This window comes from Bradyrhizobium sp. 172, assembly GCF_023101065.1.
Taxonomy (GTDB): domain Bacteria; phylum Pseudomonadota; class Alphaproteobacteria; order Rhizobiales; family Xanthobacteraceae; genus Bradyrhizobium; species Bradyrhizobium canariense_D.
On sequence record NZ_CP064701.1, the window covers coordinates 565950 to 620647 of the forward strand.

The 54698-nt window shown below is 64.9% G+C and carries 55 protein-coding genes, 1 tRNA gene, 1 other RNA gene and 2 pseudogenes (1 of these 59 only partly in view); 31 read left to right on the plus strand and 28 right to left on the minus strand.

Annotation, left to right across the window (positions count from 1 at the left end):
- Positions 1 to 76: 76 nt before the first annotated feature.
- A complete protein-coding gene (locus IVB07_RS02535; RefSeq protein ID WP_204512778.1) occupies positions 77 to 2245 on the plus strand; it encodes an acetate--CoA ligase family protein in 2169 nt (722 codons plus the stop codon).
- A gap of 101 nt (positions 2246 to 2346) precedes the next feature.
- Here IVB07_RS02535 and IVB07_RS02540 read toward each other — a convergent pair whose 3' ends face one another.
- The 3 genes from IVB07_RS02540 to IVB07_RS02550 are packed head-to-tail and all read right to left on the minus strand — an operon-like array spanning position 2347 to position 5423.
- Positions 2347 to 3165, minus strand: a complete 819-nt coding sequence (locus IVB07_RS02540; RefSeq protein ID WP_018452966.1) for an enoyl-CoA hydratase/isomerase family protein — start codon at positions 3163 to 3165, stop codon at positions 2347 to 2349.
- Positions 3166 to 3180: 15 nt separating this feature from the next.
- A complete protein-coding gene (locus tag IVB07_RS02545) occupies positions 3181 to 4341 on the minus strand; it encodes an acyl-CoA dehydrogenase family protein (protein WP_008133127.1) in 1161 nt (386 codons plus the stop codon).
- A 17-nt stretch (positions 4342 to 4358) separates the two neighbouring features.
- Positions 4359 to 5423 carry an acyl-CoA dehydrogenase family protein gene (locus tag IVB07_RS02550; RefSeq protein WP_026232431.1) on the minus strand — a complete coding sequence of 355 codons (1065 nt, stop codon included), beginning with the start codon at positions 5421 to 5423 and terminating at the stop codon, positions 4359 to 4361.
- A gap of 238 nt (positions 5424 to 5661) precedes the next feature.
- Here IVB07_RS02550 and IVB07_RS02555 point away from each other — a divergent pair, with 238 nt between their 5' ends.
- Complete coding sequence (locus IVB07_RS02555; RefSeq protein WP_018452969.1) at positions 5662 to 6447, plus strand: SDR family oxidoreductase; 786 nt, start codon at positions 5662 to 5664, stop codon at positions 6445 to 6447.
- Positions 6448 to 6668: 221 nt separating this feature from the next.
- Here IVB07_RS02555 and IVB07_RS02560 read toward each other — a convergent pair whose 3' ends face one another.
- Positions 6669 to 6941, minus strand: a complete 273-nt coding sequence (locus IVB07_RS02560) for a GlsB/YeaQ/YmgE family stress response membrane protein (RefSeq protein ID WP_083926312.1) — start codon at positions 6939 to 6941, stop codon at positions 6669 to 6671.
- 30 nt (positions 6942 to 6971) lie between these two features.
- Positions 6972 to 7553 carry a YidB family protein gene (locus IVB07_RS02565; RefSeq protein WP_026232432.1) on the minus strand — a complete coding sequence of 194 codons (582 nt, stop codon included), beginning with the start codon at positions 7551 to 7553 and terminating at the stop codon, positions 6972 to 6974.
- Positions 7554 to 7711: 158 nt separating this feature from the next.
- On the opposite strand from IVB07_RS02565, the gene IVB07_RS02570 reads away from it, so the two are divergent.
- Both IVB07_RS02570 and IVB07_RS02575 read left to right on the plus strand, forming a co-directional pair.
- Entirely contained in the window at positions 7712 to 8719 is a 1008-nt protein-coding gene (locus tag IVB07_RS02570; RefSeq protein WP_247299203.1) for a 2-dehydropantoate 2-reductase, read from the plus strand.
- A 28-nt stretch (positions 8720 to 8747) separates the two neighbouring features.
- Positions 8748 to 8963: a hypothetical protein gene (locus IVB07_RS02575; protein ID WP_083926313.1), complete on the plus strand. Its 216-nt coding sequence runs from the start codon at positions 8748 to 8750 to the stop codon at positions 8961 to 8963.
- Between the two features lie 117 nt (positions 8964 to 9080).
- Here the strand turns inward: IVB07_RS02575 and IVB07_RS02580 are convergent, their stop codons facing one another.
- Positions 9081 to 9713, minus strand: a complete 633-nt coding sequence (locus IVB07_RS02580; RefSeq protein WP_018452973.1) for a hypothetical protein — start codon at positions 9711 to 9713, stop codon at positions 9081 to 9083.
- Between the two features lie 208 nt (positions 9714 to 9921).
- Between IVB07_RS02580 and IVB07_RS02585 the strand changes: the two are divergent.
- The 6 genes and pseudogenes from IVB07_RS02585 to IVB07_RS02610 all read left to right on the plus strand — a co-directional run bounded on the left by IVB07_RS02585 (position 9922) and on the right by IVB07_RS02610 (position 14940).
- Positions 9922 to 11434, plus strand: a pseudogene (locus tag IVB07_RS02585) (AMP-binding protein).
- Between the two features lie 26 nt (positions 11435 to 11460).
- The gene (locus IVB07_RS02590; RefSeq protein ID WP_204514026.1) at positions 11461 to 12099 is read left to right on the plus strand and encodes an RraA family protein; all 639 of its coding nucleotides are present in this window, start codon (positions 11461 to 11463) and stop codon (positions 12097 to 12099) included.
- Between the two features lie 26 nt (positions 12100 to 12125).
- Positions 12126 to 12497 (plus strand): dimethylsulfonioproprionate lyase family protein, encoded by a 372-nt coding sequence (locus tag IVB07_RS02595; RefSeq protein ID WP_247767485.1) that lies wholly within the window; start codon positions 12126 to 12128, stop codon positions 12495 to 12497.
- A 48-nt stretch (positions 12498 to 12545) separates the two neighbouring features.
- The gene (locus IVB07_RS02600) at positions 12546 to 13502 is read left to right on the plus strand and encodes a tripartite tricarboxylate transporter substrate-binding protein (RefSeq protein WP_018452977.1); all 957 of its coding nucleotides are present in this window, start codon (positions 12546 to 12548) and stop codon (positions 13500 to 13502) included.
- A gap of 97 nt (positions 13503 to 13599) precedes the next feature.
- Positions 13600 to 13676 (plus strand) — tRNA-Arg (locus IVB07_RS02605).
- Positions 13677 to 13800: 124 nt separating this feature from the next.
- Positions 13801 to 14940 carry an amidohydrolase/deacetylase family metallohydrolase gene (locus IVB07_RS02610; protein ID WP_018452978.1) on the plus strand — a complete coding sequence of 380 codons (1140 nt, stop codon included), beginning with the start codon at positions 13801 to 13803 and terminating at the stop codon, positions 14938 to 14940.
- Positions 14941 to 14966: 26 nt separating this feature from the next.
- On the opposite strand, the gene IVB07_RS02615 is transcribed toward IVB07_RS02610, so the two are convergent.
- Positions 14967 to 16112 (minus strand): acyl-CoA dehydrogenase family protein, encoded by a 1146-nt coding sequence (locus IVB07_RS02615; protein WP_018452979.1) that lies wholly within the window; start codon positions 16110 to 16112, stop codon positions 14967 to 14969.
- Between the two features lie 127 nt (positions 16113 to 16239).
- Between IVB07_RS02615 and IVB07_RS02620 the strand changes: the two genes are divergently transcribed.
- The gene (locus tag IVB07_RS02620) at positions 16240 to 16932 is read left to right on the plus strand and encodes an alpha/beta family hydrolase (protein WP_231189766.1); all 693 of its coding nucleotides are present in this window, start codon (positions 16240 to 16242) and stop codon (positions 16930 to 16932) included.
- Between the two features lie 4 nt (positions 16933 to 16936).
- Here the strand turns inward: IVB07_RS02620 and IVB07_RS02625 are convergent, their stop codons facing one another.
- Entirely contained in the window at positions 16937 to 17911 is a 975-nt protein-coding gene (locus IVB07_RS02625; protein ID WP_018452981.1) for a ketopantoate reductase family protein, read from the minus strand.
- Positions 17912 to 18065: 154 nt separating this feature from the next.
- Between IVB07_RS02625 and IVB07_RS02630 the strand changes: the two genes are divergently transcribed.
- Complete coding sequence (locus tag IVB07_RS02630; protein ID WP_085351611.1) at positions 18066 to 18869, plus strand: enoyl-CoA hydratase-related protein; 804 nt, start codon at positions 18066 to 18068, stop codon at positions 18867 to 18869.
- 47 nt (positions 18870 to 18916) lie between these two features.
- Here IVB07_RS02630 and IVB07_RS02635 read toward each other — a convergent pair whose 3' ends face one another.
- The gene (locus tag IVB07_RS02635; RefSeq protein WP_018452983.1) at positions 18917 to 19801 is read right to left on the minus strand and encodes a LysR family transcriptional regulator; all 885 of its coding nucleotides are present in this window, start codon (positions 19799 to 19801) and stop codon (positions 18917 to 18919) included.
- Between the two features lie 113 nt (positions 19802 to 19914).
- On the opposite strand from IVB07_RS02635, the gene IVB07_RS02640 reads away from it, so the two are divergent.
- Genes IVB07_RS02640 through IVB07_RS02655 form a run of 4 tightly spaced genes read left to right on the plus strand, consistent with a single transcriptional unit; the run spans position 19915 to position 23925 of the window.
- Positions 19915 to 21279: an FAD-dependent oxidoreductase gene (locus tag IVB07_RS02640; RefSeq protein ID WP_018452984.1), complete on the plus strand. Its 1365-nt coding sequence runs from the start codon at positions 19915 to 19917 to the stop codon at positions 21277 to 21279.
- Between the two features lie 34 nt (positions 21280 to 21313).
- On the plus strand, positions 21314 to 22318 hold the full coding sequence (locus tag IVB07_RS02645) for an ABC transporter substrate-binding protein (RefSeq protein WP_018452985.1): 1005 nt from the start codon (positions 21314 to 21316) through the stop codon (positions 22316 to 22318).
- A 16-nt stretch (positions 22319 to 22334) separates the two neighbouring features.
- The gene (locus IVB07_RS02650; RefSeq protein ID WP_247299209.1) at positions 22335 to 23108 is read left to right on the plus strand and encodes an ABC transporter ATP-binding protein; all 774 of its coding nucleotides are present in this window, start codon (positions 22335 to 22337) and stop codon (positions 23106 to 23108) included.
- Positions 23101 to 23925 carry an ABC transporter permease gene (locus IVB07_RS02655; protein ID WP_018452987.1) on the plus strand — a complete coding sequence of 275 codons (825 nt, stop codon included), beginning with the start codon at positions 23101 to 23103 and terminating at the stop codon, positions 23923 to 23925. Before IVB07_RS02650 ends, IVB07_RS02655 begins: the two co-directional genes overlap by 8 nt.
- A gap of 108 nt (positions 23926 to 24033) precedes the next feature.
- Here IVB07_RS02655 and gtdA read toward each other — a convergent pair whose 3' ends face one another.
- A complete protein-coding gene (gene gtdA / locus IVB07_RS02660; RefSeq protein WP_018452988.1) occupies positions 24034 to 25074 on the minus strand; it encodes a gentisate 1,2-dioxygenase in 1041 nt (346 codons plus the stop codon).
- Positions 25075 to 25164: 90 nt separating this feature from the next.
- Here gtdA and maiA point away from each other — a divergent pair, with 90 nt between their 5' ends.
- Both maiA and IVB07_RS02670 read left to right on the plus strand, forming a co-directional pair.
- Complete coding sequence (gene maiA / locus IVB07_RS02665) at positions 25165 to 25797, plus strand: maleylacetoacetate isomerase (RefSeq protein ID WP_018452989.1); 633 nt, start codon at positions 25165 to 25167, stop codon at positions 25795 to 25797.
- A complete protein-coding gene (locus tag IVB07_RS02670; RefSeq protein ID WP_018452990.1) occupies positions 25787 to 26299 on the plus strand; it encodes a MarR family transcriptional regulator in 513 nt (170 codons plus the stop codon). Before maiA ends, IVB07_RS02670 begins: the two co-directional genes overlap by 11 nt.
- A gap of 45 nt (positions 26300 to 26344) precedes the next feature.
- Here the strand turns inward: IVB07_RS02670 and IVB07_RS02675 are convergent, their stop codons facing one another.
- From IVB07_RS02675 to IVB07_RS02690, 4 genes are all read right to left on the minus strand, one after another.
- Entirely contained in the window at positions 26345 to 27958 is a 1614-nt protein-coding gene (locus tag IVB07_RS02675) for a benzoate-CoA ligase family protein (protein WP_247767486.1), read from the minus strand.
- Positions 27955 to 29094 (minus strand): FAD-dependent monooxygenase, encoded by a 1140-nt coding sequence (locus IVB07_RS02680; protein WP_018452992.1) that lies wholly within the window; start codon positions 29092 to 29094, stop codon positions 27955 to 27957. Before IVB07_RS02680 ends, IVB07_RS02675 begins: the two co-directional genes overlap by 4 nt.
- Positions 29095 to 29361: 267 nt before the next feature.
- Positions 29362 to 30192: a cysteine rich repeat-containing protein gene (locus IVB07_RS02685; protein WP_247299211.1), complete on the minus strand. Its 831-nt coding sequence runs from the start codon at positions 30190 to 30192 to the stop codon at positions 29362 to 29364.
- A gap of 151 nt (positions 30193 to 30343) precedes the next feature.
- Positions 30344 to 31345 (minus strand): NADP-dependent oxidoreductase, encoded by a 1002-nt coding sequence (locus IVB07_RS02690; RefSeq protein WP_018452994.1) that lies wholly within the window; start codon positions 31343 to 31345, stop codon positions 30344 to 30346.
- Positions 31346 to 31552: 207 nt separating this feature from the next.
- Between IVB07_RS02690 and IVB07_RS02695 the strand changes: the two genes are divergently transcribed.
- On the plus strand, positions 31553 to 32848 hold the full coding sequence (locus IVB07_RS02695; RefSeq protein ID WP_027569994.1) for a dicarboxylate/amino acid:cation symporter: 1296 nt from the start codon (positions 31553 to 31555) through the stop codon (positions 32846 to 32848).
- Positions 32849 to 32860: 12 nt separating this feature from the next.
- A complete protein-coding gene (locus IVB07_RS02700; RefSeq protein WP_026232434.1) occupies positions 32861 to 33781 on the plus strand; it encodes an amino acid ABC transporter substrate-binding protein in 921 nt (306 codons plus the stop codon).
- A 72-nt stretch (positions 33782 to 33853) separates the two neighbouring features.
- Here IVB07_RS02700 and IVB07_RS02705 read toward each other — a convergent pair whose 3' ends face one another.
- The 4 genes and pseudogenes from IVB07_RS02705 to IVB07_RS02720 form a co-directional block, all read right to left on the minus strand.
- Complete coding sequence (locus IVB07_RS02705; RefSeq protein WP_018452997.1) at positions 33854 to 34219, minus strand: nuclear transport factor 2 family protein; 366 nt, start codon at positions 34217 to 34219, stop codon at positions 33854 to 33856.
- 166 nt (positions 34220 to 34385) lie between these two features.
- The gene (locus tag IVB07_RS02710) at positions 34386 to 34736 is read right to left on the minus strand and encodes a RidA family protein (protein WP_007599359.1); all 351 of its coding nucleotides are present in this window, start codon (positions 34734 to 34736) and stop codon (positions 34386 to 34388) included.
- 133 nt (positions 34737 to 34869) lie between these two features.
- Positions 34870 to 35789: pseudogene (locus IVB07_RS02715) on the minus strand (PHB depolymerase family esterase).
- Positions 35790 to 37448 carry an FAD-binding dehydrogenase gene (locus IVB07_RS02720; RefSeq protein ID WP_026232436.1) on the minus strand — a complete coding sequence of 553 codons (1659 nt, stop codon included), beginning with the start codon at positions 37446 to 37448 and terminating at the stop codon, positions 35790 to 35792. It lies immediately after the preceding pseudogene.
- 293 nt (positions 37449 to 37741) lie between these two features.
- Here IVB07_RS02720 and IVB07_RS02725 point away from each other — a divergent pair, with 293 nt between their 5' ends.
- From IVB07_RS02725 to IVB07_RS02750, 6 genes are all read left to right on the plus strand, one after another.
- Positions 37742 to 38212 (plus strand): hypothetical protein, encoded by a 471-nt coding sequence (locus tag IVB07_RS02725; protein ID WP_018453000.1) that lies wholly within the window; start codon positions 37742 to 37744, stop codon positions 38210 to 38212.
- 253 nt (positions 38213 to 38465) lie between these two features.
- Positions 38466 to 38660 (plus strand): hypothetical protein, encoded by a 195-nt coding sequence (locus tag IVB07_RS02730; RefSeq protein ID WP_026232437.1) that lies wholly within the window; start codon positions 38466 to 38468, stop codon positions 38658 to 38660.
- 24 nt (positions 38661 to 38684) lie between these two features.
- A complete protein-coding gene (locus tag IVB07_RS02735) occupies positions 38685 to 39275 on the plus strand; it encodes an SCO family protein (protein ID WP_018453003.1) in 591 nt (196 codons plus the stop codon).
- A gap of 91 nt (positions 39276 to 39366) precedes the next feature.
- Positions 39367 to 40302 carry a transporter substrate-binding domain-containing protein gene (locus IVB07_RS02740; protein ID WP_018453004.1) on the plus strand — a complete coding sequence of 312 codons (936 nt, stop codon included), beginning with the start codon at positions 39367 to 39369 and terminating at the stop codon, positions 40300 to 40302.
- Positions 40303 to 40562: 260 nt separating this feature from the next.
- Positions 40563 to 41072 (plus strand): TIGR02281 family clan AA aspartic protease, encoded by a 510-nt coding sequence (locus tag IVB07_RS02745; protein WP_026232438.1) that lies wholly within the window; start codon positions 40563 to 40565, stop codon positions 41070 to 41072.
- A 191-nt stretch (positions 41073 to 41263) separates the two neighbouring features.
- On the plus strand, positions 41264 to 42763 hold the full coding sequence (locus IVB07_RS02750; protein ID WP_018453006.1) for a phosphomannomutase/phosphoglucomutase: 1500 nt from the start codon (positions 41264 to 41266) through the stop codon (positions 42761 to 42763).
- 142 nt (positions 42764 to 42905) lie between these two features.
- Here IVB07_RS02750 and IVB07_RS02755 read toward each other — a convergent pair whose 3' ends face one another.
- The 9 genes from IVB07_RS02755 to IVB07_RS02795 all read right to left on the minus strand — a co-directional run bounded on the left by IVB07_RS02755 (position 42906) and on the right by IVB07_RS02795 (position 50394).
- The gene (locus tag IVB07_RS02755; protein WP_018453007.1) at positions 42906 to 43415 is read right to left on the minus strand and encodes an Lrp/AsnC family transcriptional regulator; all 510 of its coding nucleotides are present in this window, start codon (positions 43413 to 43415) and stop codon (positions 42906 to 42908) included.
- A 67-nt stretch (positions 43416 to 43482) separates the two neighbouring features.
- Positions 43483 to 44436, minus strand: coding sequence for a sugar kinase (locus tag IVB07_RS02760; protein ID WP_018453008.1), 954 nt, complete (start codon positions 44434 to 44436; stop codon positions 43483 to 43485).
- A gap of 7 nt (positions 44437 to 44443) precedes the next feature.
- On the minus strand, positions 44444 to 45382 hold the full coding sequence (nudC, locus tag IVB07_RS02765) for an NAD(+) diphosphatase (RefSeq protein ID WP_018453009.1): 939 nt from the start codon (positions 45380 to 45382) through the stop codon (positions 44444 to 44446).
- Between the two features lie 11 nt (positions 45383 to 45393).
- A complete protein-coding gene (locus IVB07_RS02770) occupies positions 45394 to 45813 on the minus strand; it encodes an HIT family protein (RefSeq protein WP_018453010.1) in 420 nt (139 codons plus the stop codon).
- 275 nt (positions 45814 to 46088) lie between these two features.
- Complete coding sequence (locus IVB07_RS02775) at positions 46089 to 47216, minus strand: muconate cycloisomerase family protein (protein ID WP_018453011.1); 1128 nt, start codon at positions 47214 to 47216, stop codon at positions 46089 to 46091.
- A complete protein-coding gene (locus IVB07_RS02780) occupies positions 47213 to 47968 on the minus strand; it encodes an SDR family oxidoreductase (protein ID WP_018453012.1) in 756 nt (251 codons plus the stop codon). Before IVB07_RS02780 ends, IVB07_RS02775 begins: the two co-directional genes overlap by 4 nt.
- Positions 47968 to 48765 (minus strand): amino acid ABC transporter ATP-binding protein, encoded by a 798-nt coding sequence (locus IVB07_RS02785; RefSeq protein ID WP_018453013.1) that lies wholly within the window; start codon positions 48763 to 48765, stop codon positions 47968 to 47970. The genes IVB07_RS02780 and IVB07_RS02785 overlap by 1 nt, the downstream gene beginning before the upstream one ends.
- Complete coding sequence (locus IVB07_RS02790; RefSeq protein WP_018453014.1) at positions 48762 to 49424, minus strand: amino acid ABC transporter permease; 663 nt, start codon at positions 49422 to 49424, stop codon at positions 48762 to 48764. Before IVB07_RS02790 ends, IVB07_RS02785 begins: the two co-directional genes overlap by 4 nt.
- Positions 49425 to 49548: 124 nt before the next feature.
- A complete protein-coding gene (locus IVB07_RS02795; RefSeq protein ID WP_018453015.1) occupies positions 49549 to 50394 on the minus strand; it encodes a transporter substrate-binding domain-containing protein in 846 nt (281 codons plus the stop codon).
- A gap of 193 nt (positions 50395 to 50587) precedes the next feature.
- Between IVB07_RS02795 and ffs the strand changes: the two genes are divergently transcribed.
- The 5 genes from ffs (at position 50588) to IVB07_RS02820 (ending at position 54099) form a co-directional block, all read left to right on the plus strand.
- Positions 50588 to 50684, plus strand: an RNA gene (ffs, locus tag IVB07_RS02800) — signal recognition particle sRNA small type.
- 94 nt (positions 50685 to 50778) lie between these two features.
- On the plus strand, positions 50779 to 52596 hold the full coding sequence (locus IVB07_RS02805) for a DNA polymerase III subunit gamma/tau (protein ID WP_018453016.1): 1818 nt from the start codon (positions 50779 to 50781) through the stop codon (positions 52594 to 52596).
- Between the two features lie 105 nt (positions 52597 to 52701).
- On the plus strand, positions 52702 to 53031 hold the full coding sequence (locus tag IVB07_RS02810; RefSeq protein WP_007597704.1) for a YbaB/EbfC family nucleoid-associated protein: 330 nt from the start codon (positions 52702 to 52704) through the stop codon (positions 53029 to 53031).
- 1 nt (position 53032) lies between these two features.
- Positions 53033 to 53635, plus strand: a complete 603-nt coding sequence (gene recR / locus IVB07_RS02815) for a recombination mediator RecR (RefSeq protein WP_018453017.1) — start codon at positions 53033 to 53035, stop codon at positions 53633 to 53635.
- Between the two features lie 26 nt (positions 53636 to 53661).
- Entirely contained in the window at positions 53662 to 54099 is a 438-nt protein-coding gene (locus tag IVB07_RS02820; RefSeq protein ID WP_026232439.1) for a hypothetical protein, read from the plus strand.
- Between the two features lie 139 nt (positions 54100 to 54238).
- Here the strand turns inward: IVB07_RS02820 and IVB07_RS02825 are convergent, their stop codons facing one another.
- Positions 54239 to 54698 carry the 3' portion of an MFS transporter gene (locus IVB07_RS02825; RefSeq protein WP_018453019.1) on the minus strand. 905 nt of this gene lie beyond the right edge of the window, so only the last 460 of its 1365 coding nucleotides appear in the window; the start codon falls outside the window, past its right edge; the stop codon is at positions 54239 to 54241.

Consider the following 54698-nt stretch of genomic DNA (forward strand, 5'->3'; position numbering starts at 1 on the left):
AGCGGCTTCGGCCGCGCAGGCGAGACAGGCCCGGCCATGACGGGGGTAGCGCCAGACCGACAATTGGAATCTGCACATGCCGCATCCGCTCGACAGCTTCTTTGCACCCGCCAGCATCGCGCTGATCGGTGCTTCGCGCGATCACGAGAAGATTCCGGGGCGCCTGCTGTCGATGTTGCGCAAGAACGAGTATCCCGGAAAAATCTATCCGGTGAACCCGAACTACGCCGAGATCGACGGCCTCATTTGCTACAAATCGATCACCGACATCGGCGCGCCGGTCGATCTCGCAATCATCCTCATCCCCGCCCGCGCGGTGCTCGCCGCGCTCGAACAATGCGCCGCCGCCGGCGTGAAGAACGCTGTTATCATCTCCTCCGGCTTCGCCGAGGAGGGCGGGGAGAGCGCGGCGATGCAGGACGCGATCGCGGGGCTGGCGAGGCGCACCGGCATGCGGATTTCCGGTCCGAATGCCGAAGGCTTTTTCAGCCAGAAGCAGCGCGTGGCGGCGACGTTCAGTCCCGCCGTGGACGTCAAGCCGAGCGTGGTGCCGCTGGTCGCCACGACGAAGCGGATCGGCATCGTGGCGCAGAGCGGCGGCATCGGCTTTGCGTATTATCACCGCGCCAGTGCGCTCGGCATTGCCGTGAGCTATGTCGTCAGTGCCGGCAACGAATCCGATCTCGGGGCCGGCGAGTTTCTGGATTACATGGTGCAGGACGCTTCAACGGACGTGATCCTGCTGTTCATCGAAGGCATTCGCGACGTCGACAAGTTTCTCGCGGCAGCGCGGCGCGCCGCCGAACTGAAAAAGCCTGTCATCGTCACGAAGGTCGGCCGCTCCGGCGCCGGGATGCGCGCGGCCGCCTCGCACACCGCGAGCATGGCCGGATGGTCGGCGGCCTACGACGCGGTGTTCGCCAAATATGGCTTCATCGTCTCCAACGATCTCGACGAGGCGCTGACGATCGCAGCTGTGCTTGCGAGCAATCCGTTGCCGAAAGGCGATCGCGTCGCCGTGGTCACCGTCTCCGGCGGCGCCGGCATCTGGGGCGCCGATGCCGTGGCGCTGCAAGGCTTGCAGGTGCCGGAGCTCTCCGAAAAAGTCCAGGCGGAGATCAGCGCGCTGATGCCGTCCTACGGCACCGCGCGCAACCCGATCGACGTCACGGCGCAGGGCGTGACCTCGGGCGGCTTGCAAAAGAGCGTCGATGTGCTCACCGCGTCGGACGAGATCGACGCAATCCTGATCGTGCTGTCGCTGTCGAGCGACGTCCGGAAGCCCTTCAAGGAAGCCGAGCTGACGCCGGTGCTGGCCGCGCAGCACAAGCCGGTGGTGTTCTATTCCTACACGGTACCGTCCGATTTCGCGCGGCGCGAGCTTGCCAAATCCGGCGTCGTGGTGCTCTCCGGCCTCACTTATGTCGGCGTCGCGATGCGGCAGCTCGTCGATTATGCCACCTTCGAGCTGCAGAGGCCCGCGGACGGGGCGCAAGTCCCCGCGCGGGACATCTCAGCACAGCTGAAATCGCCTGCGCTCTCGGAAGCCGACAGCAAGACATTGCTCCGCGCCGCCGGCATCGCGCTGCCGGATGAAGTGCTGGTGAAGGACAAGGGCGAGCTCGATGATGCCGTCGCCCGCGTCGGCTTTCCGGTGGTGCTGAAGATCCAGTCGCCGGACATCGCGCACAAGAGCGAGGTCGGCGGCGTGCGCGTCAATATCACCACAAAAGGCGAAGCGTTTCTGGCGTTCGAGGCGCTGCTCAACAATGTGCGCCAGCACAGGCCTGAGGCGGCCATTCAGGGCGTGCTGGTCTGCCCGATGGCGAAGCAGGGTGTCGAGATCATCGTCGGCACCATGACAGACGCGACGTTCGGGCCGATGGTGATGGTGGGCCTTGGCGGCATCACGACCGAATTGTTCCGCGACGTCGTCTACCGCCCGGCGCCGGTCAGCGCAGAAGAAGCCGGCACGATGCTGGCGCGCTTGAAAGCCGCGCCGCTGCTGACGGGATTTCGCGGGGCGGCGATGGCGGATGTTGCGGCGGTGTCGCAGTTGATCGCGGACATTTCCGTGCTTGCCGCGCAACATGCAGAGGAGATCGCGGAGATCGAGCTCAACCCGGTGCTGGTGCACGCGGAAGGGCAGGGCGTGACGATCGTGGACGCGCTGGTGGTGGGGCGGAGATCATCCCTCTCCCCTTGTGGGAGAGGGTGGCTCGCCGCGAAGCGGCGAGACGGGTGAGGGGTCTCTCTCCACAAGCGCAAGAGAATGGCTTGCGGAGACAACCCCTCATCCGGCGCTTCGCGCCACCTTCTCCCATAAGGGGAGAAGGAAGAAAGGACCTACCGCCCCCTGAAATTCGCGACCCGCCGCTCTTCCGTGGCCTTCACGCCTTCCTTGAAGTCTTCCGTGGCGCGCAGTCGGGTCTGCTCCTCGAGCTCGTGATTGGTCGCGGCCATCACGCGATCGGCGAGGCCAGCGCGCATCGTGGCGCGGGTGGAGACGAGGCCGAGCGGGGAGCATTCGGCGATTTCACCGGCGAGCTTCAGTGCGGCCGCCTTGACCTGGTCCTGCGGCACCAGCTCGTTGGCGAGGCCCCATTTGAAGGCCTCCTCACCGGTGACGCGGCGGCTGGTGTAGAACATCAGCTCGGCGTTGTTCTTTCCGATCAGCTCGGGCAGCGTCACAGTCAGGCCGAAGCCGGGATGAAAGCCGAGCTTTGTAAAGTTCGCGGAGAAGCGCGCTTCGGGGCAGGTGACCCGGAAGTCCGCCGAGACCGCGAGGCCCAGTCCGCCGCCGATGGCGGCGCCCTGCACGGCCGCGACGATCGGCTTCTTGGCGCGGAAGATGCGCACGGCCTGGATGTAGAGATGATTGATCGCCCCGAGGCTATCGGCCGGATCGCCCTTGGCCGTCTTATCGGCTTCGCGCGCCTCTTGCGCCTGTCGTGCCGGGTCCTGGAAATTGGCGCCGGCGCAAAACGCCTTGCCCTGGGCCGATAGCACCGAGGCGCGAATCTCGATGTCGCGATCGAACTCGTCGAGTGCGTCCGCGATCTGGTTGATCAGCGAAATGTCGAAGAAGTTGAGCGGCGGGCGGCGGATCTCGATGGTGCCGACGTGACCAACTTTTTCGACGCCGATATCTTTATAGGTGCTCATGATGTCCTCGAATGATTAGCGCAAACCAAGCCCGCGGGCGATGATGCCGCGCAGCACCTCGGTGGTGCCGCCCTGGATGGTGAGTTTCGGCGCGGTTTTGATGGCGAAGTCGAGCTGCCGCTCCAGCGTCTCGCGGTTGGTCGCGGTCTCCTCGACGAAGGCGGCGAGATCGCGCACGCGGTGCGGCAGCTGCTGTTCCCACACCGTGCCGATGTCCTTGACGATGGAGGCTTCGACGACCGGCTCCTTGCCGGCTTGCAGCATGCCCGCGACCGAGACCGACATGCGCCGCATGGTGTGGAGCTGCGCCACCAGCCGGCCGATGCCTTCGGCGCTGCGGGTATCCGGATTGGGACCAACGGCGCGAACCAGCTCGGTCAGCACGTAATAGGTCTCCAGGAAGCGCTCGGGGCCCGAACGCTCATAAGCGAGCTCGCTGGTCGCCTGCTTCCAGGCGCCGTCCACTTCGCCGAGCACATGATCGTCAGGCACGAAGAAATCGGTGAACACGACCTCGTTGAACTCGTACTGGCCGGTGATCTGGCCGATCGGGTTCACCTGGATGCCCGGCTGCTTCATCTTGACCAGGAACTGGGTCAGGCCGTGACGTCGGTTTTCCTTGGTCGGCTGCGACGTCCGGAAGATCGCGATCATGTAGTCGGCGATATGCGCCGACGAGGTCCAGATCTTGGTGCCATTGATGAGATAGCCGCCGTCGGTCTTGGTCGCGCGGGTCTTCGCGGCAAACAGGTCCGAGCCGGAGTTCGGTTCGCTCATGCCGATCGCGAAGCAGATCTCGCCGCGGCAGATGCGCGGCAGGATGTCCATTTTGATGTGCTCAGGCGCGTATTTGATCAGCACCGGTCCGCTCTGGCGGTCGGCGACGAAGAAGCGCCGCGTCGGCGCGTTGGCGACGCGCATCTCCTCCGTCACCACGTAACGTTCGAGGAACGAGCGCTCCTGGCCGCCATATTTTTTCGGCCATGTCATGCCGAGCCAACCCTTGGCGCCGACCCGGCGGGAGAATTCCGGCGCGTCGGTGTCTTCGCGGTTGGGCTTGTGCGGATCGAAGGTACCGGCGGCGATTTCCTCCGCGAGGAAGGCGCGTACTTCCTTGCGCAATTGCTCGCATTTCTCGGGCAGGCGGATCGGATCGAAACGGAGGGCAGCGGTCATTGTTGTCTCGTCCCTGATCAGCGCGAAGCCACGAGCGGCCACAATTCGTCGGCGCCGCGGTTGGCAATGAGCTTGCCGAGCTCGACGGCCCAGTGGCTTTCCGAACCGAAATCGTCGCGCCAGGCAAGCGCCCGCAGCGAATAGCGGTGCAGGATGTGCTCCAGGGTGAAGCCGATCGCGCCATGGACCTGGTGCGCAATGGCGCCGCCCTTTTCCGCAGCTTCCGCGCAGCGGATCTTTGCGGAGGCGGCTTCGAGATAGACCGCGTCATCGAACGACTTTGCGTTGGCGATGGCGTCGGCCGCGGAAGTCGCAGCCGCAAGCGCAGCAGCCGACTCGCCGGCGAGGCGGGCGAGATTGTGCTGCACCGCCTGGAATTTGGAGATCTTCTTCTCGAAGGCGACGCGCTCGTTGGAATAGCGCACGGAGATGTCGAGCATCGATTCCAGCGCGCCCGCGATCTGAAGGCTGCGCGCGACGCCGCCCATCAGCATCATTGTGGTCTGGTCAAAGCCGCTCGGCGCGGGCTTGATGGTGAGGGGCTGGACCTTGTCGAGCGTGACGGTGTCGCTGTGGTCATAGCCGACATTGAGTCCGGTCTCGATCCGGCCCTTGCTCGCATCCACCAGCGCGACCGCGACTCCGTCCTTGCCGTGGGCCAGCACCGCGAAGTGCTTTGCCGCCTTTGCGAAGGGCACGCCGCGGGCGCGGCCGGAGAGCGCACCATCGGCATCGCGGGTGATGCGATCCTTGGGCGACGCCGGCAGCACCGTCATCTCCCCCTCCGGGGAAGCGATCTTCGCCTGCGCCAGCAGCCAGCCGGCCAGCATGGTCTCGGCCAGGGGAACCGCGACTGCGAAACGGCCGGCCGCGTTCAGCAGCGCAAAGCCGTCGGCCAGACTCGCGCCGGAGCCGCCGAGATCGTCGGGCACCCAGGCCAGCGGCAGGCCGGCCTCGCTCAGCGCCTGCCACAGCGGCGCCTGCCACGAATCCTTCTTGTCGTTGTTGACGGTCTGCGGATCGGCGAGATCGGCGAAGATTTTCTCCGCGGTCTCGACGACGATATTGTCACTCTCCGCCACAGCGTTCCCCGTGTTTTGCCATTGGCGCATCCGGCCCCAGTGGGGCGGGCGCGCAGGTTCTTCTTGCGCCCGATGATCCAAAAAAGCCATGGCCCTGACAAGCGCTGATCGCAGGTCAACCTGCGGCGCGGGCATGGGCGATGAGCTAATTCCGCTTAGCGGAGTTTGCTCGATTTGCAGGGCGCGGCAAACTCGCTAAACAGAACGTCGATACTCAATCAAGGGGAAGGAAATCCGGATGGCAAAGGACAGTTTGTGCGCAATCGTGACGGGGTCCGCCTCCGGCCTGGGCGCTGCGACCGCGGAAATTCTCGCACGGAGCGGGGCGCGGCTCGTCATCAACTATTCCTCGAGCCAGAAGGAAGCGGAGGCGACCGCGGAGCATTGCCGCAAGGCGGGCTCACCGGAAGTTCTGGTCGCGCAGGGCGACGTCTCGAAGGATGACGATTGCCGCAAGATCGTCGCGGCAGCTGGCGGCTGGGGCCGGCTCGACGTGCTCGTCAACAATGCCGGCACCACCAAGCATGTCGTCCATGCCGATCTCGACGGATTGTCGGCGGAAGATTTCCAGCGCCTGTACGGCGTCAACACCATCGGCCCGTTCCAGATGGTGCGCGCGGCGCGCAGCCTGCTCGAGGCCGGCGCCAAAGCTTCTGGGCGGCCGTCCGCCGTGGTCAACATCTCCTCGGTCGCCGGCATCAGCGGCGTCGGATCGTCGATCGCATACGCCGCGAGCAAGGGCGCGCTCAACACCATGACGCTGTCGCTGTCGCGCGCGCTGGCGCCGCTGATCCGCGTCAACACGGTATGCCCGGGCTATATCGATACACCCTGGTTCACCAAGGGCCGCGGCGAGGCGGGCGCCAAGCAGGTGCGCGACAGCGTCGCGGCGAAGGTGCCGCTGAAGGTCGCGTCATCGGCGGAAGACATCGCGCAGCTCGTCTGTTTCCTGGCGATGCCGGCCTCCAGCAACATGACCGGCGAAGTCGTGCGCATGGATGCGGGGATGCATTTGGTGACGTGATCGCGCGGCACATTCTCTCCACGTCGTCGCCGGGCTTGACCCGGCCTCCGCTCTCTCCACGTCGTCGCCGGGCTTGACCCGGCCTCCGCTCTCTCTACGTCATGGCCGGGCTTGACCCGGCCATCCACGTGTCGCCGCGCGGATCAAAAGACGTGGATGCCCGGGTCAAGCCCGGGCATGACGATGAGGTGGCGGTGTGCCGCTTTCGGCGTTTTGAAGCGTCACCCCTTGATCACGCCGCTCGCCACCAGCCGGTGCCAGATGAACAGCACCACCACGGCGCCGATGGTGGCCATGATGAATCCTGCACCCTGGTCGGGACCGTAATGACCGATGGCCTGACCGATGAAGGTCGCGAGAAACGCGCCGGCGATGCCGAGGATGGTGGTGAGGATGAAGCCGCTCGGATTGTTCGGTCCCGGCGCCAGCCAACGCGCGATGAGGCCGGCGATGAAGCCGACGACGATGATCCACAACAAGCCACCCATGCTCATGTCCGTGCTCCCCTCGTTTGACTAAACCAATCAGACTCTGCCCGCGATCTCTTGCTCGGTCGGCAGCCGTCCGTCCGGCGTCAGATGGTCGACCACCTGCGGCAGATACTGGCTGAGGCCCGAGAGCAGCTCGTCACGCGACAGGCCGCTTTGGGCGGACAGGCTCTCGATCTGGTCGGCGCCGAGCGCATTGGCGAGATCGCCTGGAGCGATCGCCTTGTTCTCGCCCTTGCCGACCCAGGTATTGGCAGTATCGCCATGACCGCTGTGCTGAAGCTGGTTGAGGAGATCGCCGAGCCCGCCGCTGAGCACGCTGCCGGCCGCGCCGCCCGCGAGCAGGCCGCCAAGGCCGCCCTTCAACAGGTCGCCGAGGCCACCACCAGCGCCTGCATTCACCGGCGGGGGGAGATGCGTCGGCGTCGGTGCCGGGGACGGCTGCGGCGCGCTGCCGCTCTGGTTACCGCTCATATGCTTGAATGCCTTCCAGGCGAGCAGGCCAAGCAGCGCCATGGTCATGGGCGACATGCCGCCACTGGATGAGGATTGTGAACTCGGCGTGCTTGGCCCGCGCGGGCCGTTCTGCATGCCGTTGAGGACGTCGAGCAAACCCATGGCGTTCTCCCTTGGCGCTTTGTTGCCGGTAACAAGCCCCGTTCGAAAACATATGAGGCCGTCATGACGGTTACAAGGCGATTGCGCCGCAACTCCGGGAATGGGCAGCAGACACAGCCTCTGCTATCGAGGGCGGATCGTTGAGGGGGCAAGCCAAGATGATGACGGATCGACCGATCGTGGTGGCCGGCGCGGGCGCCATCGGATGTTTTGTCGGCGGCACCCTGGCGGCTGCCGGTCGCCGCGTCGCGTTCCTGGTGCGACCGCGGGTGAAGGCCGAGATCGAGCGGTTCGGTCTGCTTCTGACCGATTTCGACGGCTCCGAGAAGAAGCTCGATCCGGGCCAACTCGCGCTATCGGAAGATCCCGCGATCTTGCACAGCGCCGGCATCGTGCTGGTCACGGTGAAGAGCGCCGACACGGCAGCTGTCGCCAAGCAGATCGCGCAGCATGCGCCGCAGGACGCTGTCATCGTCTCGCTGCAAAACGGCGTCGGCAACGTCGCAGTGCTGCGCGATCGCCTCGGCGATCGCCGCGTGCTCGCCGGCATGGTGCCTTTCAACGTGGTCGGGATGGGCGAGGGCCGCTTCCACCGCTCGACCTCTGGCGACATTCATGTTGGCCAAGATGACACGAACGCGGCCGCAGCTCTGTCGGTGCCGGGGCTCACGATGCGCGCGAGCCGCGACATCACCGGCGTGCAATGGGGCAAGCTGATCATCAATTTGAACAACGCGCTCAGCGCCTTGTCCGACATGCCCCTCGCTGCGCAATTGGGGAACCGCGAATGGCGAAGGTTGTTCGCCGATCAGATGGCGGAGGGGCTGGCTGCAATGAGGGCCGCCGGCATCACACCGGTCTCGGCGACGCCGATCCCGTCGTCCTGGACGCCCGCCTTGCTGAGACTGCCTGATCCGATTTTCGACCTGATCCTGGGAAGGACCATGAAGATCGATCCCGAGGCGCGTTCCTCGATGTGGCAGGATTTGAAGCAGGGCCGCAAGACCGAGATCGACTATCTCCAGGGCGCGATCATCGCCCTCGCCGAACAGAACAGTGTCGACGTGCCGCTGTCGCGCCGCATTGTTGCGCTGATCAACGAGGCTGAGGCCGCGGGCAAGGGTCCGCCGCGGCTGACGCCGCAGCAGGTTCGCGGCGCTGCATGAGTTCACGCCGGCTGACGGGAGACGTGCGATGAAACGTTGTTTGACGATCGGGGTCGTGCTCGCCGCCTTATGTGCAGCTTCCACGTTTGCTCAGGCAAGGCCGCCGACCGTCACGAATTCGCCCGGCTATGACGCGCGCCTGAAGGAGAGTCGTTCGCAGTTGGGTAGTTCACCGACAACAACGGCGCCGGTGAATGCGCCGGTTGCTCAACCGAAGCGCAGCAAGAAGAAGCACACGAACTGAGGCTAGGAGACGGATCCCCGCCCAGTTCGTCATTGCGAGCGTAGCGAAGCAATCCAGACTGCCTCCGCGGAGAGATGCTGGATTGCTTCGCTGCGCTCGCAATGACGGCGACGCAGCTCAGCCCTTCTTCGCGGGCTTGCTCGGCGTCGGGCTGAACAGCTTCTTGATGTCGTTCAATCCATCCGACAGCCGCGGCCATTCGCAGGAGAACGAGCCCTTGGTGCAGGGTGTGCCCTTCGGCCGCGGCCGCGCGTCGCCGATGGCGGCCTGCTGGACTTTCGGCCGCTCGACCGGCACGGGCACGCGCTCGACCTCGGTTCGCAACGCGACCCGCTGGAGCTGCTGCACCTGTTGTTCCTGCTGCTCGCGCTGCTGGCGCGCGGTGGCCTGCGCGGCTTCATTGCTGCGGCGCTGATTGGCGAGATAGGCGGTGTAGGATTCGTCGATCTTCTTCTGCTCCTCCGGCGTCGGATTGGGCCCGGCGATGTCGAAGCTGCGGTCCTGGAGGAAATCGTAATAGGAATAGCCGCCGCCCGCCTTGCGCCGGCCGGCGAATTTGGCGTTGCAGTCGGCAAGCGCAGCCGTCTTCTCGGATTTGGTCGTAGCTTTCTCGGCGGCGTCGGCGCAGGCCTCGAAGTCAACAGGCGCGCGCTTCCACCATTGTGCCTGGGCATGCGACGGCGCCAGCAGGAAAAATCCTGCTGCAGCAACGACAAGCGCCGCACGACGCGATGCAACTACGTCCGACATTCTACGAGAGCATTCCTTGCAAAACTCAACCCGAACTGAGTCGGGCTGATTTTTGCCCCTTTATGGCCTGCTTGTCACCCATGGAACCCGGGAATTTCATGGCTGTGATGCTGACATTTTTTGCTTGACGTGGCGCAGGAGTCACAGCGTCACTTCATCCTGCGCTCGCCTCATCGGCGACGCCAAGAATACGAAGTGGAAACGCCTCATGCTGCTGCCCCTGTCCGATGTGCCGCGCTGGTACGCCGAACGCAAACCGCAAGGCACGATCGCCGTCCGTCACGGGCAGGATACGCTGACATGGGACGCGCTCGAACGCGGCGCCAACCGGCGCGCGCGGGCGTTCATGGCCAAGGGTGTCAAGCCCGGCGACTTTGTCGCGATCGGTTTGCCCAACTGCAATGCGTTTTTCGAGACCTCGTTTGCAGTGTGGAAATGCGGAGCGACGCCGACCTCGTTGTCATGGCGGCTGCCGCGCGGCGAAGCCGCCGCGGTGCTCGACATCCTGAAGCCGGCGCTGGTGGTCGGCGGCGAAGCCGACTGGAACGCGCCGAACCGTCTGCCCGCGGATTTCGTGCCGGAAGGGTTTTCGGACGAGCCGCTCACCGCACCGGTGGCGCGCTATTGGAAAGCCATGACCAGCGGCGGATCGACCGGCCGCCCGAAGGTGATCCTCGATCACCAGCCGGCGGTGATCGACACGGTCGCCGCGCCGCCGCTCAACATCCCCTTCGGGGTCTCGTTGCTCAATCCCGGTCCGCTCTATCACAATGCGCCGTTCATCGTGTCGCACTACGCGCTGTTCACCGGCGGCCAGCTCACCGGCCTCGTCAAGTTCGACGCCGAGGAGGCGCTGCGGCAAATTGCGCGCGAGCGCGTGCAATGGGTCAATTTCGTGCCGACCATGATGCACCGGATCTGGGCGCTCCCGGAGCACGTGCGCAACGCCTACGATGTGTCGAGCCTGCAAACCGTCTTCCACATGGCCGCTCCGATGCCACCCTGGCTGAAGGAGAACTGGATCGCCTGGCTCGGGCCTGAGCGGATCTGGGAGCTCTATGGCGGCACCGAGCGACAGGGCTCCTGCATCATCTCCGGCAAGGAATGGCTGACGCACCAGGGCTCGGTCGGCAAGATCGGCGAGACGGCGCGCTTGCGCATCATCGGCGAGGACGGCAACGACGTTGCGCCGGGTGAGACCGGCGAGATTTACTTCCTCAACAATGACGGCAATGACGCCACCTATCACTATCTCGGCGCCGAGCCGAAGCGCCGCGCCGACGGCTGGGAATCGCTGGGCGATATCGGCAGGCTGGATGCGGAAGGCTACCTTTATCTCGGTGACCGCCTCGCCGACATGGTGCTGCGCGGCGGCGCCAACATCTATCCCGCCGAGGTCGAAGCTGCCGTCTCCGCCTGTCCGGGCGTGCGCTCCTGCGTGGTGGTGGGATTGCCCGATCCGGAATTGGGCCAGCGCGTGCACGCCATCATCGAGCCGGAGAGCGATGCGGACGGCCAAGCCATCGCCGACGGAATGGCGGATTTCCTCAAAGACAGGCTCAGCCGCTACAAGCACCCGGAGAGCTTCGAGATCGTCACCGTCCCACCACGCGACGATTCCGGTAAAGTTCGCCGCACGCCGCGACGAGCGCGCGGCGTGGATGAAGGAGGGGCGCGCGTTCCGGATTTGGCCGGCGAAGGCGCGGGCGGACGCCGATTAAGAGAATTCATGGGAAGGACCGAGATTATGACCATCACCATCGCCGCGAACGCTGTGCCGAAGCCGCCGGCCGCGATCATCGAGGGCTTTCGCGGTGCGCCGACCCCGGTCATTTCGGACAATCTCGGCCGGCTGCCGGGCGCCGTGGGGCTCAAACCCTATCATCGCGGTGCCAAGCTGGTGGGCACGGCCTTCACGGTCCGCACCCGTCCCGGTGACAATCTCGCCATCCACCGCGCGCTCGAGCTGGTGGGCCCCGGCGACGTCATCGTGGTCGATGGCGGCGGCGACGAGACCCGCGCGCTGGTCGGTGAGATCATGAAGAACATCGCGCAATGGCGCAAAGCCGAAGGCTACGTCATCGACGGCGCGATCCGCGACGTCGCGGCGTTCGCTGCCGATGACTTTCCCTGCTATGCCCGCGCGGTGATCCACCGCGGCCCTTACAAGAACGGCCCCGGCGAGATCAACGTGCCTGTTTCGATCGGCGGCAGCGTGATCTCGCCCGGCGACATCGTCGTCGGAGACGAGGACGGCGTGGTGTCGTTTGCCGCCGCCGGTGCCGCGGCGCTGCTCGACGCCGTGCGAGCCCAGGTCGCGCGCGAGGAGGAGACGCTGAAGGCGATCCGCGAGGGCCGTTATCAAGGCTCGTATGGCAAATCCTGATCAGCGAGAATGAAGAGGAGGGCGGCGTGAGCCAGCAGGACGAATTCCACAATCTCGACGATAACGGCGACGGGTTGTTTCGCGAGCTCGCGGCAGGGGTGACCACGCGCATCTTCTCCGGCGAGCAGGCGATGCTGTCGGTGGTGACGCTGGCGCCGCATGTGCAAGGCACGCTGCACCATCATCCCGAGGAGCAGTGGGGCGTGCTGCTCGACGGCTCCGCCATCCGCGTCCAGGGTGATGAGGAGATTGCCGTGAAGAAAGGCGACTTCTGGCGCACGCCGGGTAATGTGCCGCACACCATGCGCGCCGGCCCCGACGGCGCCCGCGTGCTGGACATCTTCAGTCCGCCGCGGCCAGAATACAGAAAAGCGGGATCCGGTTTCGGGACCACTTAAAGCGCCAAAGAGCAAAAGCCGGGCGCGAGAAAACAGGGGAGGGATACCATGACGATCACACGACGGACGCTGCTGGCAGCGCCGGCTATTCTCGCGATGACGCCGGCGTTGGCGCAGGCTTCAAAAATCACACTGGTGGTGCCGTTTCCGCCGGGCGGATCCACCGATGCGATGGCGCGGCTGCTCCAGAGCCATCTGCAAACCAAGCTCAACCGCATCGTCATTGTCGAGAACAAGTCGGGCGCGGCAGGCGCGCTCGGCGCGGCGCAGGTCGCCAAGAGCCCGCCTGACGGCTCGACGTTCCTGGTCACCTTCGATTCCCATGCGGTGATCCCCTCCATCCTCGACAAGCCGCCCGTCGATGTCGAGCGCGAGCTAATGCCGGTGTTGCTGGTCGGCACCGCGCCTTACGTGATCGCTGCCGGTGCAGGCCGCCCCTACAAGAGCTTTGCCGACGTGGTGGCGGCCTGCAAGGCGACGCCCGGCGCGGTGAAATATGCCTCCGTCGGCATCGGCACGCTCGGCCATCTCGCCATGACCGTGCTCGGCAACAAGGCCGGCGTCGAGATCATGCACGTGCCCTATCGCGGCGGAGGCCCCGCAATGAACGACGTGCTCGGCGGCCATGTCGACCTGATCGCGGGATCTGCGGCGCTGGTCGCAGCCCAGCTCGGCACCAACATGCTGCGTCCGATCCTGCAGCTCGGCCGCGAGCGGCTGCCGGGCCTGCCGGATACGCCGACCGCGATCGAGGCGGGCTTTCCGGATTTCGAGACGCTGGCCTGGTGGGGCATCTTCGCGCCCACCGGCACGCCGCCGGACATCGTCGCAGGCCTCGCGACGGCGTCCAAGGAGATCCTGAGCGAGCCCGCGACCGCCGCCCAGCTCAAGGAAACGCAGCAGATGACGCTGCTGCTCGAGGACGCTCCCGCCTTCAAGACCTTCTTCGACAAGCAGGTCGCCATTTGGGGCAAGGTGGTCAAGGACAACAATATCCGGGCATGAGATGACCGGCAGCCCTCCGCATTGAGCAACGCGGAGGGCTTCCGATCCCCCTTCCGCTTTGATATGAAGCCCCGGTAACCCGCTCTGCGGGTTCCGCGGTCCCGTAGCTCAGCCGGATAGAGCGACGGTTTCCTAAACCGTAGGTCGGAAGTTCGAGTCTTCCCGGGATCGCCAGTTTTTCAGTGAGCAATCGTCGCGTTTGATACGCTCGTCGGCGCAAAAATTGCTAGAAGCGCGAAGCTTCCTCCTGGCCCGGGCTGACTGCCGCCCCGCCTCGCTGCCATATCCGGAGACGACAATGCCTTTCGATTTGATCCTGCGCGGCGGCCGTGTGGTCGACCCGTCCCAGAAGCTCGACGCCGTGACCGATGTCGCCTTTTCCGGCGGCAAGGTCGCGGCGATCGGCAGTGGGCTCAAGGCGGATCCGGGCACCGAGGTGCGCGACGTCTCTCGCTACATCGTGACGCCGGGACTGATCGATCTCCACACCCATGTCTATTGGGGCGGCACGTCGCTCGGCATCGACGCCGAGGAGTTCTGCCGTCTTTCCGGCGTCACCACCGCGGTCGATACCGGCAGTGCGGGGCCGGGCAATTTCGCGGGCTTCCGCAAGCATGTGATCGAGCCGAGCCAGGTTCGTATCCTCGCTTATCTGCATGTCTCGCATGCCGGCATTTTCGGCTTCTCGCACCGGATCATGGTCGGCGAGAGCGAGGAGCTGCGGCTGATGAATCCGATCGAGGCGGCCAAGGTGGCCGACGCCAACCGCGATCTCATCGTCGGCATCAAGGTGCGCGTGGGGCTGCATTCCTCGGGCACGTCGGGCGTCGTGCCGCTCGACATCGCGCTCGAGGTCGCGAACGAGGTCGGCATGCCCCTGATGGCGCATATCGATCATCCGCCGCCGAGCTACGAGGAGGTGCTGGCGCGCCTGCGCCCCGGCGACGTGCTCACCCATGCGTTCCGTCCCTTCCCCAACACGCCTGCGACCGCGCAGGGCACGGTGAAGCGGGCGGTGCTCGACGCCCGCGAGCGCGGCGTGCTGTTCGACATCGGCCACGGCAAGGGCTCGTTCGCATTCAAGACCGCGCGTGCGATGCTCGCCAACGGCTTCTATCCCGACACCATCTCGTCCGACATTCATCAGCTCTGCATCGACGGCCCGGCCTTCGATCAGGTGACGACCCTGTCGAAATTCCTGTGCATGGGCATGCCGCTGTCCGACGTCATCGCAACCTCGACCGTCAACGCCGCGATGGCGCTGCGGCGCCCCGAGCTCGGCAGCCTCAAGCCGGGCAGCGTCGGCGACGCCACGCTGATCTCGGTGAGGGAAGGCCAGTTCGACTATGAGGACGTCGTCGGCGAGCACCTGATCGGCGACCGCAAGATCGTCTCCGAAGGCGTCGTGATCGGCGGCCGGTGGTGGCATCCGAATTGAGCGGCGGGCCGTTCACGCCGGCTTGATTACAACGACCTCGCGATCAACAGCTTCATGATCTCGTTCGTCCCGCCATAGATCTTCTGGATGCGGGAATCGATGAAGATGCGCGAGATCGGATATTCCTGCATATAGCCGTAGCCGCCGAACAGCTGCAGGCATTCGTCGGCGGTCTCGACCTGCTTCTCCGAGCACCAATATTTCGCCATCGACGCCGTGACGGTGTCGAGGTCCTTTGCGACCAGCCGCTCGATGCACCAGTCGACGAAGACGCGCGCGATCATCGCTTCGGTCTTGCGCTCGGCGAGCTTGAAGGCGGTGTTCTGGAAATCCATCAGCGGCTTGCCGAAGGCCTTGCGCTCCTTGGTGTAGTCGACGGTGAGTTTTATCGCGCGCTCCATAGCCGCGACCGCGCCGACCGCGAGCGCGAGGCGCTCCTGCGGCAATTGCTGCATCAGCTGCACGAAGCCCTGGCCTTCCTCGCCGCCGAGCAAATTGTCCGGCGGCACCGCGACGTTGTCGAAGAACAGCTCAGACGTGTCGGAGGCATGCAGGCCGATCTTGTCGAGGTTGCGCCCGCGCTTGTATCCATCCGCGCCTGAGGTTTCGACCACGATCAGCGAAATGCCCTTGGCGCCGACATCGCCGGTGCGCGCAACCACGATGACGAGGTCGGCAGCCTGGCCGTTGGTGATGAAGGTCTTCTGTCCGTTGATGACGTAGGAATTGCCCTGCTTCCTGGCGGTGGTCTTGACGGCCTGCAAATCCGAGCCGGTGCCGGGCTCGGTCATGGCGATGGCGCCGACCATCTCGCCTGAAGCCATCTTCGGCAGCCAGCGCTTCTTCTGCTCCTCCGAGCCGTAATTGAGGATGTAGTGCGCGACGATGGCGCTGTGCACGGAGACGCCGGTCGTCAGCTCCGGCACCGTGCTTTCGAGGTCGTCGAGCACGGCGGCATCATAGGCGAAGGTGGCGCCCAGGCCGCCATATTCCTCCGGCACGCTTGCCAGCAGCGCGCCCATCTCGCCGAGCCCGCGCCAGGCAAAGCGGTCGACCATCTTCTGCTCGCGCCATTTTTCGGCATGCGGGGCCAGATCCTTGGCAAGATACTTCCGGAACTGGTCGCGGAAGATTTCGAGCTCTTCGGTCATCCAGGAGGAGCGGTAGGACATGGTCACCTCGGTCAATGCGGCTTGCCGGCCTGGTTAGGCCAGCCTTTGGCGGCAATTATTGTGTTTTCAGGCTGTGCCGGTGACGCTACCAAGGCGGCCGGAGCAGCGTCTATCGGGATGGTTGATTGTGGCTGTCAAAATCCAAACCGTCAAAACCAAAGAGCTCAAGCTCGACATCGCGCGCATCGGCACGGTCTCCGCGATCCTGACGCAGCCGGACAAGGCGCGCGCCTGCTACGTCCTGGCGCATGGTGCCGGTGCAGGGATGCGGCATGCATCGATGGACAAGATTGCGGAGGGGCTCGCTGCTCGCGACATCGCGACCTTCCGCTTCAATTTTCCTTACATGGAAAACAAGCAGGGCCGTCCCGACCAGCCTGCGGTCGCCCACGCCACGATCCGCGTGGCAGTCGAGGAAGCCGCGCGGCTCTGCCCGGGTGTGATGCTCGTTGCGGGTGGAAAATCCTTCGGCGGGCGCATGACCTCGCAGGCGCAGTCCAAGGCTCCGCTGCCTGATGTCAAAGGGCTCGCCTTCCTCGGTTTTCCCCTGCACGCCGACAAGAAGCCGTCGACGGAGCGCGCCGAGCATCTCGCCCATGTCGAGATCCCGATGCTGTTCCTGCAAGGCACCCGCGACGGGCTCGCCGATCTCGGCCTCCTCAAGCCGGTCATCGCCGCTCTTGCCCCGAAGGCGACGCTGCATGAGATCGAAGGCGGCGATCACTCCTTCGCGGTGCTGAAAAAGTCCGGCCGCACCAATGAAGAGGCGCTGACAGAGGTGCTTGATACGCTCGCGGCCTGGATCGACAGCCTCGCCTGAAATCTCACGCCGAATATAGCCCCTTGTCGCGCGCCTTCTGGATCGCGAGCGCGGCGATCAAGTCGAGCGTCGGCGTCGACAGGCCGGCGGTGCGCGCGAAGGCTTGGGGCGCCTTTACCAGGACGTCGATCTCCATGGCGCGGCCGAGCTCGTAATCCTGCAGCAGCGACGGCTTGTGGTTGGGGGCGGGGCCGCTGCGTGATACGCGCTTGACCTCGGGGATAAAATGCTGAGCGATCTCGTTGGCCTCGTTCAGCATCCGCGGAATGACATCCGCAAAGGCGGGGTCATCGCGCACGCCGCGCGCGGTCTGGCCGGTGAGCAGGCACAGCACCGACAGTGACATGTTGGTCAGCAGCTTTGACCAGATCGCCTCGCGGATCTCGGCGACCGGCGGCGATTCCAGCCGTGCGTCGCTGAAGACACCGCGGAGCGTCGTGATGCGCTCGCAATTGCGGTCGTCACATTCGCCGATCAGCAGGCGGTTGCGGTCCGGCGTCAGGTTCTGCACCACGCCGGGCGCGATCACCTCGTTGGAGGAGAAGACTACGCCGCCGACGATCCGCTCTTTCGGAATGCAGGCGCGCAGGCGTCCGCCCGGGTCGAGGAAGGAAATGTCCGGCGGGGTCGGGTGCCGCGGCGGCAGGCCGATCCGGTACCACCAGGGAATGCCGTTCTGCGCGAACACGATCGCGGTGTTGTCCTGCAGCAGCGGCTTGAGACTGGAGACCAGCCCGGTCAACGCGGTCGCCTTCAAGGTGCTGATCACGACGTCCTGCGGGCCGAGCTGGGCCGGATCGCCGGAGGCGTTCACCTTGGCGGAGACCTCGGAATCGCCGACGCGCAGCTTGAGGCCGTTGGCCCGGACCGCCTCCAGGTGCGCGCCCCGCATCACGCACGAGACCTCGTGGCCGGCGCGGGCCAACCGAACTGCAAGATGGCTGCCGACGGCGCCCGCGCCGAAAATGCAGATGCGCATGTGATGTCCGTCCCTGATCCCTTGATGCCGCCCCGCGGCAGCATGACACAAGCCGCCATGCGATGGACGCGGCTGCCCTACGCTCGAAAGATATGGATCAGGGCGCGGAGCCTCGGTCATAGTGCGCGCCAAACAAACGAGCGGAGGAACACCGATGACCGATAGCCCCGTCCTGTGGACCCTGGATGCGCGTGGGGTTGCGACCGTCACGTTGAACCGGCCGGAGGTTAACAATGCCTATGACGGCGCGTTGATCGCAGGCGTGCTCGCGGCCATGGACGATCTCGGCAGCAAGCCCAACCTTCGCGTCGTCGTGCTCAAGGGCAATGGCAAGCATTTCCAGGCTGGCGCCGACCTCAAATGGATCAACGGCGTGCGGCCGCAATCGAGCGAGGCGAACGAGGCCGCGTCGCGGGCGACGTTCGAGGCCGTGCAGCGGCTCAATACGCTGGCTATCCCGACGGTCGCGCTGGTGCAGGGCGGCTGCTTTGGCGGCGGCACCGGCGTGATCGCGGCCTGCGACGTCGTGATCGCGGCCGACAACGCGCTGTTCTCGATCACCGAAGTGCGCTGGGGCCTGACCGCGGCCATCATCATCCCGCAGCTCTGCGATGCCATTGGTGTACGGCAAGTCCGCCGCTACGCGCTGACAGGTGAACGTTTCGGCGCCGAGGACGCCCGTCGTATCGGCCTCGTCCACGAGGTGGTGCCGCTCGCCGATCTCGACGCCGCCGGCGCCAAGGTGGTCGAGCAGTTGCTTGCCAACGGATCGGAGGCGATGGCCGAGACCAAGCGGCTCGCGCTGGAAAGTTCGTTCGGCGGCATGGCGGTGGACGATGCGGCTTACAAGCGGCTCGTGCATCTGCATTCGCTGAAGCGACAGAGCGCGGAAGCCGCCGAGGGGCTGGCGTCGTTCGCGGAAAAGCGCGCCGCGAATTGGGCAGGTGCTAAAAGCTGAACGCGAGTAGCCCGGATTACGCTTCGCTCCATCCGGGCTACGGGCTTTTACAGCGACGTCGCGAGTGACCTTTTCAGCAAAGTGAGCAGCGCCTGTACCGCGGCGGCATTGCGCCGCCGTTCAGGGATCGCAGCCTTCACCCACAATTCCGGAATCGGAAACTCGCGCAGCACCGGCTTGAGCGCGCCGTCGCGCAAGGCGCCCGCGACGAGATAGTCCGATATCAACACAATGCCGTTGCCGGCGATGGCGCTGCGCGCCAGCACTTGGCCCTCGTTGCAGGACAGCAGCGGACTGACCTGGACGCTGATGCGGCCGCGCGGCCCGTCAAAGATCCATTCGGGGCCGGTCGGTAGAAAGCTGAGGCAGCGATGATCGACCAGATCACGCGGATGTTTTGGCGTGCCGTGTTTCTTCAAATAGGCAGGCGAGGCGCAGAGCAGCCGCTTCAGCGGGCACAAGGGTTCGTCGACGACACCGCCAAAGGAATGCGGGAAGGCGCCGATGGCGATGTCAAAGCCTTCGGTGACGGGATCGACCGGACGGTCGAACAGCACGATCTCGAGCTTGAGCCGCGGGTTCTGGGTCTGGAAGGCGGTGAAGACGTCCGCAAGCCGCGCGACCGTCAGCGAGGTCGGGGCCTTGATGCGCAGATGATCGACGAGATCGTGGCCCTTCTCGCCCATGCGCGACAGCAGATCGGCGGCGTCGGTGACGACGCCGCGGGCGCGATGCACGTAGCGCTGGCCGGCCTCGGTCAGCCGCAATTGCCGGGTCGAGCGATGAAACAGTGGCGTGCCGATCCGCGCCTCCAGCTGCGTGACGCGCTTGGCGACCACCGACGTCGAGACGCCGAGTTTTCGCGCGGCCGCGGAGAAGCCGGTGGCGTCGGCGGTCGCGAGGAACGCCTGAAGGTTTACCAGGATGTCCATCTTCGGCCTTTCGCGATTCGAGAAAGGTGATCGCCTATTTTGGCGGATTGTAGCTCGATCCGGGTTAATTCATAGTCCGGCCCAAGCAAAGGATTTCAGGGACAGGACGCGCCATGCAGGCCATGACGATCGAAGAACCGGCGCGCCAGGTGCCGCTTTACGGCGAATATGAAGTCGTCGTCCTCGGCGGCGGTCCGGCCGGCATCGTGGCGGCGGCCTCAAGCGCACGCGCGGGACGGAAGACGCTGCTGATCGAGCGGTACGGCTTCCTTGGCGGCATGGGCACCGCCGCAGGCGTCACCAATTTCTGCGGCCTGCACGGCAATGTCCACGGCGAGGCCCACCGGCTGGTGCAGGGCATGGCGTCGGAGTTGCTGGCGCGGATCGATCGCTTGAACGGCCTCAACGCGCCGCATCTGATTCTCGGCAAGGTCTTCGCCCAGGCCTACGACACCGCCGCCTACAAGATCGCGGCCGACCAACTGCTCGCCAGTCACAAGGTGCACATCCTTTTCCACGCGCTTGGTGCCGGTGTGGTGATGGGCGCTAACAGCCGCATCGATGCGCTGATGGTCGAGACCAAGGCCGGCCGGCAGGCGGTGCGATCGGAGATCTTCATCGATTGCTCCGGCGACGGCGATCTCGCGGTTTGGGCCGGCGCGCCGTTCGAATTCGGCGACGAGCACGGTCATCCGATGTATCCCTCGATGATGCTCCGTCTCAACAACATCGACCCGGAGAGGGCAGGCGAAGCCTGGCGGACCATTCCGCAATTGATGGAGCAGGCCACCGCCGCCGGCACCCACACATTCCCGCGCAAGAGCGCGATCGTGCGGCCGCAGAAGTCCGGCATCGAATGGCGGGTGAATTTTACGCAAGTGGCGCGCGAGGACGGCCATGCCATCAACGGCATCGAGCCTGATGATCTCACCCGCGGCGAGATCGAGGGCCGCAAGCAGGCGCTGGCTGCGTTCGAATTCCTGCGCACCGTGCCGGGCTTTGAAAAATCCTACATCGTCGACCTGCCGCCGCAGCTCGGCATCCGCGAAACCCGCCGCATCACGGGCGGCTATCAGCTCAGCGGCGAGGACGTGCTCGGCTGCGCTTCGTTCGAGGATTCCATCGGGGTCAATGGCTGGCCGATCGAGGCCCATGTCCCCGGCGACGTCGTCTTCACCTTCCCGCCGATCCCGGAATCGCGCGGCTATAACGAGCTGCCTTACCGCATGCTGGTGCCCGAAGGCGTCGATAATCTGCTGGTCGCCGGCCGCTGCGCCTCGATGACCCATGAGGGCCAATCGGCGGCCCGGGTCTCCGGTGCCTGTTTCGTGATGGGGGAGGCGGCCGGTTCCGCGGCAGCGCTGGCGCTCTCCGGAAACCGGATCCCGCGTGACATCCCCGTTGAAAAGCTGCAGGAAACGTTGAAACAACAGGGCGCCTTTATCGGACGGGACCAGCCCGTGCCTGAAGGCCTGTAACCGACTGCAAGATATCGACGGCGGAGGAAACGAAATGATCGGGATTGTGCGGCTCGCGCTAGCTGGCCTGATGGCGATCACAGCAATGGGCACGGCCCGAGCCGAGGACGCGCTGAAGGCCAGGATCGGCGTGCTCAGGCTATCCTCCTCCGCGCCGGTGTTCATCGCGCAGGACAAGGGCTATTTCCGCGAGGCCGGCCTCGAGGTCGAGCTGAAATTCTTCGACGCGGCGCAGCCGATCGCGGTGGCGACGACCTCGGGCGACATCGATTTCGGCGTCACCGCCTTCACCGCAGGTCTTTACAATCTCGCCGGCAAGGGCGTGCTCAAGGTGATCGGCGGCATGAGCCGCGAGAAGGCTGGTTATCCCCTGATCGGCTATTTCGCCAGCAACAACGCCTATGCGAGCGGTCTGAAGACGCCGAAGGACCTCGCGGGCAAGCGCGTGGCGATGACGCAGGTTGGCTCCTCCTTTCACTATTCGCTCGGCCTGCTTGCCGACAAATACGGTTTCAAGCTCGCCGACGTGAAGATTGTGCCGCTGCAATCGCTGTCGAATGCGGCGGCCGCGCTGAAGGGCGAGACCGTGGATGCAGCGCTGCTGCCGATCTCCACCGCGCGAAAGCTGATGGACGACGGTGGTGCGAAGTTTCTCGGCTGGGTCGGCGACGAGACACCCTGGCAATTGGGCGCGGTGTTCGCCTCGCCGAAGACGCTGACCAACAAGGTGCTGGTGACGAAGCTGCTCGGCGCCTTGGCAAAGGCCGACCGCGAATATCACGACGTCATCCTCGCCGCGATGAAGGACGGTGTCGCGCCGATCAATGACAAGACAAAGCCGCTGCTGGAGATCATCGCCAAATATACGAACCTCCCGGTCGAGCAGGTGGTCGGCAACTGCGCCTATATCGATCCCGACGGCAAGCTGGATGTGAAGAACGTCGACAACCAGATCAAATGGCTCCAGGAGCAGGGTTTTGCCGACAAGGGCTTCGACGCGAATGCGATCATCGCCAAGGAATTCGTGAAGGCGGATTGAGAGTAGAACGCAGTCCATGGACCTGATCGCCAACCACATCACCCATCGCTTCGGCGATCTCGCCGTGCTCGACAACGTCTCGTTCACCGTCAGCGCGGGCGAGGTGGTGGCGATCGTGGGGCCGTCGGGCTGCGGCAAGAGCACGTTGCTGTCGATCCTCGGCGGGCTGTTGCTGCCGACCTCCGGCGCGCCCGAGCTGCGTGGATCGCCGCCGGCGGACAGCCTCAATCCGCTCACCTTCGTGTTCCAGGACTTTGCGCTGCTGCCCTGGGCGAATGTGGAGGAGAACGTCGAATTCCCGCTGCTGCACACCCAGCTCTCGGCCGTGCAGCGCCGCGCGCTGGTCGAGGACGCCTTGCGCCGCACCGGCCTGACCGATTTTCGCAAAACCTATCCAAAGCAGCTTTCCGGCGGCATGCGCCAGCGCGTCGGCATTTCGCGCGCGCTCGCGGTCAGGCCGGCCATTCTCCTGATGGACGAGCCATTGTCGGCGTTGGATTCGCAGACCCGCGAACTGCTGATGGAGGATTTCGTCCGGCTGCTCGCCGATGGCGGCATGGGCGCCGTGTATGTCACGCATAATCTCGAAGAGGCGGCGAGGCTTGCCGACCGCATCGTGGTGCTGTCGCGGCGCCCTGGCCGTATTCGCGAGGTCGTGAGCGTGCCGATGACGCGCACTGAGCGCGGTGACATTGCAGCCCGTGAAAAGCTGCTCGCGCTTCAGAACCAGATCTGGTCGCTGATCCGCAACGAGGCGATCGATGCCGAGCGCGAGGTCCAGCATGCTTGATCGCGCTCCGGCGGGAACATCGACGAAGGATGAAGCGGTCCGGCGCGTCCGCTTTCGCGGCGCCGGCTTCGTGCCGGCGAGCAGCCGTTTCGGCGGCTGGATCGCGCTCGCGCTGGTCATTGCGATCTGGCAGGCCGCCGGCAGCACCGGCCTGGTCAATCCGCTATTCCTGCCACCGCCATCGGCGATCGCGCGGGCGATCTACCAGCTCGCGATCTCGGGTGCGCTGTGGCAGCACCTTTCCGCGTCGCTCCTGCGCATCGGTGTCGGCTGGCTGCTCGGCACGGCAGCCGGTGTCGCCGTTGGCTTTGCCATCGGCCTGTCGCGTCTGGCGCGCAGCGTCGGCATCACCTTCATCTCGGCGCTGTTCCCGATCCCGAAGATCGCGCTGCTGCCGCTGTTGATCCTCTGGCTCGGCATCGGTGAAGAGCCGAAGATCGCGACCATTGCGCTCGGGGTGTTCTTCTCGACCGCGATCTCGGTCTATAGCGGCGTCGACGCGGTGCCGCGCAACCTCATCCGCATGGCGCAGAGCTTCAACGTGCCGTTCGCCACCATCGTGCGCAAGGTGGTCTGGCCGGGCGCGCTGCCCGCGATCCTCGCCGGCTTCCGTATCACCTCGTCGGTGGCGCTGCTGCTCGTCGTCAGCGCCGAGATGATCGGCGCGCAGTACGGCATCGGCGCGTTCGTGCTGCAGGCTGGCAATTTGATGCAGACGGATCAGCTGCTCGCGGGCGTGGTGATTTTGTCGGTGTTTGGGTTGATGGTGGGGAGGGTGATCAACTGGCTGGAGACGCGGCTGTTGCACTGGCGGTGAGGTTTACTCCGTCATTGCGAGCGCAGCGAAGCAATCCAGACTGTCGCCGCGGAAAGATTCTGGATTGCTTCGCTGCGCTCGCAATGACGATGCTACCAGCAGCGTACCTCACGCATTCCCGCGATCCTCCCGGAACAAATCCAGCTTCTGCTGCACGGGGCGATCCGAGAAGCTGAACAGCACCGCATCCATATCAGCCTCGTGCGTGACCCATTGCCAGCTCGGCACCACGAACAAATCGCGCGGGCCCCATTCGAACGTCGCATCCCCGATGCGGGTACGGCCGTGGCCCTCGATCGGACAGAACACCGTCGCGTCCGTCGCGCGATAGCGCGCGGTCTTGAAGCCCTTCGGCAGCAGCTGGATGAACGTGCCGATGGTCGGCATCGCGAAGTCGCCGGTCTCGGGGTTGCTGAATTTCAGCTTCAGCCCGTGACAGGCATCCCACTCCTGGCTCGCGCGAGCCTTCTCCAGTGCCTCGCGCGTGTAGGCATAGGGATAGCTGAAGATCGGGGAAGTCTTCGAGCTCCGCTTCACGTCGACCGGCAGCAGATTGTGGCCGTAGCGTGCAAAGCTGTCGCCGGCCGGCCTTGTAATCTTCTGCTGATCCTCGTTGGAGCCTTCCGCGAAAGAGCAGTCGAAGAACTGCACCAGCGGAATGTCGAGACCGTCGAGCCAGAACATCGGCTGGTCGGTCTCGTTGGAATGATCGTGCCAGGTCATCGACGGCGTGATGATGAAGTCGCCGGGCTCCATCGCGGTGCGCTCGCCGTCCACGGCGGTGTGGGCGCCCTTGCCTTCGAGCACGAAGCGCAGTGCCGATTGGCTGTGCCGGTGCGCGGGCGCGACGTCGCCGGGCACCACCATCTGCACGCCGGCATAGAGCGACGTGGTGATTTTCGACTGTCCGCGCAGGCCGGGGTTTTCCAGAACCAGCACGCGCCGCTCGGCCTCTTTCGCCGTGATCAGCTTGCCGGCTTCGGTCATGTAGTCGCGGATGATGTCGAACTTCCACAGATGCGGCCGGCAGGCGCTCTTCGGCTCCGGCGTGATCAAATCGCTCATGACCGTCCAGAGCGCGGTGAGATTCTCGCCGTCGATCTTCTTGTAGAACGCCTCGCGTTCCGGCGTCTTGGTCACGGCTTCCATGGTGCGGCTCCCGTCGCTTTGTTGATTGACAGTATACTTACGATCTGGGTAGCGTCAACGTGCGAACAAGAACGAAACGGGAGGGTTCCGATGAAGCTGCACGGCTATTTCCGCTCCAGCGCCGCCTACCGGGTACGCATCGCGCTGAACCTCAAAGGCCGCGGTGCCGAGCACCTGCCGCATCATCTTCGCAAGGGCGAGCAATGTGCGCCAGCCTATCTCGCCATCAATCCGCAAGGCCTGGTGCCGGCGCTGGAGAACGATGCGGGCGCAGTGCTGACCCAATCGGTCGCCATCATCGAATGGCTCGACGAGACCCATCCCAACCCGCCCCTGTTGCCGAGGGATGCGTTGCAGCGCGCCAAGGTGAGGGCGTTCGCGCTGGCGATCGCCTGCGACACTCACCCCGTGCAGAACTTGAAGGTGCTGGCGCGGCTGCGCGAGCTCGGCCTTGCCGAGGAGAAGGTTCAGGACTGGGCGGCCTGGGTCAACCGCGAGGGGCTCGCGGCGTGCGAGACGCTGATCAGAAACGAGCCGGGCCCGTTCTGCTTCGGGGATGTGCCGACGCTCGCCGATCTCTGTCTTGTGCCGCAGCTCGCCAATGCGCGCCGCTTCGGCGTCGACGTCTCCGCCTATCCGCGCCTGCTTGAAGCGGAAGCTGCGGCCAAGGCCCTGCCGGCGTTCGTCAACGCCGCGCCGGAGAAGCAGCCCGATGCCGAGTAAGCCTGCCCCTCCAATCACGATAGACGCGGTCTATGCGGCGCCGGGCTATCTGTTCCGGCGCATGCAGCAGATCGCGGTCTCGATCTTCATGGAGGAGTGCAAGGCGTTCGACCTCACGCCGGTGCAATACGCGGCGCTGATCGCGATCCACACCCACCCCGGCATCGACGCGACGCGGCTGTCCGCGGTGATCGCCTTCGATCGCTCCACGCTCGGCAGCGTGATCGAGCGGCTTCAGGCCAAGGATTTCGTCGAGCGCAGGCCGGCGCCGGAAGACAAGCGGATCAAGCTGCTCTATTTGACCAAATCAGGCGCGGCGATCCTGCGCGACATCATTCCCGCCGTCGAACGCGCCCAGGCGCGGATGCTCGAGCCGCTCAAGCCAGCGGACCGCAAGGCGCTTATGGGGCTCCTGGCGCAGCTCGTCGATCTCAACAACGAGGCGTCGCGGGTGCCGCTCCGGGCGGAGGACGCGATGGAGCATCTGGGGAAGGCACCTTAATCCTGGTTGTCATCGCCCGCCTTCGCGGGCGATGGCAGCGGTGGCTCACATCCTCAGCAACGCCTGCCGGTCGATCTTCCCCGTGCCGGTCTTCGGCAGCTCGTCGATGAAGATCACCTCGCGCGGATATTTGTAAGGAAGCAGTTTGCCCTTCACGTAATCCTGCAGCCGCCGGGTCGTTTCGCTTTGATCCGCCGCGCGGGTGTTCATCACCACCACTGCCTTAAGCGTCATGCGCCGGTCCGGCAGCTCGGCGGCGAACACCGCGCATTCGCGGATGTCCGGGTGGTCGGCGAGGCAAAGCTCAACCTCGAGCGGGTAGACCCATTGGCCGGAGATCTTGATGAGATCGTCGGCGCGGCCGCGGAAGAAGTGAAAGCCATCGCCATCGCGGACGAAGCGGTCGCCGGTGTAGATCCAGCCGCCTTCGCGGATGGTCTCGGCGGATTTGTCCGGCCGGTTCCAGTACAGCGGCGTGTTGGAATCGCCGCGCACCCACAAGATGCCTTCCTCGTCGTCGGCGACATCGCGGCCGTCCTTGTCGCGCAGCGCGACCTCGTAGCCGGGCACGCGCAGGCCGGCGGCGCCGAGCTTCTTCCGCTCGGGGCGGTTGGAGAGATAGATGTGCAGCACCTCGGTCGAGCCGAGGCCTTCCACGATCTCGAGACCGGTGAGCGTCTTCCAGCCGTTGAAGACGTCGGCCGAGAGCACCTCGGCGGCCGAGAGCGCCATGCGCAGTGAGGAGAAGTCGGTCTTGTTCGCACCCTCGGCCTTGGTCAGCGATGTATAAAGCGTCGGCAGGCCGAAGAAGACCGTCGGCCTGTACTGCTCGATCGCCGAAAAGATTGCCACGGGCTTCGGCTGGCCGGGCAACAGCAGTGTCGTCGCGCCCGCCGAGAACGGGAAGGTGATCGCGTTGCCGAAGCCATAGGCGAAGAAGATTTTTGGCACCGAGAAGCAGATGTCATCCGGCGTCAGCTTCAAGACGTTCTGCGCAAAGGCGACTTCGCTATAGGCCATGTCGTGCTGGAGATGCACGATGCCCTTGGGGCGGCCGGTCGATCCGGACGAATACATCCAGAACGCCATCTCGTTGCGATGCGTGTCGGCTTCCGCGAGCTCAGTCGGAAACTGGGGGAGCCAGCCGGCGGCGGAAACGGCGTTCGGCGCGGCGTGATCGCTCGCCGGGCCATTGACGACGACCAGGGTATGCAGGGCCGTGTCCTTGCAGGCCTCGGCGTTGAAACGTGCACAGAACTCGGCGTCCGCCACCGCAACAGTCGCGCCGGAATCGGCGAGATAGAATTGCAGCAGATCCGGCGGTGTCAGCGTGTTGATCAGCAATGGCACGAAGCCGGCGCGCACCGCGCCGAAGAACGCGGCCGGGTAGGCCGGAGTGTCATCGAGGAACAACAGCACGCGATCGCCGCGCTTGAGGCCAAGCGAGGCAAAGCCGTTGCCCCAGCGCCCGGCTTCCGCGCAGAGCTCCGCGTAGGTGCGCGTGCTCGCGGGGCCGATGAGCGCGAGCTTGTCACCGTGGCCTTTGCCGACATTGTCGAACAGCACGCGGCTGGCATTGTAGACCTGCGGAACGGAAAAGCCGATCGCGCGCGCGCCCGCGCAGTCGGCGGGCACCTGGTCGTGAATCTGCCGGCTCATGCCTCGTCCCCACCGTTCTTGGCGGCTTCGTAGCGCGCCATGAAGCCCGGCGACATCGCGCGCAGGCGGGAGTCGTCGATGCGGCCGGAGCGGGTGATGTAGCTATAGGCAAAGTCCATCAGGCCCTGCTGCATGTGCTGAGCAAAGTGCTCGTACCAGAAAGCGCTGGTCCGCGCGGCATTGACGAGCTTCTGCACCACCGGCTTTCGCGCGGCCTGGTAGCGATGCAGGGCGGTCGAGAGATGGGCGTCCGATTCCAGCGCCTTGACCAGTGCAATGGCGTCCTCGATCGCGAGCCGCGTGCCGGAGCCGATCGAAAAATGCGCCGAGTGCAGGGCGTCACCGAGCAGCACCATGTTCTTGAACGACCAGTGCTCGTTCCAGACCCAGGGGAAGTTGCGCCAGACCGATTTGTTGGAAACCAGCGAGCGGCCGCCGAGCGTGTCGGCGAACACCTCCTCGCAGACACCTTTGGACTGCTCCACGTCCTTGTAGGCGAAACCGTAGGCCTGCCACGTCGCATGGTCGCATTCGACCAGGAAGGTGCTCATGGTCGGCGAGTAGCGGTAGTGATGGGCGTTGAAGGCACCGCGGTCGGTCTTGACGAAGGTCTGCGACAGCGTCTCGAAGCGCTTCGAGGTGCCGTACCAGACGAACTTGTTCGAGGAGTAGGACAGCGAGGTGCCGAAATCGCCCTCGAAGGCGCGGCGTACCAGCGAGTTCAGCCCGTCGGCAGCGACGATCAGATCGTGCCCGTTGAGCTGATCGATCGCATGAATCGGCGTGTCGAAGCGCGGGGTGACGCCGGCATTGATCGCGCGCTGCTGCAGGAATCGCAAGAGCTCGAGCCGGCCGATCGAGGAGAAGCCGACGCCGTCGATGGCCACGCTGTCGCCGCTCAGGTTCAGCGTGATGTTCTCCCAGCTCTCCATGTGCGGCGAGATCGCGTCGACCGTCTCGGGGTCGTCGGCGCGCAGGAATTCCAGGGCCTGATCAGAAAACACCACGCCAAAGCCCCAGGTCGCGTCGGCCGGGTTCTGTTCGAACAGGTCGACTTGATCCTCGGGGTGACGCTTCTTCCAGAGATAGGCGAAGTAGAGCCCACCGGGCCCCCCGCCAATCACGGCGATCCGCAACGTCTGCCTCCCTAATTGACAGTATACTTACTATCTAGGGGTAGACTAATGTGCTCCGGCCACCCGCGCCAGCGGAATTATCGGCAAGCCGCGCGGCACACCACAGCTCACGTCCGGACGCGCGTTTGGCGCGTGTCCGAAGCAGTGACCTTGCGAAGCATAGCCAAACCGTGGCGGCTTGGCCATCCGCCCCGTCAGACGCAGCGCTTCACCCGTACGCCGCCCACGAGCACGGTGGTGCAGCGGACCGCCGGATGGCACGCTTCTCTAGCGTGCCGCGAACGGCGCCAGCACGTCCTTGCAGGCAGGTGACAGCGACGCGGCGTTGCTGGCGATGCACTGCACGATGCGGCCGCCGCCAGGCGCTACGCCGGCGCACAGCGTGCGGATGTCGGCACCGCAGGCGGAGCGGACGATGAACAGCTCTTCGCGCGGCCGCAGCGGGCGCAACGCGATCACGGCGGGCGCGGCTGCCGGTGCTGCCGCCGCCGCGGGAGCCGCGCCCGGAGGTGCCGCCGTTGCTGCCGTGCCACCGCCGCCGGCCGCGGCGCTCACGGCCTTCTCGCAGGCCGGCGAAACCTTTGCCTTGTTCTTCTCGAGGCATTCGAGCGCAGGCGCGCCGCCTGGCGGCACGCTGGCGCACACCTTGGGATAATCGGCGCGGCACGCGCTCTTGACGGCAGCGACCTGCGCGCTGCTCGGCTGTTTGGCTGCCGCGTCCTTCGGCGCTGCTCCAGATGCCGGCTTTGCGGCGGGGGCGGTTTCAGCCTTCGGCGCGGCAGGCGCGGCCTCCGCCTTGGGTGGAGCCTCTTTGGGTGCAGCCTCGGTCTTCGGCGCCGCAGCAGGCTCGACGGCGCGGACCGCGGTTTGGCATCCCGAGGACAGGCTGGACATGTTCTTCTGCAGGCATTGATAGGCTTCCACGCCGCCGGGCGTGACGCTCGCGCAGTGCGCCATGAAATCCGAGCGGCATGCGGAGCGGATCGCGCTCTTTTGCGCCTCGGTCGGCGCTTGTGCGAATGCGCCTGCTGCAGTTGCGAAGAGAGCCGCCGCCAGCAACGCCCCGCGTGCCGACGCATGTTTCAACGTGTTGAACATCCGAGTATTCCTGCCCTGTCGGCAACGCCGACAATTTTTTCAAATGTGATGCAAACAATCGTCGCGGGTGATGCCGCGCGCGACATCATTGGCCGCCGCGACCTCTACCGCAAGTAGATATTGGCTTTGCAATTGCGACGTAACTACGTCGTCAGAGCTTGATCATCCGCTTGCCGCGGTTCTCGCCCGCCAGCAATCCGACCAGCGCCTTCGGCGTGTTCTCGAGGCCGTCGATGATGTCCTCCTGCACCTTCAGCTTGCCGGATGTGACCCAGGCCTGGAGGTCGGCGAGCGCTCGCTGACTCTCTTTCATGTAGTCCATCACGATGAAGCCTTGCATGACGAGCCGCTTCACCACGATCAGGCCGGGCACGCCGCGCGGGCCGTGTGCCGAGGGCGCGCCGTCATATTGCGAGATCGCACCGCAGCAGGCGATGCGGCCGTAATTGTTCATCTGCGGCAGGCAGGCTTCGAGAATGTCGCCGCCGACATTGTCGAAATAGACATCGATGCCCTTCGGAGCCGCCGCGCGCAACGCCTTGAACACCGCGCCGTCCTTGTAGTCGACGGCGGCATCGAAGCCGAGTTCGGAGGTCAGCCAGCTGCACTTGTCGGCGCCGCCGGCGATGCCGATGACCCGGCATCCCTTGATCTTCGCGATTTGCCCGACGATCGAGCCGACCGAGCCCGCGGCCGCGGAGACCACGACCGTCTCGCCCTCTCTGGGCTTGCCGATCTCCAGCAGGCCGAAATAGGCGGTGAGGCCGGCAATGCCGAACACGCTGAGCAGATGCGTCATCGGCTCGAGCTTCGGCATCTTGGTGAGATGCTTGGCGGGCACTGTCGCCAACTCCTGCCAGCCGGTGTCGCCGAACACGATGTCGCCCGGCGCAAGCTCCGGCGCCTTCGAGCTGATGACCTCGGCGATGGCGCCGCCGGCCATCACGCTGTTGGCCTCCACCGCTGAACGATAGGTCGCGCCGTGCATCCAGGCGCGGTTGGCGGCGTCGAGCGAGATGTAACGCACGCGCAGCAAGGCCTCGCCGTCCTTCGGCTCGGGCACCGCACCTTCGACCAGCTTGAAGTGCTCGGGACCGAGCTTGCCGCTGGGCTTTTCCACCAAAAGAATCTGACGATTGATGCTGCCGCTCATGATGTTTCCCCTCGGTCGTTTGACGATTATTGATGCAGCGGCCGCAAGAAAAACGTGCAAGCCGCTTTCGTTGTGCGCTGCATGAAGGCTAGATCGCGGGCGCCAGTTTCGCAACGGGAACATCCGCCCGACGATCGCACGCCAAGCGTGTTGCGCAGTCGTCATATCTGCGACATCATGAAGCGGTCGGTGTAGCGGGGGTGTTCAATGTCGAACAGGTTTACGCAATTCATTCTGGTGGCGATGGTGCTCGGCATCATCATGGGCGCGGCGATCTACAATTTCCTGCCCGACACGCGGGGCGACTGGGCCTCGTCCATCAACCTGATCGCCGTGATTTTCCTGCGCCTGATCAAGATGATCATCGCGCCGCTGGTATTTGCGACCCTGGTCGGCGGCATTGCTCATATGGGCTCGGGCTCCAAGCTCGGCCGCATCTTCGCCAAGACCATGGGCTGGTTCGTCAGCGCCTCTTTCGTCTCGCTGATGCTCGGCCTCGTGATGGTCAATCTGCTCCAGCCCGGCGCGAATTTCCCGGGTACGCTGCCTGACAAGGCGCAGTCGACCGGCCTGCCGGTTTCCGCCTTCTCGATCGAAAAATTCCTGACCCATCTGATCCCGACCTCGATCGCGGATGCGATGGCGCAGAACGAGATCCTGCAGATCGTGATCTTCGCCGTGTTCTTCTCGGTGGCGATGGGCTCGATGCCCGAGCGCTCCAAGCCGATCCTGGCGCTGATCGACGACATCGGCCACATCATGCTCAAGGTGACGGGCTATGTGATGCTGTTCGCGCCGTTCGCGGTCTGGGCCGCCATCACCGCGACGGTTGCCAAGAACGGCCTGCTAGTGCTCTGGAAGCTCATCGTCTTCATGGGTGGCTTCTATCTCTCGCTCGCGCTCCTGTGGGGCATCCTGGTGGTCGTGGGCTTCATCGTGATCGGGCCGCGCTACGCCCATCTGCTGAAGCTGATCCGCGAACCGCTGATGATCGCGTTCTCCACCGCGAGCTCGGAAGCGGCGTATCCGAAAACTCTGGAGGGGTTGAACAAGTTCGGCGCCTCGTCGCGGATATCGAGCTTCGTGCTGCCGCTCGGCTATTCCTTCAATCTCGACGGCACGATGATGTACTGCACCTTCGCGAGCGTCTTCATCGCGCAGAGCTATCACATCGACATGCCGCTCGGCACCCAGCTCGCGATGCTGGCAACGCTGATGATCACCTCGAAGGGCGTGGCCGGCGTGCCGCGCGCCTCCCTCGTGGTGATCGCCTCGACGCTCTCGCAGTTCGGCATCCCCGAGGCGGGGCTGTTGATGATCATGGGCATCGACACCTTCCTCGACATGGGCCGCAGCGCCACCAACGTGATCGGCAACACGCTCGCGACCTCGGTCGTGGCCAAGTGGGAAGGCGAGCTCGGGCCCGAGCACGAGCTTGAACCTGGCGATGCCGTGCCGGGGGACATGATCCCCGGCGAAGTGCCTGCGATGGCCGGCCATTGATCGGAGTGCATCATGCGCCTTTCAATGGCGATATCGGGCGGCCTGTTGCTGGCAGCGTGCCTGCTGGCCACGGGTGCCTCCGCCCAGACCGGTGGCAGCGAAGGGCTTAGCCCGACGCTGTCGGCGATCAAGACCGCGCACACCGTGCGCCTCGGCTATCGCGAGAGCTCGCCGCCGTTCTCCTTCCTCGACCAGGCCAACCGGCCGATCGGCTACAGCCTCGAGCTTTGCGAGGCTATTGTCGAGGAGATCGGCGTCGAGGTCGACGATCCCAATCTGAAGATCGCCTACGTCAAGGTCACCTCCGATGACCGCATCGACGCCGTGCTCCAGAACAAGATCGACCTGGAATGCGGCTCGACCACGGCCAATGCCGAGCGCGGCAAGCGCGTCGCCTTCTCGCCGCTGATGTTCGTCGCCGGCACCAAGCTGATGGTGCCGAAGGCGTCCAGCGTCCAGTCACTGACTGATCTGAAGGGCAAGACCGTCGTGGTGACGAAGGGCACCACCAACGAGCAGGCGATCCAGGCGGCCGACAAGAAGTCATCGTTGGGACTGACCATCGTTGTCGGTGCCGATCACGAACAGTCATACCAGATGCTCGTCGACGGCAAGGCCGATGCGTTCGCGACCGACGACATCCTGCTGTCCAGCCTGATCGTGCGTCACAAGGCACAGGACAAGTTCCGCGTCACCGGCGATTACCTGTCCTACGACCCCTACGGCATCATGTTCCGCAAGGGCGAACCGCAACTGGCGGCGGTGGTCGATCGCACTTTCCGCAAGCTCGGCTCCAACCACGACCTCGTTCCGCTCTACAACAAATGGTTCACCGCACGGCTTCCGACCGGCGAACGGCTGAACGTGCCGATCTCGCTGCAGCTGGAGGAAGCCTTCAAGGCGATGGACGATTCCGCGAGCGCGAATAACTAGCGCCTGTGCGACGAACGAAAGTGTGCCCTCTCCCTTACCGGGGGAGAGGGCGCAGCAACGAGCAGCGCGCGCTCACGTGCCGGCGGGCACCTGGTCCAGAAATCCCGTGATGCTCCTGATACGGCCGTCCTTCAGCACGGCGAAATCCGTACCCTTGATCGGGCTGTCGATGCCGTCAGGACCAAGGCCCCAACTGAAGCGGACATGGTCGCCGTAGCCGTTGGGCTCGCCGATCAGCTTGAATTTGAAATCGGGGAAGCGCTGCTGCACGCCTGCGATCAGCGCATCGACGCCGTCATGGCCGTCGCCCTTCATCAGGGGATCGACATAGCTCGCATCCGCCGTCCAGTTCTGGCTCAGCAGTTCGCGCCGGCGGTCAGCTGCACGTTCGTTCCAGAGATCGATGTAGCGGCGAGCGATGGTGATGGGATCGGTCATTGTCGTCTCCTTCGATGGCGCCGTGTCGTTCGGCTGACATGATTATCGAAGGTTTGCGCGCGCTGATCGATTACCTCGGAGGTCATGCGCATGATGCGGGAAAGTGTGAAGCGGTTTCCCGATCGGATCATGCGCCGACAAGCGCGCGCAAATGTTTGTCGCGAACTTACTTGGCCGCCGTGACCATGATTTCGACGGTGTATTGTGCCGCCGCGAGCTTGGCTTCGACGGTGGCGCGTGCCGGCGTGTTGCCGGGCGAGACCCAAGCGTCCCACACCGCGTTCATCTCGCCAAACGTCTTCATGTCGGTGATGTAGATCGTGGCCGAAAGAAGTTTGGACTTGTCGGTGCCGGCCTTGGCGAGATGGCTGTCGATAGTCGCCAGAATGTCCTGGGTCTGCTTCGTCACGCTTTCGCCGGCGGCGTTGTTGGCGACGACACCGGCGAGATAGACTGTGTTACCGTGCACGACGACCTGGCTCATGCGCGGGCCGGTTTCAAGACGCTGAATGCTCATTGGGGGTCTCCTTTGAATGGCGGCCCTGTCTAGCGCAGCGGCTTGCCCTGTGCCACCCCAGGCACGCATGCGTTGCCGGGCACGCATGCGTTGCCAGGCACGCATGCGTCATCGGCGATGCCTGAGTTGCACTTCAGGGAAACTGGCCGAAGAACGTCCAGATCGTTTCGGCTGCGTCGATGTCGCCGTTCTGCGACCCGAGCAAGCTGGCGGCGACCTTCGGGAAGCGGGCATCCGGAGAAAATCCGGGCATGCGATGACCGCCTTGATTGATGCGATAAAGCACGACGTCGTGCCCTTCAGGACAGCGCGAGGAGATCCGCGTCACCGTGGACTGGTCTGCTGGCGCCCTGTCGGGCAAATCGGTCATGTCGGCATTATCGGTCTCGCAGCCGTTGAGCTTGCGCCAGAACGCAAGCGTCTCGTCGGTGGACCAAAAACTGTCTGCGGCATAATAGCTCGATCCGCGGCCGCCTTCGTAGGGGACCAGCGGATCGGCCGTGCCGTTCATCAGCAGCATCGGCAACGGCCGCGACGGATGGCACGTGACAGCGGTCTCATCAGTGAGGTTCATGCTCACGCTCGCGCCGGCAGCAAACAGATCGGCTCGGGCGCAGACCAGCGTCATTGCCATGGCGCCGCCATTGGAGATGCCGGTGACATAGACGCGGCGAGGATCGGCGGTGCCGTTCGCCACCAGCTTCTCGACGAGCTTTGCGATGAAGGCGACGTCGTCGGTACCCGCGGGCGGGCCACGGAGCGCCGGTCCCGCCTTGGTCCTCGCATCGGCCCATGCGTGGTTGAGGCCATCAGGAAAGACCACCGCAAACCCTTCGCGCTTTGCGACCTGCGGCCACGCTGTCCGCGTCATCATGTCGGCTCCGCGCTGCGTCTTGCCGTGCAGCACGACGACGAGCGGCACGAGCCGCTTCGACGGCAGTTGCACAGTGTAGGACCGCTTCACACCGTCAATATCGATCGTATCCGCGGACGCAGCCGAGGCAGCGGCTAATGCCGCAACAAACGCCCGATGCGCAGCCGCGGCCGCATCATCTAGCCCACGGCCTTCGCCGCGGCCCGGCCCGCATTGCGGCCCGAGAACAGGCAGCCGCCGAGGAACGTGCCTTCCAGCGAACGATAGCCGTGCACGCCGCCGCCGCCGAAGCCGGCGGCTTCGCCGGCTGCATAGAGGCCGGGGATGACGCTGCCCTCCTCGCCGAACACGCGCGAAGAGAGGTCGGTCTCGAAACCGCCGAGCGTCTTGCGGGTGAGGATGTTGAGCTTGACCGCGATCAGCGGCCCTTGCGCGGGATCGAGGATGCGGTGAGGGGAGGCGGTGCGGATCAGTCTGTCGCCGATATAGCGCCGCGCATTGTGAATGTTCATCACCTGCGCATCCTTGACGTAAGGGTTGGCGATCTCTCGGTCGCGCGCCTCGATCTGCATCCTGATGTGCTCGAGCTTGAGGAGGTCGCTGCCGGCCAGCTTGTTCATGGCCGCAACGAGATCCTCGATCTTGTCGCGCACGATGAAGTCGACACCATGGCTTTTGAACGCTTCCACCGGCGCCGGCGCGCCCTTGTTGGTGGCGCGCTTGATGGTCATACGCCAGCTCTTGCCGGTGAGGTCGGGATTCTGCTCCGAGCCCGACAGCGCAAACTCCTTCTTGATGATGCTCTGGGTCAGGATGAACCAGGAATAATCGTAGCCGGTGGACATGATGTATTGGAGCTGGCCGAGCGTGTCGGAGCCGGGAAACAACGGCGCCGGCAGGCGCGTGCCGGTGGCGTCGAACCACATCGAGGAGGGGCCGGGCAGGATGCGGATGCCGTGGCGCGGCCAGATCGGTGACCAGTTCTGGATGCCTTCGACATAATGCCACATGCGGTCGCGGTTGATCAGCCGCGCGCCTGCTTTCTCGGTGATGCCGATCATGCGGCCGTCGACATGCTCGGGCACGCCGGAGATCATGAATTTCGGCGGCGCGCCGAGTCGCTTCGGCCAGTTCTGCCGCACCAGCTCGTGATTGCCGCCGATGCCGCCGGACGCCACGATCACGGCTTGGGCCTTCAACGCAAACTCGCCGACAACATTGCGCGACGAACTCTTGCCGCGCTCGACATTGTCGGGGGCGAGAATGGCGCCGCCGACGCCATCCACCGTACCGTTGGTGATCGAGAGCGCATCGACGCGATGGCGGAACCGAAAGCTCAGCCGGCCGCTTCTGACCGCCTCGCGCGCCCGGCGCTCGAACGGCTCGACGATGCCGGGCCCGGTGCCCCAGGTGACATGAAAGCGCGGCACCGAATTGCCGTGGCCCATCGCGTCATAACCACCGCGCTCGGCCCATCCGACCACGGGGAAAATGCGATGGCCCATCGCTCGCAGCCATGCACGCTTCTCGCCGGCCGCGAACGCCACATAGGCGTCGGCCCATTGCCGCGGCCAGAAATCCTCGTCGCGGTCGAAGCCGGCGGTGCCGAGCCAGTCCTGCATCGCGAGGTCGAAGGAGTCCTTGATGCCGAGCCGGCGCTGCTCCGGCGAATCGACCAGGAATAATCCGCCGAACGACCAGAACGCCTGGCCGCCGAGCGACTGCTCGCCCTCCTGGTCGACCACGATTACGCGCTTGCCGGCGTCCGCGATCTCGGTTGCGGCCACCAGGCCCGACAGTCCTGCGCCGACAACGATGACGTCAGTCTCTTCAGCCATCTGTTCGGCCATATGTTTCCCCCTCCATGTGTTTCGCCCTCCACAGGTTCCTCCCTGTAGTTGCCCGGATTGAAGCCGGCGGTTGCAACTGAGATCAAGAGGACGGCGCGTAAGACATCGTTAACTTGTTCCACTTCGGGAAAAAGACCGGCTGAGTGCAGCGCCGGCGCAACACTGGATTTGAATTTGTTTTGAGCGAGCCGGCATGCCTAGACAAAACCGCGGTTACGACGGACCCTAGCAGGGCATCACCACCTGACACACAGATTCGAATTCGACTGGGGCGGGGGCCAATGAAGTTTCTGACGGGGTTGCTTGCGGCGGTTCTCCTGATCGCGAGCATGGGCGCTTCTCACGCGGTGGTTCGGATCGCGGATGACCGCGGCGGCCGGATCGGAACCTACGTCGACAAATACCAGGACCTGCGACAGTCGGGCGATACCGTCATCATCGACGGTCTCTGCGCCTCTGCCTGCACCATCGTCCTCGGCGCCATCCCGCCTGACCGCATCTGCGTGACGTCGCACGCCACACTGGGCTTCCACGCCGCGTGGGATTTCGGCAGCAACGGCCGCGCCGTCACCAATACCGAAGCGACCCAGATGCTCTATGCGATGTATCCCTCGCAGGTGAAGCGCTGGATCAATCAGCGCGGCGGCCTCACCCCGCATATGCTCTTCCTGAAGGGCCGGCAGCTCCAGGCTATGTACAAGCCTTGCTACCTCGACGCGCAGGCCTCGGCCAACAAGCCATCGTCGCGGTAGGCCGCGGCAGTCATTCGCCTTTCACTAATCTGTCGTCATGGCCGGGCTTGTCCCGGCCATCCACGTTCTTGGGCCCGGCTGGAAAGTCCGTGGATGCCCGGGCCTTCGCCTCGCGGAAGCGGCTTCGGCCGCGCAAGCCCGGCATGACGGAGAACCTCCGTATCACAAGTTCTCCAGCCCGCCCGCCGCGCTTGCCCGGCCCGGTCCCAGCGCCTATTTGAAAGGCAGGGAACCCTTCACCCCGATCGTTGTCATGGCTCAACCACTGCACCCTACCCATCCTGTATCGGACAATTCGCCCACTGCCGGCCGGACGCCGGTCGTGCTGCTGTTGGCAGGTGCTGGCGTCGGCGGCCTGGTCGTGCTCGGCGCGCTCGCGCTCTGGTTCCACTACGGCAGCCAGGTGTTCTTCGAAATGATCAGGACCGGTCTTGCCGCCTGCTTCTGACACGCGACAGGAAGTTTTCCGCTCATGAGCCCTACCGCCCGTCCGCTGGTGATCGCGACCGCCTTCGCCGCAAGCCTCGTCCTCGGGCTGCTGATCGTATTCTGGGCCATGGGCGGGGTCGGCAAGGTGGCGCAGCCGGCCGCGATCGGCGGCCCGTTCCAGCTCACCGACCAGAACGGCAAGACCGTCACCGACAAGAACCTCAAGGGCAAGCCGACCCTGATCTTCTTCGGCTACACCCATTGTCCCGACGTCTGCCCAACCTCGCTGTTCGAGATCTCGGAAGTGCTGCGCGCGATGGGCAAGGACGCCGACAAGGTCAATGCCGTCTTCATCTCGGTCGATCCCGAGCGCGATACGCCGGCCGCGATGAAGGATTATCTGTCGAGCTTCGACCCGCACCTCGAAGGGCTGAGCGGCGATCCTGCCGAGACCGCCAAGGTGATCACCTCCTACCGGGTCTATGCCAAGAAGGTCCCGACCAAGGACGGCGACTACACCATGGACCACACGGCGCTGATCTATCTGATGGATCGCGACGGCCGCTTCGTCTCGCCGTTCAACCTGAAGCGCACGCCGGAAGAAGCCGCAGGGGAGTTGAAGCGGTATCTGTAGGCTTCCCTATTGACCGCAATCCGCGCTCGCGTTCCCGGCCGGATGGGCTATAAGGCCCTCCGATCCCAACGAAAATCGTTCATTTCAGCCGATGGCTCCATCGCAACAGGCGAAATCGTCCAAATCCGCCCGTGGCTTGCTGACCGGGCTGATCGTCGGCGTCTGCGCGCTCGCTGCTGCGCCGTCCGCGCAGGCGCAGGCCCCGGCCAAGCAGCCCCCAACGGCGCCGCAAGCCTCACCTCAGGTCGCGCCGCAAGCCGCCCCGCAGGCGGTGCCGGGTTTCTGGGACCCGCGGCGGCGGCCGGAGCGGCCGGACCTGTCGCGCCTGACCGTGATCCGTTTCCTGACCGAGACCGACTATCCGCCGTTCAACTACACCGGCGCCGACGGTAATCCGGCCGGCTTCAACGTCGACTTCGCGCGCGCGCTGTGCGAGGAGATCAAGGTCACTTGCACGGTGCAGATGCGGCGCTTCGAGACGCTGGTCGATGCGCTCGCCTCCAACCGGGGCGATGCCATCATCGCCTCGATGGCGGTGAGTCCGCAGCTCCGCGCCCGGGTCGACTTCACCGATCCCTATTACCGCGTGCCTGCGCGCTTTGCTTCGCGCAAGGACGCGGTGATGCCGGAGATCCGGCCCGAATATCTCGAAGGCAAGAAGGTCGGCGTCATCGCCGGCTCCGCGCATGAGGCCTATCTCAAGGCCCTGTTCACCGACGCCGAGCTGCACCCTTATCCCAACGACGACGCTATGCGCGGCGCCTTGCGCAAGGGCGAGGTCGATTTCATCTTCGGCGACGCCATCGCGCTCGCGTTCTGGATCAACGGCACGGATTCCGGCGATTGCTGCGCCTTCTCCGGCGGCCCCTTCGTCGAGAGCCGTTTCTTCGGCGAGGGCATTGGCATCGCCGTACGCAAGGGCAACGACGTGCTGCGCCAGGCCCTGAACTGGGCGATGTTCCGCGTCTGGGAGAAGGGCCGCTACACCGATCTGTGGCTGCGGTATTTCTCGGTGAGCCCGTTCTAGTCCCAGGCGCCGTTGCCAATTCCTCATCCTGACGAGCTTGCGTAGCAAGCGTCTCGAAGGATGACGGCCCCGCTGGTGGCCGGGCCCTTCGAGACCCGCGCTTCGCGGGCACCTCAGGATGAGGATATGTCGTATCCGCGACACCGGCGCATTAACCGTCCGCTCATCCTTTTCGTCAAAATAGCACCGCTCTGGCCGCAGCGTCGCTCGCGGAGCGGCCTTCCGCGTGGTGAAATCGAGCTTCGGCTTCGAGTGGTGTGATGCGTAACATAATGATCTTCGCGGCGATCATGATCGGCCTCGGCACCTTCATGGCGCAGATGGCGGACAGGATGAGCTCCGCCTCGGCGACGTCGGTGCCGCGTACGGTCGCAGTCGCGTCCACCGCGGCGGCCGGCGGCCGCAGCCTCAACATCCCCCGCGACGGCCGCGGCCACTTCCAAACCGAGGGCCGGATCGAAGGCCAGCGCATCGGCTTCATGGTCGACACCGGCGCCTCCGTGGTCGCGCTGAACGAGACCTCGGCCGCCCGCTTCGGCCTGCGTCCCTCGCGCAGCGATTACAACGCCACCGTCTCCACCGCCAACGGCACCATCAAGGCCGCGCGCACTCGCATCGCCATGCTCGATGTCGGCGGCCTAATCGTGCGCGACGTCGATGCCATGGTGCTGCCCGACGAAGCACTGTCCGAGAACCTGCTCGGTCTCTCCTTCCTCTCCCGCCTCAGGCGCTTCGAATACGCCAACGGTCAGATGGTGCTGGAGCAGTAAAGGTCCTCCCAAAGGCGACGGCGACACATATTTCAAGAAAATCTCTATTTCGATCGCTCTCGCGGACAGATTTCCCCGTTACCAAACTGCCGCAATTATCATCCATAAGCTGCCATTCCCGCCTTCCGCTGCAGCCCGGCATTCGCTAAGGCTGCATCAAATCCTGGCTCTTTTTTCACGAGACCGTCTCAATGTTCCCCAAGCCGAAATCCGTGTTGCTGCCCAACACCTATGCCTTCGAATCCGAGCCGATGGTGAAGGCCACGGGCTTTCGCGAATACGACGCGCGCTGGCTGTTCCAGAAGGAAATCAACCTGATGGGAATCCAGGCGCTCGGCATGGGGCTGGGCGCGCTGATCGCAGAACTCGGCGTCAGCCAGGAGATCGTCACCGGTCATGATTTCCGCGGCTATTCGGCCTCGATCAAATATGCGCTGATCTCCGGCCTGATGGCAGCAGGCTGCAAGGTGCACGACATCGGGCTCGCGGTGACGCCGATGGCCTATTTCGCGCAGTTCGACCTCGACGTGCCCTGCTGCGCCATGGTCACGGCCTCGCACAACGACAATGGCTGGACCGGCGTGAAGATGGGCGCCAACCGCCCGCTGACCTTCGGTCCCGACGAGATGACGCGGCTGAAGGAGATCGTGCTGGGCGCCGAGTTCAAGAACAAGGCCGGCGGCTCCTATCAATTCCACGAGAATTATCCGGCGCGCTACATCGCCGATCTCACCAGCCGCCCGAAGCTCAAGCGCAAGCTCAAGGTTGTCGCGGCCTGCGGCAACGGTACCGCCGGCGCATTCGCGCCGCAGGTGCTGGAGGCGATCGGCTGCGAGGTGATCCCGCTCGACACCGAGCTCGACCACACCTTCCCGAAATACAATCCGAACCCCGAAGACATGGAGATGCTGCACGCGATCCGCGACGCGGTGCTGCAGCACAAGGCCGATGTGGGTCTCGGCTTCGACGGCGACGGCGATCGCTGCGGCGTCGTCGACAACACCGGCGAGGAGATCTTTGCCGACAAGGTCGGCGTGATGCTGGCGCGCGACATGTCCGCGATCCACAAGGACGCGCAGTTCATCGTCGACGTGAAGTCGACCGGCCTGTTCATCACCGATCCGGTGCTGCAGAAGCAGGGTGCAAAAACCACCTACTGGAAGACCGGCCATTCCTACATGAAGCGCCGCACCCATGAGACGGGTGCGCTCGCCGGCTTCGAGAAGTCCGGCCACTTCTTCTTCAACAAGCCGTATGGACGCGGCTATGACGACGGTCTCGTCTCGGCGCTGGCGATCTGCGATATGCTTGACCGCGCCCCCGGCAAGTCGATGGCCGATCTCAAGAACGCGCTGCCGAAGACCTGGTCGTCGCCGACGATGTCGCCGCATTGCGCCGACGAGACCAAATACGGCGTCATCGACAAGGTGGTGAAGCACTTCGAGGCCTTGCAGGCCAAGGGCGCCAAGATCGGCGGCCAGTCGATCCGCGATCTCGTCACCGTCAACGGCGTCCGCGTCACGGTCGAGGACGGCAGCTGGGGCCTGGTGCGTGCCTCCTCCAACAAGCCCGAGCTCGTTGTCGTGGTCGAGAGCCCGGTCTCCGAGCAGCGCATGCACGACATGTTCGAGATGGTGAACAGCGTGCTGCGCACCCATCCCGAAGTCGGCGAGTACAATCAGAAGATTTGAGGCGCGAGGCTAGTCTCACCTGCTGTCATGCCCCGGCTTGACCGGGGCATCCAGTACGCGGCTTATCCGAACCCCATCATCGTCTCTGGAATACTGGATCGCCCGGTCAAGCCGGGCGATGACAGTTTGCGTGTGGTGAGCCTTAAGCCGCAACCACAGCCGGGATCGGCAGCGCGGTGACCGACTTGATCTTCTCCATCGCGAAGCGCGAGGTGACGTTCTTCAGCGGCACGGCGCTGATCAGTTTCTTGTAGAACACGTCATAGGCCTGCATGTCCGCGACGACGACGCGCAGCATGTAATCGACGTCGCCGGCCATGCGATAGAACTCCATCACCTCAGGCATGGCGCTGACGGCGTCGGCGAACCTCTTGAGCCAGGCGTCGGAATGGTCGGAGCTCTCGACCGACACGAACACGGAGATGCCGAGCCCGATCTTGTTCTGGTCGACCAGCGCCACCCGCTTGGTAATCACGCCGTCGGCCTCCAAGCGCTGGATGCGCTTCCAGCAGGGGGTCGAGGACAGGCCGACGCGGTCGCCAATCTCGGCGACGGAGAGGGAGGCATCGTCCTGCAGCACCATCAGAATCTTGCGGTCGATGGCGTCGAGGCGGCGGCTGGTCTCGGGGAGTGGGACGGCGAGATCGGTCATTTGAAGAACTTTGTTCCATTTCAAGGGACGTTTTCCCTGATATAGAGAAAATCTTTCTATAGCAAGTCTATAATCTTGGCGCCCGCTCCAACGTCGCCGCCGGCGACGTGCTCAAAAGCTCTTCAACTTCAACGCGTTGCGGGGCGGCCAGGCCGCCACCAGGACGGGTGCATTTCAGCGCCGCGGCGGCCGCGGCGAATCGCAGCGCCTGCCGCACGCCGCCACCTTCGGCGAAGCGAAGCGTGAAGGCGCCATGGAAGACGTCGCCGGCGCCGAGCGTATCGACGGCCTGAACCGGGAAGGCCGGCGTCTGCTCCAATGCGCCGGTCTCGTTCAGCCAGATCGTGCCATACGGACCGCGGGTGGCGGCGAGGAAGGCGGGCGTGAGCGCGGCCAGGCGCTTCAATGCCGCGCCGTCATCGGGGATGCCGGCTGTCTCCTGCAACTGGTCACTGGCGAACAGCAGATGTGAGGCGGCCGTGAGCAGGCTGTCCTGCAACGACATCGCGCGGTCGACGCCGACGATGACGGCAATGCCGCGCCGGCGTGCCTCGGTGCAGAGCGAAGTTGCGAACGCGGCGCAGCGGCTTTCGACGAGAACCGCCCGGCAATCGGCGAGCAGCTTGTCGGCGTCGGGCAGCTCGACTGTCCACAGGGCCGGATCGCGATAGATCGTGAGCGTTCGCTCGCCCGTCGCGTCAATGATGATGGCAGAGACGGGCGTGCTCGCATCAGGTATGCGCACGATATGGCTTGTGTCGATATTTTCGGATGTCATGCGGTCGAGAATGAAGCCGCTCGACGTCTCCTGCGCATCGCCCATCGGACCTGCGAACGCGACGCGGCCACCAAGCCGAGCGATAGCGATCGCGGCATTGAGTGCGTTGCCGCCGCAAATCTCCGCGAGATGCCTGGCATTCGCCTTGCTGCCGCGCGCGGGCACGGTTTCGACACGAAAGGTCAGGTCGCGCACGGGAATGCCGATGCAGAGGATGCGCGGCGCGATCCCTGGTGCAGCCATCTCCGTCTCAGCTCTTGTCGTGCACCCAGCGGCCGAGCAGGTGATGCGCAATCGCAAACGGATGCGGGCCGGCGAGCCCGTCAGGATGCGTCCGCGTCAGCATCAAGGCCGCCTCCTCGCGCGTGAACCAGCGCGCATCCTCCAACTCGGAGTGATCGACGACGATGTCCTCGCTCACCGCCCGCGCGCTGCACCCGATCATCAGCGACGACGGATAGGGCCAGGGCTGGGTCATGTAATATTGCACCTCGGTGCAGCGAATGCCGGATTCTTCGAAAATCTCGCGGCGCACCGCGTCCTCGATGGTTTCGGCGGCCTCGACGAAGCCGGCGAGGCAGGAATACATGCCCGGCGGAAACTGCTTCTGGCGGCCGAGCAGGCATTTGTCGCCGGCGGCGACGTGCATGATCACGACAGGGTCGGTGCGCGGGAAATGCTCGGCCTTGCAACTCGGGCACTCCCGCTTCCAGCCGCCTTCCTTCATCGCGGTACGCGTGCCGCAATTGGCGCAATAGCCGTGGCGCTGATGCCAGCTCACCATCGACTTCGCCATCGCGATCGCCGACAGCTCCTGCGGCGGCACCGCGCCCTGCATCGCCATGCCGCGCAGCTCGCTGAGGGCGTAGTCCTCGCGCCCGATCAGCTTCTCGGACGCGGCCTGCGACAGGCCCATCCCGAACATCGCGGCGCCGCCGCGCAAGCCTAAGAAGATCGTGCCGGGATTGGCGCCGCATTTCAACGCCTCGTCGATTCCGAGCAGCGCGCGCACTTTGTCGCCCTCGCGCTTCACCAGCAGTGAGTCGCGATAGACCACATAGGCGCGCGACGACGGCTTCTGCTCCATCGCGAACAGCTTTTCGTCGTCGCGGCGCAGATGCGCGGCGCGGTCGAGAATGTTGGTGACGAAGGCGGGTTGTCCCAGTGGAAACGAGTCGAATGCTGACATTTCTTGTTCTTTCAACCCAACCAGATCTTGCGGCGAAGCGCGCTGATGAAACTCTGCACCTCGGTGGCGTCGTGCGCCAAGGGCTGCATCACGCCCCAGACCGGCCGCGGCCAGGCGGCGTCACTGGTGCGGCGCGCGATGATGTGGACGTGAAGCTGCGGCACGAGGTTACCGAGTGCCGCGATGTTGAGCTTGTCGCATTGGGTGATCTCCTTCAGCGCGCGCGAGACGCGGGAGATCTCCGTCATCAATTGCGCCTGCTGCACCTCGTCGAGGTCGATGATCTCCACCGCGTCGGCGCGTCGCGGCACCAGCAGCAGCCAGGGATAATGCGCGTCCTTGATGACCAAGACCTTGCACAGCGGCAAATCGCCGATGTCGATAGTGTCCTCTTTCAGGCGGGAGTGCAGCGACCAGGCGGGTTCGGACATAAAGGTTTCCGGATGGCCCGATGGGATCGGGCATGGCGGGGCGGAACCCCCGAATATTTGCTGCGACCATACGATACGGAATCTGATTGGGGAAGGATGGCGCTCCGCAGAGGCGGCATACGCGATCGTCGTCCTGGAAAAGCGCAGCGCCGATCCAGGACCCATTACCATCGGATTGGGTTTGGCGAAGATTCGGGGTTACCGACCTCGTGCCGCAACTTCTCTTTGGGGCAATGGGTCCTGGCTTTCGCCAGGACGACGGTGGGGGCGTGCCTTTACCCCTCCGCCAACACCCGCGCATTGGCGCGGACCGAGGCTTCGCTGACGCGGATGCCGAGGCCGGCACCGTCCGGCACCACGACGTGGCCGCCGCGATTGGCGACGCGCTCTTCCAGCACGTCCTCGGTCAGCACATGATGCGGCATGTAGAATTCGCAGCCGAGCGAGATGCCCGGCGTCGCGGCGATCAGCTGCGTGCCGGCGGCAAGCCCGATGCCGCCCTCCCACAGCGTGCCGCCATAGCCGGGCAGGCCCGCGATGTCAGCGATCGCCATGATCGCCTGCGCCTCGAACAGGCCGCCGGCCTTCATCAGCTTGATCGAGACGGCATCTGCCGCCTCGCGGCGCACCACCTCCATCATGTCGCGGCGGTCGAAACAGCTTTCGTCGGCGAGCACCGGCGTTTCCAGCGCCGCGGTGAGCTGCGCCATCACGTCGAGAAATTTGCGCGGCACCGGCTGCTCGATGAAGGTCGGCGCAAACTGCTCGATATCGCGCAGGATTTTGATGGCGCCGAACGGCGCCAGCGCCTGGTTGTAATCGACGCGTAGATCGACCTTGTCGCCGAATTCTTTCCGGATCGCCGCGAGATGATCGAGATCCTCGCGATGCGGCTTCACGCCGGTCTTGACCTTGTAGATCAAATTGCCGTCCGGAACCATCTTCCGCATGCGTTCGAGATCGGCGGCGAAATCCGGATCGGCGATCGAGAACGACAGCGGGATCGTGTCGCGTACGCGCCCGCCGAGCAGGTCGGCGACCGAAAGTCCCGACGACTTGCCGACGATGTCGAGCAGCGCCATCTCGATCGCGACCTTGGCTTCGGCATGTCCGACCAGCGCACGATCGAGCTCGGCCATCAGCGCGCGGATGCGGCGCACCGACTTGCCGAGCACGATTGGCCGCAAATAGATGTCGAGCGCGGCGAACGCCGCTTCCGGCGTTCCCGTGAACACTTCCCATGGTGCCGCCTCGCCCCAGCCGATCACGCCGTCGCTCGACGTGAGCTCCAGCAGCACGCGCTTCACCGTACCCTTGACGTTGCCGACGCCCTGGAGGCGCGCCATCTTGATCGGGCTCTCGATCAGGAACAGCCTGAGACGTTCGATGGTGGCTTCGGTCATGTCAGGCCTCCATTGACGTGCCAGACCTGGCCGGTGACGTAGGATGCTTTTGGGGATGCCAGGAAGGCGATGATCTCGGCGACTTCCTCCGGTCGCCCGCGGCGGCCCATCGGGATCAGCGTCTCGGTCGCGGCGATCTGCTCGGGTGTAAGCCGGCTTTCGCTGGGCTTGTCCTTGACGATCAGGCCCGGCGCGACGGCGTTGACGGTGATGCCCTCCCTGGCGAGCTCGACTGCGGTGAGCCGCACCAGCGCTTCGAGCGCGGAGCGGCTCGCGGCCGTCGCTGCAAAGGGCGCGAACTCCGGCCGGATCGCGTGAGCGACGAACGACGACACCGCCACGATCCGCGAATCTCGCCCTGCACGCAGCAGCGGCAGCGCGGCGTCCACCAACCGTGTGAACGCCAGCGCCGACTCGTCCATTGCCTTGCGGAACTGATCCGCCGGCGTACCGATGGCGCTGCCGCGCCGGGCATGGCCGCCGATCAGGATCAATCCGTCGAGCCGGCCGAAGGCACGTTGCGTAGCGGCGACGGTGTCGGTGGCCGCGGTCTCCTCGGCGAGATCGCCGAGGCATTTTGCGACGATCGCGCCTTGCGCTTCGGCTTCCGCCGCCGTGGCGTCGAGGCCGGCTGCGTTGGAGCGCGTGTGCAGCAGCAGCGCAGTGCCGGGCCCCGCGAGCAGTTTTGCGGTGGCGCGGCCGATGCCGCTGGCGGCGCCGGTGACAAGATAGACGCGATCGATTTCGGACATCACGATGCCGTTGTAACCGGCGGCAGCGCGCCGGTGCGGTGGAAATGGCTGAGGAACGCGCGCGTCGCTCCTTCCTGCGGATTGTCGATCACCTGTCGCGCCGGGCCTTCCTCGACCACGACGCCGTCGCGCATGAAGATCAGACGGTCGGCGACTTCGCGGGCAAAGGCGATCTCGTGGGTGACGATCACCATGGTCATGCCCTCCGACGCCAGCTGCTGCATGACGTTCAAGACCTCGCCGACAAGCTCGGGATCGAGCGCGGAGGTGACCTCGTCGAACAGCATCACGTCCGGCTCCATGGCGAGCGCCCGCGCAATCGCGACGCGCTGCTTCTGTCCGCCGGAGAGCGTTGCCGGATATTGGTCGGCCTTCTCTGCAAGGCCCACCTTCGTGAGTTGGGCCCGCGCCAGCTTCTCGGCGTCCGCCTTGGCCATGCGCCGCACCGTGACCGGTCCCTCCATCACGTTCTGCAGCGTCGTCATGTGCGGGAACAGATTGAAATGCTGGAACACCATGCCGGTGGTGGTACGGAATTTGGCCAGCGTCTTCACATCGGGGAGCTTCGTACCCTCGCCGAACGAAAAGCGGGTGTCGCCGACGCGAACGCTGCCGCCGTCGGGCGTCACCAGGAGGTTGATGCAGCGGAGCAGCGTCGACTTGCCGGAGCCGGACGGGCCGATCAGCGCCACGACGCCGCCCTTCGCGACATCCAGGCTGATGCTCTTCAAAACCTCGTTGCTGCCAAAGCTTTTGCGCAGCGCCCGGATCTCGATCTTGGAAGAGGTGTCGCTCATTCGCCGACCGCCAGTCGCTTCTCGCCGCGCCGGACCATGATGGTCAGGGGGATCAGGATCGCCGCATAGGCGACCGCGACGGCGGTGTAGGTTTCCAGCGGACGGTAGCTGTCATGGGCGGCGACCTGGCTCTGATAGACCAGATCAGGCACCGCCAGCACCGAGACCAGCGAGGTGTTCTTGAACTGGATGATCGACTGGTTCATCAGCGCCGGGATCATGCGCTTGATCGCCTGCGGCAGCACGATGCGCCGCATGCTCTGTCCCGGGGTCATACCGAGCGCGGCACCGGCTTCGGACTGGCCGCGGTCGATCGAGATGATGCCGCCGCGGATGATCTCCGAATAGAACGAGCCGCCATAGAGCGACAGCGCCAGCGCCGACGCCGTGATTGGGGTCATCTCGACACCCGCCAGGATCGGCAGCGCGTAATAGAACCAGATCAGCTGCACCAGGATCGGCGTGCAGCGGAACGCCTCGATGAAGGTGAGCGCGAGCAGGCGCACCGCGCGAAAGCGCGACAGGGTGCCGAACGCGCCGAACAGGCCGAAGACGAGGCCAAGCACGACGATGACCACGGTGAAGCCTACGGTGACGCCGAGCCCGTTGAGAAAGAGCCAGCGATAGCTCCAGAGGATGCCGAAGTCCCACTGATACATGCGTGTGTTACTCGTCGAACGCCTTGACCGCCGGCATTGTCGTCCGGGGCGATGCGAAGCATCGAGCCCGGAATCTCGAGATTCCGGGTTCGCCCTTTGGGCGCCCCGGAATGACAGTGGAAGACTACAGCGAAACGCCCGGCGGAATGTCCGCCTCGGTCACGCCCACCAGCTCCATGTTGGTGATGATGGCGTTGCGAATGAAGCCGAGGCCTTTGTTGAAGTCGATCCAGGTGTTGACGTAGTCGCGCCAGGTCTTGTCGGTCTCGCGGCGGAAGCCGGCGTTCGACGTGGTAGCAAAGATCGGCGTCGGCAGCACGAACTGGCCCAGCGAGGGATTTTTCTTCAGCACCGTGAGCGACAGCATGGTGATCAGGCACTGCGCGTCGACGCGGCCGGTCTGGAGCGCGGCGGTGGCGTCGTCGGCGGTCTTCAGCCGCGAGATCTGCGCCTTCGGCGTCAGGCGGCTCACGACTTGGTCGTGCGAGGAGCCCTGGTCGACCGCGATCTTGATGTCGGGCGAGTTCAGCTCGGCCCAGCTCTTCGGCTTGAAGTCCTTCTTGCAGAGGATGCCGAAGGCGTTGTTGAAGACCGGCACCGAGAAGTCGACCACCAGCGCGCGCTTCGGGGTCGGGTTGAGGCCGAAGAAGATGTCGATCTTGTTGGACTGCAGGTCGAGCACCGAATTGCCCCAGGTGGTCTCGGTGATCTCGAGCTCGGCCTCCATGTCCTCGGCGAGCGCCTTGGCGATGTCGACGTAAAAGCCTTTCCACTGGCCGGTCGAAAGATCCTTCATGTAATAGGGCGCGCCGCCGCCGACCGCGCCGATCCGCATCTTCTTGGTGCGGCGGATGCGGGCGAAGGTCGATTCGTTGGTATCGGCGGTCTGCGCCACGGCAGGGGAGGCCAGCGTCGCCGCGCCAATCGCGCCAAGTCCGACAATCGATGCAACATCACGACGTGTAACCATTGGGATCAATCGCTTTTCTGTTGGAAGAAGTTCCGGCAGCGTTCTTACCAAGGCGCCTCCGGCAGTGAAAGCACAGCCTATCGGCTGGGCAGACCAGGAATTGCCCGGATGCTGGGCAAGCCACCATGAAGCCGCGCCTGTTCAAGCCGATACCCGCTTGCTTTCCGGTCCTTTTGGCCCCAAATAGGGGCCGGGAGATTGGCGGTGGACGAGCCACTCGCCAACCGGGTCAGGTCCGGAAGGAAGCAGCCCTAACGAGGTCCGGATCGGGTCGCTCGTCAGTCTCCTACCTGTTTTTCCGAGCGAATTGCGCCGGCGGCTCGGGCCGCCAGCGCGCTCCTTTCCGCAAAGCCGGCCGAAAGACACTTCATTGCGGATCGACCGATGACCGACGCTGGCGCCCCTCCCAACCCTGACAGCGCCGGCCGGGCCAGCACGCCCTACCGGGTGCTGGCGCGGAAATACCGTCCTTCCTCGTTCGACGATCTGATCGGCCAGGAAGCCGTGGTCCGCACCGTCTCAAATGCGTTCGAGACCGGTCGCATTCCGCAGGCCTGGATTCTCACCGGCGTCCGCGGGGTCGGCAAGACCACCACTGCGCGCATCCTTGCCCGCGCGCTCAACTACGAGATGCCGGATGGCTCGGTGAAGGGCCCGACGGTCCAGATGCCGACGCTCGGCGTGCATTGCCAGGCCATCATGGAAAGCCGGCACATGGACGTGCTGGAGATGGACGCGGCCTCGCACACCGGCGTGGACGACGTCCGTCAGATCAATGACAGCGTCCGCTACGCGCCGGCCAGCGCCCGCTACAAGGTCTACATCATCGACGAAGTCCACATGCTGTCGACGGCGGCGTTCAACGCCTTCCTGAAGACGCTGGAGGAACCGCCGGAGCACGCCAAGTTCGTGTTCGCAACGACCGAGATCCGCAAGGTTCCGGTCACGGTGCTGTCGCGCTGCCAGCGTTTTGACCTGCGCCGCGTCGAGGCCGACGTGCTGATGAAGCATCTGGCCAACATCGCGGCCAAGGAAAACGTCGAGATCGAGCCCGAAGCACTAGGTATCATCGCACGCGCCGCGGAAGGCTCGGTGCGCGATTCGCTCTCGCTGCTCGATCAGGCGATCGCGCATGCGGCAGGCACCGTGAAGGCCGATGCCGTCAGGCAGATGCTGGGGCTCGCCGACCGCACCCGTGTCATCGATCTTTTCGATTCTCTGGCGCGTGGCGACATCGCGTCCGCGTTTAGGGAGTTCCGCGACCAGTACGACGTCGGCGCCGATCCGATCGTCGTGCTCTCGGATCTCGCCGAATTCGTCAATTTCGTCACCCGCGTGAAGATCGTGCCGGCGACCGCCGACAACGTCGCCTATGGCGAGACCGAGCGCGTGCGCGCGCGGGATTTCGCCTCGAAGATCTCGATGCGCGTGCTGTCGCGGATGTGGCAGATGCTGCTCAAGGGCATCACCGAGGTGCAGGCCGCGACGCGGCCCGCCGCAGCCGCCGAGATGGTGCTGGTGCGCATCGCCTATGTCGCCGACCTGCCGACGCCTGACGAAGCGATCAAGATGCTGGAGCAGAACGGCGGTGGTTCGCCGGTCGTGAGCGGCGGCAGTGCCGCGCGCAACGCGCCGGCCGGGCCGGTGGCGTCCGCGGCTCCCGTTCGCATGCCGAATTCGTCACCGTCCTCGTTCGGCGGCGGTGGTGCTCGTCCGCAGATGGCAACACCCGCGCCGGATCCGCAAGCTGCCACGCCCGTGTTGCGCGTCACGAGCTTCACCCAGCTCGTTGCCCTGGCCGGGCAGAAGCGCGACCTCCTGACCAAGGGCGCGCTCGAAGGCGACATGCGCCTCGTTCGTTTCGAGGAGGGCCGGCTGGAAGTCGCGCTCGAGCCGAACGCCTCCAAGACCATGATTTCCGATCTCGCGCGAAAATTCGAGCTCTGGACCGGGCGCCGCTGGACCGTGATCGTCTCCAACGAGCCGGGCCAGCCGACGCTGCGCTCGGTAAGCCAGGCGGCCAAGCAGGAACATGCGCGCACCGCCGAGGCCGATCCGCGCGTGCGCGAGGTGCTGTCGCGGTTTCCGGGTGCGAAGGTCGTCGAGGTCCGCAGGCTTGCCCCCGAGGCGCCGGAATCCGATATTAACGCCGACTATGGCAGTGACGATCCGCCCGACGGTTCCGACGGCGACGATCTCTAGAGCATGATCCGGAAAAAGCGTGCAGCGCTTTTCCGACTGGATCACGCTCAAAACAATCAGCGAAGGCGCGACGATGAGTCATCGCGCCAACCAAGGACAGCACCGATGGTCGATATTTTCGGCATGATGAAGCAGGCGCAGCAGCTGCAATCCAAGATGCAGGAGATGCAGGACCAGCTCGCCAACGTCGAGGTCGAGGGCATCTCCGGCGGCGGTCTCGTCGCCGTGCGCATGACCGCGAAGATGGACGTCAAGGGCGTCAAGATCGATCCTTCGCTGATGAAGGCGGAAGAGCGCGAGGTGCTCGAGGATCTGCTCGTCACCGCCTTCGGCGAGGCCCGCCGCAAGGCGGAAGCCGCCATGCAGGAGAAGATGCAGTCGCTCACCGGCGGGCTCGGTCTGCCGCCGGGGCTGTCGGGGCTGTTCGGCCAGTAGGATGGGCGCTGTTGCGGGTCCTGAAATCGAGCGGCTGGTCCAGCTTCTCGCGCGGCTGCCGGGCCTCGGTCCGCGCTCGGCGCGGCGCGCCGCGTTGCATCTGATCAAGAAGCGCGAAGCGCTGATGATACCGCTGTCCTCGGCCATGCAGGTCGCGCTCGAGAAGGTCCAGGTCTGCAAGACCTGCGGCAACATCGACACGCAAAGTCCCTGCACGGTCTGCACCGATCCGAGGCGCGACCCCTCGATCATCGTCGTCGTCGCCGACGTTGCCGATCTCTGGGCGCTGGAACGGGCCAATGCCACTCAAGGGCGCTATCACGTGCTGGGTGCGACATTGTCGCCGCTCGACGGCGTCGGCCCGCAGGACCTCACCATCGAGGCGCTGGTCGCGCGCGCGCATGAGGCACAGGTGCATGAGGTCATCCTGGCGCTGAATGCCACCGTCGACGGCCAGACCACGGCACATTACATCACCGACCTGCTTCAGGACGCCAACGTAAAAGTAACCCGGCTCGCCCATGGTGTGCCGGTCGGCGGCGAGCTTGATTATCTCGATGAAGGTACGCTATCGGCCGCGATGCGGCAGCGCACCCTGTTCTAGCCATCCAGACTTACGGAACGGACGACATGACGAAACTTTTCGCCACACGATGGGCTTTGGTCGCGACGCTGACGATGCTGGCGACGCCGGCCATCTCCGCGCAACAGGACGACGGGGCTCCGCCGCCGTCGAAGCCCGGCAAGCCGATCAATGCCGGGGAGGTGCTGTCGGGCGAGCTGAACACGATGAAAGTGCGCGACGTCAAGAACGTCGGCAAGCGGGTTGCGACCTACCAGATCACCTCCGAGCCGCGCCGACTGCCGCCGCCGAGCGGGCTGTGCAATCTCGAGACCGGACCCGAAACCTTCCAGCTCGTTCCCAGCGGCGACGCGCAGGCAGCGCAGCTGAAGACGTTTGCCGGCAAGGAGATCTCGGTCAAGGTCGACGAAGTCGCCTGCGCCAGCGATCCCGGCCAGATGAGCGAGGCCGTGATCACGAAATGGAGCCTGATCAAGAAGCAGTAGGGGGCGCCCCGTTTGCTCGCCACACATATAAGCGCATCTGTTTTTCGTCATGCCCGGGCTCGTCCCGGGCATCCACGTTTTTGGCGCCGCGTAGCAAGGCGTGGATGGCCGGGACAAGCCCGGCCATGACGGCGTTGCGCTAAACCCGCACCGGCCCCAGCGCATCAAAATGCCCGCGCTTCTGCAACCAGGCCAGCAGCACCAGGCTCGGGATCGCCACCAGCATGCAGATCACGAAGAACAGCGGCCAGCCGGTGGTATCAGCCACGAAGCCGGCGCCTGACGAGAGATAGGTCCGCCCCACCGCGGCAAGCGCGGTGAGCAGCGCATATTGCGTCGCCGTGTGCAGCGGGTTCTGGCAGAGCGCCGAAAGATAGGCGACGAAGATCACCGTGCCGATGGCGCTGGTGAAGTTCTCACAGGTGATGGCGAAGGCGAGCGCCCATTGGCTGGTGCCGACGAAGGCCAGCCAGGAGAAGGAGAGGTTCGCGAGCGCCTGCACCACGCCGCCGATCCAGAGGCTGGTCGCAAGCGAATAGCGCCGCGCGACGAAGCCGCCGGCAAAGCCGCCGATCAGAGTCGCAGCAAGGCCCACGCCC

What these genes read in the sequence shown, in the direction of transcription:
- IVB07_RS02780 (WP_018453012.1), bottom strand. Translation starts at nt 47,968, where the DNA reads ATGTCCGAAATCGATCGCGTCTATCTTGTCACCGGCGCCGCCAGCGGC.
- IVB07_RS02770 (WP_018453010.1), bottom strand. Translation starts at nt 45,813, where the DNA reads ATGTCCGAACCCGCCTGGTCGCTGCACTCCCGCCTGAAAGAGGACACT.
- IVB07_RS02630 (WP_085351611.1), top strand. Translation starts at nt 18,066, where the DNA reads ATGACCGATAGCCCCGTCCTGTGGACCCTGGATGCGCGTGGGGTTGCG.
- IVB07_RS02535 (WP_204512778.1), top strand. Translation starts at nt 77, where the DNA reads ATGCCGCATCCGCTCGACAGCTTCTTTGCACCCGCCAGCATCGCGCTG.
- IVB07_RS02560 (WP_083926312.1), bottom strand. Translation starts at nt 6,941, where the DNA reads ATGAGCATGGGTGGCTTGTTGTGGATCATCGTCGTCGGCTTCATCGCC.
- IVB07_RS02545 (WP_008133127.1), bottom strand. Translation starts at nt 4,341, where the DNA reads ATGACCGCTGCCCTCCGTTTCGATCCGATCCGCCTGCCCGAGAAATGC.
- nudC (WP_018453009.1), bottom strand. Translation starts at nt 45,382, where the DNA reads ATGTCAGCATTCGACTCGTTTCCACTGGGACAACCCGCCTTCGTCACC.
- IVB07_RS02805 (WP_018453016.1), top strand. Translation starts at nt 50,779, where the DNA reads ATGACCGACGCTGGCGCCCCTCCCAACCCTGACAGCGCCGGCCGGGCC.
- IVB07_RS02700 (WP_026232434.1), top strand. Translation starts at nt 32,861, where the DNA reads ATGCGCCTTTCAATGGCGATATCGGGCGGCCTGTTGCTGGCAGCGTGC.
- gtdA (WP_018452988.1), bottom strand. Translation starts at nt 25,074, where the DNA reads ATGGAAGCCGTGACCAAGACGCCGGAACGCGAGGCGTTCTACAAGAAG.
- IVB07_RS02795 (WP_018453015.1), bottom strand. Translation starts at nt 50,394, where the DNA reads ATGGTTACACGTCGTGATGTTGCATCGATTGTCGGACTTGGCGCGATT.
- IVB07_RS02685 (WP_247299211.1), bottom strand. Translation starts at nt 30,192, where the DNA reads ATGTTCAACACGTTGAAACATGCGTCGGCACGCGGGGCGTTGCTGGCG.
- IVB07_RS02735 (WP_018453003.1), top strand. Translation starts at nt 38,685, where the DNA reads ATGAGCCCTACCGCCCGTCCGCTGGTGATCGCGACCGCCTTCGCCGCA.
- maiA (WP_018452989.1), top strand. Translation starts at nt 25,165, where the DNA reads ATGAAGCTGCACGGCTATTTCCGCTCCAGCGCCGCCTACCGGGTACGC.
- IVB07_RS02710 (WP_007599359.1), bottom strand. Translation starts at nt 34,736, where the DNA reads ATGAGCATTCAGCGTCTTGAAACCGGCCCGCGCATGAGCCAGGTCGTC.
- IVB07_RS02705 (WP_018452997.1), bottom strand. Translation starts at nt 34,219, where the DNA reads ATGACCGATCCCATCACCATCGCTCGCCGCTACATCGATCTCTGGAAC.
- IVB07_RS02635 (WP_018452983.1), bottom strand. Translation starts at nt 19,801, where the DNA reads ATGGACATCCTGGTAAACCTTCAGGCGTTCCTCGCGACCGCCGACGCC.
- IVB07_RS02820 (WP_026232439.1), top strand. Translation starts at nt 53,662, where the DNA reads ATGACGAAACTTTTCGCCACACGATGGGCTTTGGTCGCGACGCTGACG.
- IVB07_RS02570 (WP_247299203.1), top strand. Translation starts at nt 7,712, where the DNA reads ATGATGACGGATCGACCGATCGTGGTGGCCGGCGCGGGCGCCATCGGA.
- IVB07_RS02590 (WP_204514026.1), top strand. Translation starts at nt 11,461, where the DNA reads ATGACCATCACCATCGCCGCGAACGCTGTGCCGAAGCCGCCGGCCGCG.
- IVB07_RS02690 (WP_018452994.1), bottom strand. Translation starts at nt 31,345, where the DNA reads ATGAGCGGCAGCATCAATCGTCAGATTCTTTTGGTGGAAAAGCCCAGC.
- IVB07_RS02745 (WP_026232438.1), top strand. Translation starts at nt 40,563, where the DNA reads ATGCGTAACATAATGATCTTCGCGGCGATCATGATCGGCCTCGGCACC.
- IVB07_RS02625 (WP_018452981.1), bottom strand. Translation starts at nt 17,911, where the DNA reads ATGCGCATCTGCATTTTCGGCGCGGGCGCCGTCGGCAGCCATCTTGCA.
- IVB07_RS02810 (WP_007597704.1), top strand. Translation starts at nt 52,702, where the DNA reads ATGGTCGATATTTTCGGCATGATGAAGCAGGCGCAGCAGCTGCAATCC.
- IVB07_RS02760 (WP_018453008.1), bottom strand. Translation starts at nt 44,436, where the DNA reads ATGGCTGCACCAGGGATCGCGCCGCGCATCCTCTGCATCGGCATTCCC.
- IVB07_RS02540 (WP_018452966.1), bottom strand. Translation starts at nt 3,165, where the DNA reads ATGAGCACCTATAAAGATATCGGCGTCGAAAAAGTTGGTCACGTCGGC.
- IVB07_RS02755 (WP_018453007.1), bottom strand. Translation starts at nt 43,415, where the DNA reads ATGACCGATCTCGCCGTCCCACTCCCCGAGACCAGCCGCCGCCTCGAC.
- IVB07_RS02580 (WP_018452973.1), bottom strand. Translation starts at nt 9,713, where the DNA reads ATGTCGGACGTAGTTGCATCGCGTCGTGCGGCGCTTGTCGTTGCTGCA.
- IVB07_RS02670 (WP_018452990.1), top strand. Translation starts at nt 25,787, where the DNA reads ATGCCGAGTAAGCCTGCCCCTCCAATCACGATAGACGCGGTCTATGCG.
- IVB07_RS02645 (WP_018452985.1), top strand. Translation starts at nt 21,314, where the DNA reads ATGATCGGGATTGTGCGGCTCGCGCTAGCTGGCCTGATGGCGATCACA.
- IVB07_RS02720 (WP_026232436.1), bottom strand. Translation starts at nt 37,448, where the DNA reads ATGGCTGAAGAGACTGACGTCATCGTTGTCGGCGCAGGACTGTCGGGC.
- IVB07_RS02725 (WP_018453000.1), top strand. Translation starts at nt 37,742, where the DNA reads ATGAAGTTTCTGACGGGGTTGCTTGCGGCGGTTCTCCTGATCGCGAGC.
- IVB07_RS02785 (WP_018453013.1), bottom strand. Translation starts at nt 48,765, where the DNA reads ATGAGCGACACCTCTTCCAAGATCGAGATCCGGGCGCTGCGCAAAAGC.
- IVB07_RS02640 (WP_018452984.1), top strand. Translation starts at nt 19,915, where the DNA reads ATGCAGGCCATGACGATCGAAGAACCGGCGCGCCAGGTGCCGCTTTAC.
- IVB07_RS02650 (WP_247299209.1), top strand. Translation starts at nt 22,335, where the DNA reads ATGGACCTGATCGCCAACCACATCACCCATCGCTTCGGCGATCTCGCC.
- IVB07_RS02615 (WP_018452979.1), bottom strand. Translation starts at nt 16,112, where the DNA reads ATGTCCTACCGCTCCTCCTGGATGACCGAAGAGCTCGAAATCTTCCGC.
- IVB07_RS02790 (WP_018453014.1), bottom strand. Translation starts at nt 49,424, where the DNA reads ATGTATCAGTGGGACTTCGGCATCCTCTGGAGCTATCGCTGGCTCTTT.
- IVB07_RS02575 (WP_083926313.1), top strand. Translation starts at nt 8,748, where the DNA reads ATGAAACGTTGTTTGACGATCGGGGTCGTGCTCGCCGCCTTATGTGCA.
- IVB07_RS02565 (WP_026232432.1), bottom strand. Translation starts at nt 7,553, where the DNA reads ATGGGTTTGCTCGACGTCCTCAACGGCATGCAGAACGGCCCGCGCGGG.
- IVB07_RS02750 (WP_018453006.1), top strand. Translation starts at nt 41,264, where the DNA reads ATGTTCCCCAAGCCGAAATCCGTGTTGCTGCCCAACACCTATGCCTTC.
- IVB07_RS02555 (WP_018452969.1), top strand. Translation starts at nt 5,662, where the DNA reads ATGGCAAAGGACAGTTTGTGCGCAATCGTGACGGGGTCCGCCTCCGGC.
- IVB07_RS02775 (WP_018453011.1), bottom strand. Translation starts at nt 47,216, where the DNA reads ATGACCGAAGCCACCATCGAACGTCTCAGGCTGTTCCTGATCGAGAGC.
- IVB07_RS02675 (WP_247767486.1), bottom strand. Translation starts at nt 27,958, where the DNA reads ATGAGCCGGCAGATTCACGACCAGGTGCCCGCCGACTGCGCGGGCGCG.
- IVB07_RS02610 (WP_018452978.1), top strand. Translation starts at nt 13,801, where the DNA reads ATGCCTTTCGATTTGATCCTGCGCGGCGGCCGTGTGGTCGACCCGTCC.
- IVB07_RS02600 (WP_018452977.1), top strand. Translation starts at nt 12,546, where the DNA reads ATGACGATCACACGACGGACGCTGCTGGCAGCGCCGGCTATTCTCGCG.
- IVB07_RS02695 (WP_027569994.1), top strand. Translation starts at nt 31,553, where the DNA reads ATGTCGAACAGGTTTACGCAATTCATTCTGGTGGCGATGGTGCTCGGC.
- IVB07_RS02740 (WP_018453004.1), top strand. Translation starts at nt 39,367, where the DNA reads ATGGCTCCATCGCAACAGGCGAAATCGTCCAAATCCGCCCGTGGCTTG.
- IVB07_RS02655 (WP_018452987.1), top strand. Translation starts at nt 23,101, where the DNA reads ATGCTTGATCGCGCTCCGGCGGGAACATCGACGAAGGATGAAGCGGTC.
- IVB07_RS02730 (WP_026232437.1), top strand. Translation starts at nt 38,466, where the DNA reads ATGGCTCAACCACTGCACCCTACCCATCCTGTATCGGACAATTCGCCC.
- recR (WP_018453017.1), top strand. Translation starts at nt 53,033, where the DNA reads ATGGGCGCTGTTGCGGGTCCTGAAATCGAGCGGCTGGTCCAGCTTCTC.